Here is a 56,557-nt window from a genome sequence, read left to right on the forward strand (position 1 = left end):
GCCCGCTAGAGATGTGTATAAGAGACAGGCCCCTCGTAGATGAGCTGGACGCCGGCTGCCTGCGTGGCGATCCCGTTGGGTTCAGTCGCGCTGTCGGTGCTGTGCTCGGTTCCACGGTCGTCCGTATGATTCGAGACGGACTGGCCGCGTGGGGAGTCGGCCTCGAGGTCACGGATACCGCGTCCATCGGGCGCTGTTGCTGTGGCACTCTCGAGAGTGAGCACGCCGGGAACCATCGAAGCCTCGTCGAGGGTTGCCTCGATGAACTCGTGTAGCTGCGGTGGTTCCACGTCCGCGATGGCCTCGGAGGCGGCCCGCCGACAGCTGTCGGCTTGTTCCATTGGAAGGGAGTTACGACGGAGGAGGCAAAGACCTTTGGAAACGTCGGGTACACTGGCGTACATGATCGATGTCGAGACCGATGCCGACCGCACGATCCGAACCGTGACGATCGACCGCCCCGAGGCGAGAAACGCGCTGACCGTCGAGGCCCTCGAGGCCCTCGAGGCGGCGATCGACGAGGCCGACGAGCCGGTCATCTACCTCCGCGGCAACGGCCCTGCGTTCTGTGCAGGTGCGGATCTCGAGACCGTCAGCGGGCTCGAGGGCGACCGCGAACAGGCTGTCGAGTTCGCCCGACTGGGCCAACGTGTCGCCCGGACGATCGAGGACTCGCCAGCCGTCGTCGTCGCCGGAATCGACGGTCCGGCCCGCGGTGGGGGTCTCGAGTTCGCGCTGGCCTGTGACGTCCGCGTGGGCACGCCCGAGTCGACCTACGGCGAACCTGGCGTCACCTTCGGGCTGTTCGGTGCTTGGGGTGGCACCGTCCGACTCCCGCGCGTGATCGGGGAGGGTGACGCCCTCGAGTTCGCGCTCTCGGGACGGGCCGTCGACGCCGAGGAAGCGCGTCGGATGGGGCTGATCTCCCGAATCGAAGCCGACCCGCGCGTCGTCGCCGAAGAGATCGCCGCAAACGCCGCCGACACGCTCGCCGTGTTGAAACGCCGGATTCGGGACGACAGCGAACGCGCGACACAGGAACGACTCGAGGCACAGGCCTTCGGCGACCTTGTCGAGGCCCACGCCGACGATATCGACGCGTTGCTCGAGTAAGGACGGAAACTGCCCGTCTCACGGAATGTGTTCGCGTCATAACCATTATTTTGCGACCGATCGTACGACGGGTCGATGCCTAATCCAGTCTTTCTCTCCGGCGACCGTATCGATCTTCGGCCGATCGAGGAGGGTGACCTCGAGTTCCTCCAACGACACGTCAACGACCCGCGGATCTGGCGGGCGATCGGCCGTTCGAAGCCGCTCAACCGCGTGCAGGAACGGGCGTTCTTCGACGATGTCGTCTGTGACGATGAGTCAATCCAGTTGCTGATCGTCGCCGAGTCGACGCCGGTGGGAACGATCGGACTCCACTCGATCGACTGGCCCTCGAGCCGGGCGGAACTGGGCTACTGGATCGCGCCCGACCACCAGCAGTGTGGCTATGGCTCCGAGGCGGCGGCACGGATCGTCGCGTACGCGTTCGATCAACTCGGTCTCCACCGGATCGCCGCCCGCGTCTTTGCGTTCAACGATCCCTCGCGACGCCTCCTCGAGTCAGTTGGATTCGTACAGGAGGGTGTCCACCGGGACGTCGAGTTCATCGACGGCGAGTACCAAGACGCCTACTGGTACGGGCTACTCGAGGATGAGTGGCGCTCGGAGACGGCGTAGGTGGCTGCGCGCGGTCTCTGTCACCGATCAGTGCAGCGGTTTCGGTGCCGGCGGCACCCGACGTTTGTGCTCGCTTCGCTCGTACATTCCGCGAACCTTCTCGACGGTCGTGTCGTCGACCTCGAGCAGCCGGCAGGTCGCCGCGACCGACAGCGGGCCGTCGATGTGGGTCGCGAGGATCGAATCGAGCGTCTCGTAGCTAATTCCTAACTCGTCTTCGTCGGTCTGGTCGGCCCACAGCTCCGCCGTCGGCGGCTTCGAGACGAGGTCTTCGGCGACGCCCATGTGGCGTGCGAGCTGGCGAACCTGTGCTTTGTAGAGGTTCCCGATCGGATGGCAGTCGACTGCGCCGTCGCCGTATTTGGTGAAGTAGCCCACCGCCGCCTCGCTTCGGTTGCCGGTGCCGATGACCAGCCGGTGCTCGTGGTTGGCCACGAGGTAGTTCAGAACGGCTCGAACCCGCGCTCGAGCGTTGCCGACGGCTTCGTGGTCGCCTTCGGCGTCGGGGTAGGCCGCAAGCAACGAGTCGATGATCGGCTCGAGTTCGATGACGTCGTAGCTGATCTCGAGGCTCTGGGCGACCCGTTCGGCGTCGCTCATGTTCTCGTCGCTGCTGACGGTTCCCGGGAGGACGAGGCCGTGGACGTGCTCGACGCCGAGTGCCTCGACGAGGAGGTGGGCAGTGAGCGTGCTGTCGATCCCCCCCGAAAGACCGAGCACGGCACCGTCGACACCGGCAGCGTCGGCCTGCTCCCGGATGAACTCGATGATATGCTCGTGGTGCTTGTCGAGTTCCGCGTCGGAAAAGCGAAGGTCGATCATGTCACCGGATACGGGTGGCTGGGCTTAATACCCATCCCCTACGGCCGATCAGTGGACGTTTGTTGTATTCTTCTCGCCTGGGTTCCGGCCAGCGCGTCGGCGACGAGGTCGATCGAGATCACTCACCGACGACACAGCGTTGGCACTCGAGGTCAAACGTGAGGTGAGAGGAGTAAGCCCCCTTCTGTTCATCCCGGCATTCGGCTGAGCGTCCGTCCCGTCCGCGGCGACGCCGCGGGGCGTTCGGGCTACCACGGCACGGACTTGCACCGGTGAGGGTTCGCCGTTCCATCGATCCTCGGCCGTCTGCGTGTGGTCGATCGCGCCAGTGCGGTCGACGGCTGCTGCCGCCGACTCACTCACAGTTCACTGAGGGAGCGAACCGCGTACGCGACCCACGGGTTCGAACCGTGCAGAGTCGATCACACACCCTCTGCGGGTTAGCTCCCCGCCCTCTCGGACGGGTTCGCACGCATCATCGGTCGGGCCGAGACGTGTCGTTTCTGTTCCAGAGCCAGCGGTCTCCCGCTCCGGACTTGCGCCCGGTCACCTGCCCGAACAGGTGGGGGGACTTTCCTCGCGCCCGTTGTGCGACTCGACGAGTCGGGCAACGGTACTGCATGATCCATCTCATGGACAGACCACGCCATATGATCACACTGTCGCCAGTGTGACCACCGCGGCAGCCAGGCTCTCTCTCCCAGTTGGGGTAGGGGCGTCGGCCGAATAAGTCCCCCGGTCGCCGTGGGAACACCGACCAGACGGAATGGAAGCGTTTTAGGACGCCACCTACCATGTACAGTTGTATGTCCCAGCGACAGGGCGTCAACCTTTCCTACGAGGACGGTGCACGCGCCGTCGAACTCGCGCGTGAATCCGTCGAATCTTACGTACAACACGGCCAACGAGAACAACCGGGCAGCATGCGTGAGGCCTTTTACGAGCGAACCGGCGCGTTCGTCCGTCTCGAGTCGACCCGTGGCCGCGGCAGCCTCCGTGGCTGTGCCGGTGGCTATCAGTCGGCCGACCAGCTCGGTCACGTCATCGTCGACGCGGCGATCGAAGCCGCAAGCGGGGACTCGTGTGGCTCGGAAGTGACTCCCTCGGAACTCCCGAACCTCACCGTCTCGGTCTGTACCGTCAAAAACGTCGTCCTGACCGATGATCCGCTGGCAGATCTCGAACTCGGAACACACGGCGTCGCGATCGACGGCGGCGAGGGTGGCTGGCTCTACCCGACGGTGCCCGTCGAGAACGGCTGGAGTGCCCGCGAGTATCTCGATCGGACGTGTCGAAAAGCCAAACTCGCACCGGGCGCGTGGCAGGACGACGATGTCATCGTCACGCTGTTCGAAGGACAGGTGTTCCGCGAGCGCGAAGCCGACGGCAGCATCGAGCAGCTATAACGGACCGCGCCGAGATGGAGCGCAGACGATAGCGCAGTCGTTCCACAGCGTATTCTACAGGCAATCGAATCGAGAGCCACTGCTCAAGTTAGTAATCAGTCGGATGCCGGAAGCCGACCGTTTCGGCGTCATCGAGACACCGCTCGGTCGCTTCCTCGAGGTCGAACTCCCGGACGACCTCGCCGTCTCGAATCAGTGGCTCGAGCAGGGCGTCGCCGTTTTTCGGCCCATCGTCGTCGGCGAGCGCGATGTGGTGGTCACCGTCTGCGGTTCGGTACACGTCTTTCACGCCGGAGAGCTTGCCCCGCTTTGAGATTGGGTCGCCTTCAATGGCGACGATATCGAGACTGAAATCGACCGAATCGGCGCTCGTGATGTGGCTGCCGACGCCGAAGCCGTCGGCGACATCGCGCAGGTTTGCAATCGCCTCGGGGCCGAGGCCGCCGCTACAGAAGATGTCGACGTCCTCGTGGCCGCGTGCATCGAGTTCCCACCGAACTTCGCGGATGATGTGTCGGAAGTCGCCGCGTCGGGACCCCGTCGTGTCGATCCGAACGCCGTCGAGGTCGTCGCCGAGCGTTTCGGCGGCCAGCAGACTCTCGCTTTTCTCGTCCCAGAAGGTATCCGCGAGAGCGATCCGCGGGACGTCCGCGCCGACGGCCTCGTCGAACGCCTGCCACGCGTCGGCCTGATTGCCCTCGCCGAAACAGAACATGAGCGCGTGGGGCATCGTCCCGCCAGCCTCGCGACCGAGAATATCGCCCGCGGCGACGTGCGAGAACCCATCGAGGCCGGCAAGCAACGCGGCCCGTTCGACCGTCGCAGCGATCGAGGGATGGACGTGACGCGCACCGAACGAGAGGACGGTCGACTCAGGAGCCGCCAGTCGCGCCTCGAGGGCGGCCGTCGCGAACCCACTGGGCTGAGAGAGAAATCCGAGCAGCGAAGTCTCGAGTTCGGCGAACTCGAGGTAGGGGCCCTCGATTCGCATCACTGGACCGCCGTCGAACAGCTGGCCGTCGGGCACGGCATCGATATCGACATCGCGGCCCTCGAACAGCGTAGCGACGTCTTTGACACCGGTGAAGACCTCGAACGAACCGGTAGGGAACTGATCAGCGGTCACCTCGGCGACGACGTGGGGGTTTTTCCCCGCGTGTTCGAGGGTGCTCCGAGTGCGCTCGAAGTACGCATCCGTCGCGCGGCCCTCGAGGATCGCCGCCGCTGGGACGGTTCCGAACGGGTTTGACATGTCGACGACTTCCCGGGGGAGGCAAATAAGCTACCCGTCTGCCGGCGCTGTCGCCGCCGACGGCATCGACGCGGGACCGGGCGCAACGGGCGCTGTCGTCTCGAGGGGTGTCTGTGCCGACGAGTCCGTCTCGCTCGCGTGGACATCCTCGAGGTCGATCGCCAGCGGCGCGCCGACGATCTCGACTGTGTTCCCGGAGACGGTGACCCGGTAAGCCCCGCCGAAGGGCTCGCTGTCGGGGATTCGGTAGGCGTCGTCGACAGCATCGACCGGCGTGCCGCCGTTGCGCTCGAGGAGGGTTCGATAGGCGCCGGCGAACGCCTCGGCGTCGTCGGAGCCCGCCCACTCGAGGTGCCAGACGTAGCCCGTCCGGTCGTCTTCGGCCGTATCCAGATAGACCTGAAACGTGTCGCCGGCCCAGCCGTCGGTCGTCGGATGGGAGTAGTTGTACGGCGAGAGGTCGGTGCTGCCCTCGCTCAGCGGGCGATCGATGACGCCGTTTGCCCACAGCGTCGCGAACAGGGTTGCCTCACCGATCGTCTCCGTGTGGGGGTCGCCCTCGGGGCTGTAGGCAACCCACTCCTCGCTCGAGCGATCGGGGATCTCGACGGCGACCGGCTCGTCGTCCGGATAGCGTTCGGGATGGATCAGCTGGCTGGTACTCGCCGGATAGCGCTCGTAGGCGCGGTCGACGGCGTCCCAGCCGCCGCGGTCGTGCAGGTGGGCGACGAACGGTGCCCCCTCGGAGTACGGCGCGTAAATCGAGAGAAAGAGGCCGACGTTGAACGGCCGATCGGTCGGCGAGCCGTCGGCTGCCGGTCGTTCGTGATCGGCCAGACACTGCCACGTCGTGGCACAGCGTTGTTCGTACAGGTGTGGCACGTAGTTCGCCTCGCCCTCGAGCAAGCCGAGTTCGGCCCGCTGTTCGTCGATCGTCTCACCGTGGCGCTCGATGCCGAAGTGTTGGTCCTGTAGCGCGTGCACCAGTTCGTGGACTAGTGTCTCGCGGTCGATGCGGATGCCGTCGGTGTCGTCTCCAACGATGACGATCCGGTCGCTCGTGTAGTAGCCTTGCACCGCGGTGCCGTAGAGGTCGTCTCTCGCTTGATTGGCGTCCGTTTCGCCGTCGACGACGAACGCGCCACGCCAGAGTTCGTTCGTAAACACCGAGGCTGACCCCGACTCGTGGCGCTGGCTCAGATACTCCTCTCTGGAAATAACCTCGAGTTCCACGTCGTGTTTGAACTTCAGCTCACGGACGACCTCGATTCTGGCCATCGAACGGTATTTGACGGCCTCGAGTTGAGCCGCAGTTAAGGCCTCGTTGTCGTCGAACTCGAACGTGTCGTCGTGGGCGTAGTCACCGACGACACCGAGTTCGCGGTCGGTATCGAACTGGTCCGGTGACTGGGGAAGCGTACAGCCAGCGAGGACGACCAGTGCCACGACCGCAAACAGTGCGAGTCGGCTCCGAGACATTGGCTACCGTTTCGACGGCGGCGTCATATACTGATCGCTGCGCTCGGGTGCGCTCGCTAGCTGTGTCCGGCGACCGATCCAGCCACGAACGGAGCCGTCGTTCCGTCTCGCCACGAGAACCCCGATCGAGATGCCGAACACCGCTCCGGGGCCGGCAAAGCCGGGGAGTGAGTCGCTGTTCTCGTCGTCGGCGTCATCGCCGTCGTCCACGGCGACACGCTCGAGCGTGTCCTCACCGTCGGGGGCGACACCAGCCGCGATCCCCTCGAGGTCGTCGACCGACGGCGCACGGACGATCGTCACCGTCTCGCCGTCGTGTTCGATGGCGTACGCCCCGGGGAACTCGTCGTCGACCACGTAGGTGTCCTGTCGGTCGTCGACGGGGTCGGCGTCGTGGATTTCGAGCAACTCGAGATAGCCCGTGAGGAACTGCTGGGCGTCCTCGCTCGAGCGCCACTCTGTTTCCCAGACGTAGCCGGTATCGGCAGGTTCGGGGTTGTCAGCATCCGCATCGACGTACAGGTGCAGTTCGTCGCCGGCCCAGCCGTCCGTGTACGGCTGGTCGTAATCGTACCCGGAGAGGCCGTCCGCGAGGAGTGCATCGGCGTCGATCACGGACGGCTGCCCCCGATCGTGGACGTCTGCGCCGAACATCGACACCATCGCGGCCTCGCCGGCCGTCTGTGTCGTGGGTTCGCCGTCGACCTCGAGACGGTCCCAGTCGTCGCTCGAACGGTCGTCGATCGTGATCTCGACTGGCTCGCGCTGGTCGTCCGTATGGATTACCGTCGACGAACTCGTCGGCGGCTCGTCGTAGGCCACGTTCACTGCCGTCCAGCCGTCATCGGCCTCGAGCAGGGTGTCGATGTACGCCGGGCCGTCGTTGTACGGCTGGTACAGCGTCATGTAGAGCCCCCAGTTCACCTCACCGAACTGGTCGGCGTGGGAGTCGCCGGGGGTGAGACAGTCCCAGTCGGCCCCACATCGTTGGTCGTACTCGTCTTCGACCCAAACGGCATCGCCTTCGATGAGACCGTTCGTCGCGGCATCCTGATCGATCGTCTCTCGGTCGTAGCTCGTCAGATCGTACTGCTGGTCTTGGAGCGCGTGGAGCAGTTCGTGGCCGAGGATGACCTCGTCCAGTTCGGGCGTCTCCGTGTTGTCCGAGACGAGCACGACCTGATCGGTCTCCGGATCGTAGTAGCCGCCGACAGCGCCGCCGTACATCGCCTCGAGGGCGTCTTCCGCGTCGGTGTCTCGGTCGACCATGAACAGCGCCTCGTAGGTGACGTCCTGTTCGAGGCGTTCGTCGTCGCTCAACTCGAGGAAGACGTCGTCGTGGTCGTCGGCGAACTCCTCGCGGGAGATGACCTCGACCGGCACGTCGTCCTCGAAGGTGAGTTCACGAATCACTTCGACGCGTGCCATCGATCGGGAGACGACTGCCTCGAGTTCGGCGTCGTCGACGACGGCACCGTCACGGTCGTCGACGGGAAGTGTATCGTCGTACCAGTAGCCGTTGACGTAGCCAACGGTGTCTTCGGTGGTGGGATCGGCCGGGCGGTCGGCCGAATCGTCTCCGGACAGCCCCGGGACCATCCCACCGGCTACGGCCAGTGTCAGGACGAGTGCCGATATCGCAACGAGAGCAACGAACAGTCGCGTCCGCGTCAGTGTGGCCGTCATTTCGGGGAGATAGGAATCGTACGAAGGCGACCATCAAAAGACCGCTGGTCGGCGACAACGGACACTGACAGCAGAGTTGGGGCCGACCCGTCGCGAACGTTTTTACGGCCCGTCTCGTAGTGGTTCGTACAGATGCATCTCGAGCCAGCGACCACGGCCGTCGTCGTCGTCGACATGCAAAACGGCTTCTGTCATCCTGACGGCTCGCTGTACGCGCCGGGCAGCGAGGCGGTCATCGAGCCGATCGCTGCCCTCATCGAGCGGGCCCGCGACGCCGGCGCGTGGCTGGTCTACACGCGGGATGTCCACCCACCGGGACAGTTCGACGACGCCCACTACTACGACGAGTTCGAACAGTGGGGCGAACACGTCCTCGAGGGCTCCTGGGAGGCAGAAATCGTCGACGGACTCCCGGCCGACGAGGCCGATCTCGTCGTCGAAAAACACACCTACGACGCCTTTTACAATACGGAACTCGAGGGCTGGCTCAACGCCCGCGGGATACACGATCTGGTGATCTGTGGCACCCTCGCCAACGTCTGTGTCCTCCATACTGGTGGCAGCGCAGGGATTCGTGACTTCCGGCCACTCATGGTCGACGACTGCATCGGTGCGATCGAAGACGACCACCACGAGTACGCTTTAGACCACGCCGAGTGGTTGTTCGGCGAGATCGTCACGAGCGACGCCCTCGAGTTCGACAGCACGAAGTGAGAGCGTTTTCAACGCGGCCCTTCCAATGAGGTGGTATGGACACCCATCGGTCCGCACGGAGACTGGATCTCGATCGAACGGCGCTATTGCCGGGCGAGCCGTCGACCAACTACCCAGTAACGGAGCCGACAGTCGACAGCACTGCACGCGAGTGGTCGACATGAGTTCGCGCCGACTGCGCTCGATGTATCTTCTCGGCATCGGGCTGAACGCGATCGCATTGGTGTATGCCGCCATGGACGGTTCGCCGCTGTTCGCGGGGACGTTCGGCCTCGTTATGGTCTATCTCGGCGTGCGCTACTGGATGGTGACGAACGAGTGATACTGTCGGACAGCAGTCAGTAAGAAGTCGGTCTCGAATTCGCGGCCGTTGAGCAACCCCGTGGGTTGCGATGCCCAGCAGAACGCAGCCGTTCTGCGGACGTCTCCGAGGGTGACGGCCGCAGGAGCGTGATCGATCTTCGAATAGTGCTGTCCGACAGTCTGGGCCATCCTGAGACTCGCTGACACTAAAAGCGTGTCCGACTGCAGGTGAGGTCGTATCCCGCTGGATATCGAAGCCGAATCCAATGCTCGAGTCGGTTCCAGTCTCCGTCGAAGCAGCGATCTACCTCTACTTCGTCGCCGTGGCTGCGATTGGCTGTTATCTCCACGGACGGCTCTGGCTCGGCCATCGGGGCCGGAACCGCACGAGTGATTCGAAGCGAGCGACCACCCAAACTGACGAGGGGACCTGACCAGACGGCTGCATCGCCTCGAGACGGATCGCCGCTTATTCGGGCCGGAAGATACGAAACGCACCCTGTCCAGTCGCGACTTCTCGTGTCTCGCCGTCAGGTGTGGTGCTCTCGACCATGATCTCGCTGACGCCGACGCTGCCGCCGACACGGATCACGTTCGCCGTCGCGACGAGGTCGCCGACCGCAGGACGGAGATAGTTGACGTTCAGGTTGATCGTCGCGATCCGTGCATCGAAGGGGTTGTCCATGGCCGTCCGCAGGGCGAGGCCACCTGCCGTGTCAATCAGCGTCGCAGCGATCCCGCCGTGGAGATCCGCTCGCCCGTCACCCGACGGAGTCGGTCGCTTGTTGCTCAGTTTCTCGTCGTACGGCACCGACAGCGTCATCGTCCCCTCACCGATGTGTTCGACGGTCGTTCCGATCCACGAGAGGAACTCCTGATTCTCCTCGATGAAGTACTGGAGGAGATTCTCGAGATCGGCGAACTCCTCGGGAGTGGGCTGCGTGTCGTCGGTCATGCCCTGTGGTCTGCTATCGACGCTCTTTACGGCTACGTTTCTCGATTGTCACGTTGTCGAGGGTTGATTCATGACATCGTCGCTTATCCTCACCCCCTCCCCGTTCAGCGTCCAGCTCTCGAGCGAACCCGAACCCGAACCCGCTCGCCACGTTCGAACACACGATCCGGACAGATCAGCTTCGCGCCGAAGTCGGCGTCTCGAGCACAAAACAGCGACAGGCCGGTGATCGCCTCGCCGTTGGCCGTGACCACGACGTCGTCCCACGTGATCGTGCGGCCGTCGGCGACGCCGAGTCGGTCGCTGTTCAACGAGACGATTCCGTCCTGACCGGCACCGTGAACCCCGCCACCATCGTAGTGTGGAAGCCCGCCGTCGAGAACGCCACCATCATCCGCCCGAACACCGGCGAACGCCTCGCCCGGTGCGGGATGTGTCGGTGCATCGAGGACGGCGTATGTCTCGCCAGTCGCGACGACCGTTCCGGTGCCGTCCCACGCGAGCGGGCGAACGTCGACACCTACCTCGAGTGGGAGCGACCCCGACGCGCGGTGAAGGTTCTGGTCGGGCCGGCGAAAGCCGACGTGGAGGTGGTTGTCGACCCACGGGGCAAAGAAGCCGGCCCGGACGAGGTCGCCCAGTGACTCGCCCCGCTCGACGTGCTGGCCCGCCTCGACGGACGGGTTGACGTGGAGAATCCGGACGACGAGTCCCTCGAGGGTGGCCGGGCTGTCACACTCGAGGAGGATCAAGTAATCGTGTTCGGCCGCGTAGGGTTTCGACGGCGCGCGAACGGCTCTGGTCTCGCGGACGGTTCCGGAAACGGGACTGGGCGCGGCGGTCGTCCGGCCGTCCCGGAGCGTCCCGGGATAGAGGTCGATCGCACATCCCTCATCGTGGGCGGGATACGGCGAGTTGTACAGCGAGAAGCGTTCGTACTGTTCGAGCGTCGTCTCGGGGAGCGTCACGGCCATCGTCTGTCTGGTTCGACTGGGCAGCGGGAGCGTTTAGGTCCATCGGGTGCAAACGGTGGCTATGCGAGTACTCCGGGGCCGTGCGGCGACGATCGAAGCCGACCGTGAGGTGAGCGACGACCTCCTCTCGGCGGCTGCCGACGGCGAGCCAGCCGTCCGCGTCTGGACGCCCCACCAACAGGTCGCGTTCGGCCGCCGGGACCGACGGCTCGAGGGTTACGGCGACGCTGCCGAATTCGCCCGCGAACGTGGCTTCCCACCCGTCGAGCGAGCCGTCGGTGGGCGCGCGGTCGCCTACGACGGCGAGACGACGCTCGCGTTCGTCCGCGCCGAACCGGCCGCGGACTTCCGTCGCGGGACGACCGCCCGGTACAAGCGGACCACAGCCGCCGTCGAACGGGCGCTTCGCTCGCTCGAGGCCGACCTCGAGGTCGTCGCCGGCGAGCCCGAGGACTCATTCTGTCCGGGGACTCACTCGCTGTCGGTCGTCGGACCGAACGGCCGACGGCGGAAGATCGCTGGCCTCGCCCAGCGGGTCACACAGGACGCCGCCGTCGTCGCCGGCATCGTCCTCGTCGAGAGCCACGACAGCCTCAAAACCGTCCTCGAGGGTGTGTATGACCGACTCGACGTCGCGTTCGAACCCGCGTCGGTCGGTGCCGTTACAGCCGGCGACGCGTCAGACCCGGCTGTCGTTCGCACAGCACTGGAGGACGCCCTCATCGGCGAGGGGGCGACGGACATCGCCATCGACGCCATCGGCGAAGACGGCGAGTGATGAGAGTGCAGGTAACGTTTTTCCGCTTGGCGTCTTCGAACTCGAGTATGCACGCTCGAGTGCCACCGGCCGTGGAGGGGAGTCGATGACCGACGATCGGCCCGACGAAGCAGGAGTACGCTGGACGGAGCTCCTCGAGGATGCGACGACCATCGCCGAGGAGTACCGGGAGAACGGCTGGGATGCGATCGTCTTGGAGCCGACCGCGATCTCACCGATCGAACGCGCAGATCGGCTCGGGCTCGATGTCGTGGTCTCGAGCGAAGCCTACGACCTCGTTGAGGCGCTCGTCGAGGACGGCGATGTCACCATCACCGCTGCCGACGTCTACTACCGGCCACCGGAACGCGACGCACACGAACGGATCGCCCTCGTCGTCGAGCGCGACGACGAGCGGGAAACGGCGATTTTCGTCCCGTTGACCTACAATCTCGACGACTCTCGATCCGTCTTCGAGACGGCGCTTGCCGAGGAGGAACTGCTGGTTTACGTCACGGCGGCGACCGACGCCGAGGCCGACCGCTGGGTCAGCTTCTCACACGAAGACCCCTCGCTGTTCCTCGAGGAAGCGGACGTTCGAAGCTGGGGCGAGCAGTAGCGCGCCGTCGACCGTACACGACTCACCGACGGGAGAGTTACTCGCGGAGCCACTCCAGCAGATCGCTGAGAGTGATCGGTTGTTGTGATGGCTCACCGCACGACCCGGACTCGAACGTTCCGTTGAGTGCCATCGAGTGGTCGTCGTAGTAGGCATAGAGGTTCTTTGGGGCCTCGTATCGACCACCGTAGTGTCCGACGGGGCCGGTCGTGTCGATGATATTGTCCTCGAGGTCGGTCGTAAACCGGATGTCATCACGCTCATAGATGGGCTCGCCATCGAGCCAGTATCGGACGATGCCGTCGTCGTTGGCCTCGCCGCCGGCCATCGTGTTTACACGGACGTAGTACTCGAACTCGTACCACACTCCCGATTCGATTTCGGGTGTAGCGAGCGCGTACGGTTCGCCGTCGATGAGATAATCGTGGTCGCCAACGCCATCATCGTCGCTCATGTGGTAGGTGTTCGAGAGGAGATGAAACGGTCCTTCGGGGTCAGTCTCTCGACTGGTCACGTACAGCCGATTGCTCCAGCCGTTGGTCCCATCAGGGACGCCACCGCCAGCGCTCCCCTCGCCCAACGCGATTGCACAGTTCCAGAGTCGGCAGTTCGACGGCTGTCGCCCCTCCATCGACCAGTTGGAGTTGAGCGCAAAACTGACGCGTCCATTGAGTTCGACCAGCCCGTCGTCAAACTGGTAGTGCGTGCTCGCACCCCAGTGATCGTCTTCACGAATCCGCAGCTGAAGGGCCGTTTCCCCAGTGTTGGTCGGACTCGAAACGAACGAAAGGTTGTCGGGATCGCCGTTCGACAGCCAGTAGACGTCGTCCCAGCTGTCGTAGTCGTCGTACTCGAGGGTAATTACTTCATCCGCATCCGGCCCGTCACACGCCGCGCTCGCCCTGTCAACTGCCGTGCCTGTACCGCCGAGCAGACTGCCGGCACCCAAGAGCCCACCCAGACGAAGCGTTCGTCGTCTGGTCACGCCGTCGGACGCCGTCGATACCCTCGCGTCAGTTCGGTCGCAATCGCCTGATCCGTGCCCATCACGGGAGTTAGTGATCGTCTCCATCCGAACTGGAGTAGCCGCGCATCGGTAATAGTATCAAAACCACTACCTGAAAATAACCACACCATCACTGACCGCGACGAACAGTTGTCGATACTGGGACAGTACGCGTCGCGTGACTGTCATCGCAGCTACTACCTGCGGGCGTGGGTCGCCGTACTAAATCCGAGTCGGCCACCTGAAATCGCACGCTACTGCTACAGGCAGACCGTTGGGCCGTGTACAACAGTCCTGTGGGCCGGCTACTCCTCGTCTTGGGCTCGCAGTTCCTCGCTTGCCTCACGGACTTCTCGCATCACACTCGAGATCCGTTCTTCAGCCTCGAGTTCCTCCTCGACAGAGAGGTCGACGCCTTCGACCTCGAGGAGGAATTTGGCGACTTCGGTCGATTCGTACATCACGTCATCGAGTTCTTCGGCGGTGAAGAAATCACACATCGCGCCGTAGAGGAAGGTCGCCCCTGCCTTGCGGACTTTCTCCTCGAAGGAGGCTCGAGCCTGATTGACCGCCTGTGGCGTGTAGGTATCGGTCATGAAGGGGACGAGTTCGGGCAGATTCTCGCCGATTTTGGTCATCTCGACGCCGGTTTCGGTCCGGAAATCGGAACAGAGGCGGGCGATTGCCCACTCTCGAGCGGTGACGTAGGTCCGGTCGCGAAGGAACTCGTTGACCCGGTCGTACTGTGCCCCGTCCATCTTTGTGAACCGCGCGTATTTCTGGACGTCCGCGGGCGGCTCGTCTGCGTCCGGCTCGGGGTCCGGGACGCCCGGCATCGTGTCGTCTGTGTCGTCAGTCCCTGCGGTCTCAGTACTCGTCTCCGTCTCGGCGTCGGCTGTGGCGTCCGAGTCGGCATCGAATCGGGAAGCGTCCAGTCCGTCCTCGTCCATGGCCACGTGTTGGACCGTCGAACGTAAGGCTGTGAAGGTTTTCGACCGACTGGTCGGGTGTCGATCCGAGGCCTCGAGAGAAAAGCAACTGTAAACCGTTTGTGTGTGTCTGTGAGTTCTGCCGGATTTAAGTTCGTCAGGGACATTCGGTAGTATATGTCACAGACGCCAGTCGTAGTCGAGGCAGTCCGGACTCCACAGGGGAAAGAAGACGGTGTGTACGCCGATGTCCGCAGTGAAGACCTCTCGGTGCCGTTGATCGACGAAATCCTCGCGGAGAGCGGCCTCTCGGGCGAGGAGATCGACGATCTGATGTGGGGCTGTGCCCAGCAACGCAGCGAGCAGGGGAACAACATGGCCCGCGTCATCGCCTTGCTCTCCGAGTTGGGCGAGAGCGTCCCGGCAACGACGATCAACCGCTGGTGTGCCTCCTCGATGCAGTCAGTTATCTCCGCCGCCGACGCCATCGCGGCCGGCAACCGCGACGCCATCATCGCTGGCGGCGTCGAGAACATGAGTCGTGTTCCGATGGGTGAGAACATGGGCAGCGTCCACCCACGAATGGCCGAACTCTACAACATTGGCGAACTCCAGATGGGGATGACCGCCGAGAAGGTCGCCGAAGAGTACGGCGTCAGCCGCGAACAACAGGACGAGTACGCCGCCCGGAGCCAGCAACGCGCCACCGAAGCCACCGAAGAAGGCCGCTTCGACGACGAGATCGTCCCGATCGAAACCGAGGACGGCACCGTCTCCGAAGACGAAGGCATCCGTCCCGGAACGACCGCCGAAAAACTCGGCGAACTCCCGACCGTCTTCAAATCCGACGGCACCGTCACACCCGGCAACGCCTCTCAGATCTCCGACGGCGCATCGGCACTGTTGATTACGAGCGAAGCCTTCGCCGAGGAACACGACCTCGAGATCCTCGCCGAGGTCGGGATGAACAACGTCGCCGGCGTCGACCCGACCGTGATGGGTGTCGGCCCGGTGCCCGCGACCGAAGGCTTACTCGAGCGAAACGGACGCGAGATCGACGACTACGATCTGGTCGAACTCAACGAGGCCTTCGCCAGTCAGGCGGTCTACTCACGCGACCAACTCGGGATCGATCCCGAGATCTTCAACGTCAACGGCGGTGCAATCGCGCTTGGCCACCCACTCGGCGCGTCGGGTGCTCGCCTTCCCGTCACCTTGATTCACGAACTCCAGAAACGCGGCGGCGGTCGCGGACTGGCGACGCTGTGTGTCGGCTTCGGGCAGGGGGCGGCGATCGAGTTCGACGTCAACTGATACGGACCGTCGTTTCCAGCGACCTCGCGTGACCGGGTATTTAGATAGCTCCGGACCGATACTCTCGGTATGAGCACGCTACTGCTGGCGCTCCTCGTCGGCATCCCGCTCGCGTGGCATCTCGGGCTCACCGCCTTTACGTACTACGACGCCGGGAAAGTCGGTCTCGAGCCGCCGATGAAGTGGACAGCAATCACCTTCTGTATCCCGATTTTCGGCTTTTTCATCTACATCTTCGAGCGCAGCGAACTGTCCTACGATCCGGAGACCGATCCCTACCGGGGGAACAACTTCAATATCCATCCCTCACGGGCCGACGACGCGCCGCTTCGCTCACGCGGTGACGACCGACTCTCGGTCGATGACGACGAGTGGGACAACCACGACGAAGACGAGTCACGCTAGCATCTGTGATCAGCGAGGGACGCGGTGACGACAGCCCTCGCCGTTGAACACCGATGGTAGCCGCTGAACGTCGCTGTACACCTGATCGAACCACAGCTGTGCGATCAGTGTGGAAATCGTTTCAGTTGTTACTACAGAGTCCGTGGCGCTGGCGACACGCCTCGGAGATCACCGCCCGAAACCATTTCCGTTCACCACAGCCGTGACAGAGTTGGTCCCACTCGAACTCGAGATCGAGTTCGTCGCTCGTCGACTCGCGGTGCTGGTTCGTGACCGACCCGCGCGGTGGTCGTTGCGTCCGGATCGATCCACGTGCTCGACCACTCTCTACTCCCCGTTGATTCCCCCGGGTCCGTTGCCATCTCGAGTACAGTTTCGAGACGGTCATGGTATAAGTACGATTTCCGTACCACTCGTATTCGGCGGGGAAATGACGTGTTAAGACGGGTTCGTGTACGGAAAAGCAGTATTTTGAGTCTTAGTCGTCGGCCGGCGTTCCGGTCACACCGGACTCCTCGAGTCGATCCGCGGGAACGGTGCCGTCGTCGTCCCAGCCACGTTCCTCGTAGTACGCCGCGAGTCCCTCCTCGAAGCCGGGGATCTCGTACGGGAGTCGGTCGTCGTCGCGGTCGAAGCCACGCTGGTTGTTGAAGTGACGCTCGAGCGAGACGACGGTGCCGCCGAGCTCGAGCAGGTCCTCGTAGTCGGCGTCGAGCAGCGTCTCGAGGCGGTCGGGGGTGACGAAGTCACGCGAGAACTTACAGAGGACGCCGCTGTCTTTGATGACGTTGACGTTCTCGAGTTCGATGATCTTCGGTGGCTTGTTCTCGAGGCCCTGTTTGTCGAAGGCTCGATCCGCGTCGACGAGTGGGTACTCGTAGGGGTAGAACTCGGCGTACATGTGGTCGGCTCCGCGATTCGAGGTAGCAAAGGAGAGGCCCTGCCCGTTGAGCGTTCGGCCGTCGTGGGCGGGGAACTCCATGCCCTTGACGGTCCAGTTGTCGACGCCAAGGTCCTCGTGGATGCGGTCGATCCCCTCGGCGAGCGTGTCGCCAACGCCCTCGCGGTGGGCAATCTTTTCGACGAGGTCGTGGATCAACTCGACGTTGCCAAACTCGTCTTCGCTGGCGAGATAGGCAGCGATGGTGTCACCGGCGGAGATCGTGTCAACCCCGTATACGTCACAGAGCTTGTTCGATTGCATCACGTCGACGATGTCGTCGACGCCCGAGTTCGAACCGAAGGCCATGACGGTCTCGTACTCGGGGCCTTCGGTCTCGAGGCCGCTTTCCTCGTCTCTGGTTGGCAGTTTGCAGGCGAACGCACACGCCGAACAGGTCCCTTTCTTGTACTTTTTCTCCTCGACGCGGTCGCCGCTGATGCCTTCGGCGCCCTCGAAGGACAGTTCGGAGAAGTACCGCGTCGGGAGGGCCTCGACCTCGTTTGCGTACTCGGTCATCGAGGAGGTGCCCTGTCGTTTCATGATGTGATCCGACTGGGCGGCCTCGCCGTGAATCTCCATTTGCAGCGGCGGAATCTCGACCTCGTGGGTCGAGTCGCCGTCGAAGGTGATCGCCTTGACGTTTTTCGAGCCGAGGACGGCACCGAGGCCGCCGCGGCCAAAGGCGCGCTCTTCGGAGGTCATAATCGAGGCGAAGCGAACCTGATTCTCGCCGGCCGGACCGATGACGACGGTGTGTTCGGCCTCGAGGCCGTGTTCGTCCTCGATGTACTCGCAGGTCTCGGGGACGGTCGCGTCCTCGAGGTCGGGGACGGGTTCGAACTCGACGCCCTCGTCGGTGACGTGGACGATGACGAGGTCGTCGCTCGCGCCGGTGATCTCGACGGCGCTGTAGCCCGTTCCGGTGAAGTTCCGCGAGAGGAACCCGCCGGCGTTCGAGGAGAGCAAGCCGTCGGTCAGCGGCGAGACGGCCGTCGCCGACATCCGGCCGGTAAAGCTCATCGTCGAGTGTTGGAGTGGACCCGTTGCCAAAAAGAGGCTGTTTTCGGCCCCCAGCGGGTCGACATCGAACGGCACTCGGTCGTAGGCGAGTTTCGTACCGAGCGCACGCCCGCCGAGGAACGACTCGAGGAGGTCGTCGATCGGTTCCGTTTCGGCGGTTCGGTCGCCGACATCGACCGTACACAGCGGTCCCTGGACGTGTTTCATATGTGGGCTACTCGCATTCGTGGCCGCAAAATGGTACCGGTTCCTGTCGGTAAACTGTCTTCTCATCCCGGTAGGCGCGTTGCTCGTCCCGTTTTCGCTGGCGGGCAGGCGCGATCAGCAGACCACCGGTCGGCAGCTCGGAGACGGCAGCGGGCAGCGTCGGCGATCGGTCGTCAGGATATATACGGCCGCAGTGTGAGAAGCGGGTATGTCACGGTCGGCGGAGGGGTCCGACGAGACGACGATCGACGACTTGTACGAGCAACTCGAGACGCTGGCGGAGACGGTCGACGATCCCCACGAGCGAACGGAAGTCCGCCGAACGATGCGGCTGGCCGATCGCCTCTCACATAACGGGATGGTCAATCGGGTGATCACCGAGTTTACGGGCAAGGACAAAGCGGAGGCGTTCGTCGGCAGCGTCGTCATCGGCATGCCCTTGCTCGTCGAAGATGGCGTCCTCGAGATCGGCGAGTTCCTCGCGACGACGCCGGCGTTTTTCGTCGTAAACCTCGCCCTCGCCGCCGCGCTCGTCGTCGGTATCCTCTACGTCGCCGACTTCCGGGAGGTGCAGATCCACAACCCCTATTTCGGTGTCGTTCCTCGACGCCCCGTCTGGGTGCTCGGTATCGCGTTCACGACCGCGACGGCGATGATGACGCTGTGGGGACGGGTGACGTGGGACGAGCCCTGGGTAAACCTCTGTCAGGTGTCGGTGATCTTCACGGCGATGGCGATCGGTGGCTCGTTGGGCGACATCCTCCCGGGCGAGGACTGAGACGGACCGTTGTCCCGATCTCCCGGCGATCACGGGCGATGGGCGACGATCAGTGCCGACCGCAGACCGTCTGAGGTGCCGCCAGCATAGGACTATCTCGGGCGTCAGTAACCCGAATCGCGACGCCGTCGTCCTCCCAAAGTGCGACTCGAACGGTCGCTGTCCGCAACGTGACGCTCGTTTCCGCCGTCGATTTGGATTGAAACAGCGTGTTTAGCGACTCGGGGTCGAGTTCGTCATACCGGTCGGAATCGGCCCAGCGCAGGTCGGCTCCCCTGTGGTCGGCGACCGCAGCCAGTATTGCCTCGGTCAGCGATCGCTCCTGCTCCGCCCGGTAGGCCGCTCGAGTCGTGATTTCGGGGGCGATCCCCGCAGTCGACACCGCCATCGGCTTGAGTCGCTGCCCGCGATCGGCCGTCAGAATCCCCTCGAGGAGCGTCTGCGCGGTGTCGTCTCGGAGAACGACCACCCCGTCACGGTAGTCGACCACTCCGGCGTCGTCCAGTTTCGGCAGCTGGGTGTGTTCGAGTTCGGTCGCAACTGCGACCGGCGAGCGGTCGAACACCGGGCCGCAGTTCGACACCGCTTGCCTGCTCGAGTGTGCCGCCGAGTAAGAACACCTCCGCGTCGACCGTGAATTCGAGGATGACGACCATGGCTACTGTTGGTACCCGATGGAGATACAGTATCATTCACGAACGCTTACGACCCCGGAGGCGTATCTTGGGACAGATGGTTGGCCACGACTCCGCCGCCGATGTCTACACGCAGGCGTTGCCGGTTATCCTCATCAGCCTCGTGGCAGGGCTGTTCGCAGGAACGTTACTCGGTACCGAGACCATGCGCGAGGGGATCGAGAGCGTTCCCGGAATTCTATTGTTGCTCCCCGCGTTTCTCGCGACGCGTGGTGGTGTCTACGGCTCACTGGGGGCTCGGCTCTCGAGTGGGCTTCATCAGGGGGTGATCGATCCCCACTTCGAGTGGAACGATCGCCTGCGAAACGCGGTCATCGCCTCGTTTCTCAACGGGATGATCGTCTCTATTTTTATCGCCGTGCTCGCCTGGGGTGTCTTGCTCGCTCTCGGGCGGAATGGCAGCCTGCTCGAGTTGGTGATTATCCTCACTGTCGCCGCGCTGTTGAGCGCGTTCGCGATGCTCGGGGTGTTGCTTACCGTGATCTTCAAAGGGTATCGACGAGGACTCGACCCTGACAACGTCATCGGCCCGGTCGTGACGACCGTCGGTGACGTCTTCGGCGTCGCGTTCTTGCTTATCGGTATCGCCGTCGCGGGGGTGTTACTGTGAGCGCCGGTGGCGACGTCTTACACGGCGAAGATCTGGACGACAACCCGACCACGGAGTGGTCCGTCTCGAGTATCGTGACGACGCTCGTCCCGTTGCTCGTTGCCCTCTCGATCCTGCAGATGGTCTCCGGGACCGTCCTCGAGACGTTCGAAGAGCAACTCCTCGAGAACCCGTCGCTGCTGATTCTCGTCCCGGTGATGATCGGGACTGCCGGTAACCTCGGCTCGATCATGTGCTCGCGGCTGGCGACTCAGCTTCATCTGGGGACGCTCGAGTTCTCGCCGACGAACCCTGACATCCGGTCGAACGTGGGTGCGGTCATGGGGCTTGCAGCGACCGTGTTCAGCCTGCTCGGGATCGCCTCGTGGCTCATCGGCCGTGCGCTCGGCGGCACGTTGGGGCTCGGAACGCTGCTGCTTATTACGATCGTCAGCGGCATGTTGCTCGCCGTCTGGGTCGTCATCGTCAGCACCGTCTCGGTGTACGGCTCGTACCGACTCGGCTACGACCCCGATGATACGACGATCCCCGTCGTCACGAACATCTGTGATATCACGGGCGTTCTCATCCTCTTTGGCGTGGTCTGGGTCGTGTTGTAAACCGCCGCTGATCGACGTGATTGGGGGCGAGTGTGGCTGGCTGCGGTCTATGACTCCGCGTAGATGCGCTCGACACGGTCTTCGAACTCGTCTAAGATGACGCGACGTTTCTTTTTCATCGTCGGCGTCAGCATCTCGTTTTCCTCGGTGAACTCCTGTGGCACGAGTTCAAACCGTTTGATCGTCTCGTGTTTCTCGAAGTTCTCGTTGATGCGGTCGACTTCCTGTTGGATGTATTCGCGGACACGGTCGTCGTCACACACCGCCTGCGGATCGTCGGGGAGGTTGATCCCCTCCGAATCTGCCCACTCCTCGAGGTGATCCGAGTTCGGGACCAACAGTGCGCCGATGAACTTCTCGCCGTCGCCGACGACCATACACTGCTCGATGATCTCGCTGGCCGCGAAGGCGTCCTCGATCGGGGCCGGCGCGACGTTTTTGCCCGTCGAAAGCACCATGATCTGCTTTGCGCGCTCGCGGAACTCGAGGAAGCCGTCGGGTCGCTGGTGGATGATGTCGCCGGTTCGGAACCAGCCGTCTTCGGTGAACGCGCCAGTGGTCGCACCGGGTTTGTTCCAGTAGCCCTGCGTGACGTTGGGCCCCTTGACGAGGAGTTCGCCGACGTCGCCGGGGTCGTCCGCAAACGCCGCTTGATCGGCAACGCGCTCGTCGATTTGTACGTCGACGCCGGGCAGGGGGTAGCCGATGGTCCCGATCTTGACTGCCTCCGGTGGGTTCGTCGAGACGACCGGCGAGGTTTCGGTCAGCCCGTACCCCTCGTAGATCGGCAGCCCCATCGCGTGATAGAGCTGACAGAGGTCGGTCGAGAGGCTGCCACCGCCGCTGATCAACAGTTCGATCTCCCCGCCGAGGGCCTCCCGAACCGTCGAGAAGACCAGTTTGTCGGCCAGCTTTCGCTTGGCGTTTAATACCACTCCGGGCGAGTCGGCTTGCTGGTACTCGACACCGACGTCAGTCGCCCACTCGAAGATTCGTTTCTTGGCCCCTGATTCGCTCGCCTGCTCGCGGATCGCGTCGTAGATCTTCTCGTACACCCGCGGCACGCTCGTCGCCGTCGTCGGCTGGACGGCGCTGAAGTCCGCCTGCAGCGTATCCGGACTCTCCGCGTACGCGACACAGGCACCGCTTGCGAACAAGACGAAATGACCCGCGGTCCGCTCGAAGACGTGGGCAAGAGGCAGATACGACACTGCAAGCGACTCCTCGTCGAGCGACGGGGTCCCCTCGGGTTTGTCCGGCCGGGGCGCGAACCGCTTTCGGACCGCATTGACGTTCGACCGGAAGTTCCAGTGGGTGAGTTGGACGCCTTTCGGCCGGCCTGTCGTCCCCGAGGTGTAGATCAAACTCGCCAGATCGTCCAGTTCGGGCCCGTCAACGCGTTCCTGATACGCCTCGAGGTCGAACACCTCCTCGCCGCGATCGTAGACCTCGTTCAGCGTCAGGATGTCCTCGCGGTCGTCGTATCCCGAGAGTTCGTCCATCGAGACGATGAACTCGAGATCGAGATCGTCTTCGACCTCGAGAACCGTCTCGAGGAGGGCCTCGTTCTCGACGACGACGGCGGATGCATCGGGGTCGTCGAGCAGATATTCGACCTGACTGGACGAAGAACTCCGATAGACCGTCGTAATGACGGCCCCGGCACCGAGGAGGGCGAAGTCACACTGTGCCCACTCCATCCGTGTATCGGCGAAGATTCCGACGCGATCACCCTGTTCGACGCCGAGGTCGTAAAATCCAGCCGAGAGGTTGCGGACGATGTCGCGCATCTCGAGGTAAGAAAGCGTCCGGAACTCTCCGGCCGTCGCAGCCGGCAGGACCGACGGCGTCAGCGATCGATCGTAGACTCCACCCTTGTACTTTTGGGCTGGTCGATTCGCGTTTCGCTCGACCGTCTCCTCGAACAGTCGCCCGAGTGTCGTCTCCCCGATGACCTCGTCGTCGTACTCTCGCTCGGCATCCTGCCAGTCCATATATGTGTGACAGTACCTCCCGTGCGATAAATCATGATGAAACGGCAGACATCAGTAGCCGTGTTTATTTTGGGCGAGCCGGCACCGCCGACGACACGCCGGCACTGATGCGGCTTCCTGTCATACGGACCACCGGCACATCGGAACCGTCGTCCGTCTCAGTCGCGGTGATCGAGATAGCCGAGTACGCCTCGTGTGTTCATGATCGCCTCGGCGCGTGCCTTGCGCTCGCCCCAGATCTCGGCCTTGTCGGTCGTCTCGGCGAAGTACTCCATGACGGCCTCGTCGTCCTCGAGTTCCGCGCGTTTCGTTTCGACGGCCTCGACCCACTCGCTGAGGACGGTCGCGTACTCATCGAGCGCCTCAGCAGCGTCGTCGCCGACCGCTCGGGGTCCGAAGTGCGTGTACAGCAACACGTCCGGATCGATCGATTTCAGCGTCTCGACGTCCTCGAGACACTCCTCGAGATTGAAGTCCGACGGTGGCGAGGTTTCGGTCATGGTCTCGGTTTCGGGAATCCAGATGCCCGCCGCGTCACCGACGAAGACGGCGCTGTTTGCAGGGTCTTCGAAGACGACTTGATGGAACGCGTGTCCGGGTGCGCCGTGAACGCGAAGGTCGTGTTCGCCGAGGCTGATCCGGTCGCCATCTTCGATTTCGACGATTCGATCCTCGGGAATCGGTTTCGGGTCGACGTAGAACTCCCACTGGTCGCCGACGGCGTTTTTCGTGCCTTCGACCAGCCGTGTTGGATCGACGAGCAGTCCCGCACCGGGTGCCGGAACGTAGACGTCTGCGTTCGGGCACGCCTCGGCGAGGAAGCCGGCTCCGCCGGCGTGGTCGAGGTGGATGTGTGTCACGACGATCGCCGCGAGGTCGTCGCAGTCGATGCCGAGTTCGTCGAGTGCCTCGAGGATCAGTTCGTGGTTCGTTCCGAGCCCGGTTTCGATGACGGCAGGTCGGTCATCGTCGAGAATATACGCAGCACCGTACTCCTCGGTGTCGTACATGTTTGTATCGAGATAGTAACAGTCCGTACAGTCGCCGGCGGTGACTTCCTTCACCGAACCGATATCCGTTGCCATACCGGTAGGCCCGTTGGCGGATGGGATAAAAGCTACGTCACCGCACCGCACACCGAGCCAGCCTACGTCGGTCGGCGGTCAACAGTCGTCCGGACAGTCCTTCCACTCGCCGATCCCCGAGGGGTCGAGATGGACGTGGGCATCCCCGACGTCCTCTATGTCACGCAGCCAGTCGACGAGCGTCGATTCGACGTCGTGGGCCTGCCGAAACGGCATGTCGCCATCGACTTCGACGTGAACTTCGACCTCGAGGACGGGACCGTCGTAGAAGACGGTCAGATCGTGGACGCCCCGGACTTCGGGGTGGGCTCGCAACGTCTCGGTGACTTCCATTCGCGTCTCTGGATCGGGAGCCGCACCGATGAGATAATCGACGTTCTCACGGCTGATCTCGACGCCTTGATAGACGACCAGCAGGCTGACGAGCGCACCGGCGACCGGGTCAAGCAGCGGGTAGCCAAGCAGGACACCGAGGACGCCGACGACGGCAGCCAGCGAGGTGTAGATATCGTTGAGACAGTCCGTCGCCAGCGCCTTGAGCGCCGTCGAGTTCAGGTCCTCGTTGATCCAGCTCGTATAGCGGTAGACGAGGTACATGTCGACGATTGCGAAGGCGAGCGCCCCGAACAGCAGCGGACTGAAGCTGACCTCGACGCCGTAGAGCAGCCCCTGTGCGGATTCGTACAGCAGATTCAAGCCGAGTAATGCGATGACGCTCCCAACGAACAGGGCCGTGAGTGGCTCGATCCGATCGTGGCCGTGAGGGTGGGTGTCGTCGGGCTCGTCGTACGAACTCCGTCCCCAGATCAACACGACGATGCTCGCGACGAGGTCGGCGACCGAGTGAGCCGCGTCGGCAAGGAGCGCGACACTCCCGAACGCAAGCCCGGCAGCCCCTTCGACGATGATCTTTACTGCGTTGCCGAGAACGTTCGCCCACGAGGCGCGTGCGAACCCGCGTCGTTCGTTCTCGGCATCAGCCATACATTTGTTTAGAGAGAGTCTAAACTTGGGTCTTTTCCTTCCGATCTCGAGACGTGTGGAACGCTGTCGTATCGCAATTTTCATCACGCCGCTGTGAGTACCACGCCGTATCCGGGCGATGGGGCCCGCCTGATCCAACCGCCGGACCGCTCGCCGTCGGCACGAGTCGTCTACGCGACGATCGGCCGACCGAGAGGGTGGCTGACGGTCCCTGTCTGTAGCCACAGTCATGACAGCAGCCCACCCCCTCGCTCGACTCGAGACGCTTGCACTGATCGGTATCGGTGGTTTCGCCGGTTCGAACCTCCGATACTTCTCACTCGGCCTGCTATCTGATCTGCAGGCCGTCTTGTTGGTCAACGTGCTGGGCTGTTTCGTCCTCGGCTTTCTCGTGTACGAAGCCGAGTACACCGATTATATCGGGCGAGAGTCACGGATCGTCTTCACGACTGGCTTTCTCTCCTCGCTGACGACCTACAGCACGTTTGCGGTCCAGACCGCGACGGCAGCCGAGCCGCTGGTGCTCGTCGCCGTCGTCGCCGGCAACTACGGGCTGGGTTTTGTGAGTGTCCTCGGGAGCCGGACCCTCGCACGCCGACTTCGTGACCGCACATCCACTGTCGGCGGTGAGACGGCATGAGTCTCGAGCCCACGGCGTTGGGCGGCGTGCTCGAGGCCGTGCTCGTCGGGCTGGCGTTTCTCGATCCCGATCTCCTCACGGCCGTGACGTTCGACCCCGAACCTGCCCACATCGTCGGCACTGGTGGCGCGATCGGCGCGATACTGCGTCACCTGATCTATCTCCAGTTCTCGAGCGACCGGTTCCCGTGGCCGACGCTTGCCGTCAACGTCGCCGGGAGTTTCGGCTTCGGCGCGGCGATCTTTGCGGGTGCCGGCGAGACGACGATCCAGCTGGTCGGGATCGGAATCTGTGGCGCGTTCACGACGTTCTCGTCGTTTTCGGTCGAGACCGTCCAGCTCTACGAACGCGGTGATCGGCTGCTGGCCGTCGCGAACGCGACAGGAAATCTCGTCCTCTCGCTTGCGGCGATCGGGATCGCATGGATCGTCGTCACAGCAGGCCCGTTTTGAGGTCGCCACGGCTGTGGGAAATCAGGTGGTTCAGTCAGCAGCGCCGCGAACGACCGTCACCGGCACCGTTGCCAGCGAACGATCTGTTCTGCGACGCTGCCAAGCAGGTATCGAGCCGTCCCCTCGCGCCCGTGACTGCCGATGACGATACCGTCGATCGCGTGCTCGTCGGCGTCCTCGAGCATCGGACCGACGACGTACAACACCGTCAGCCGGGCGTCCGGAAACTGCTCGAGTGCATCCTCGACGCGGAGCGGGCCGGTGTGGTGCCATCGAACGGGGCCAGAACAGAACTGACGCGTCATACACGGGATACGATCGCTCGAGCAAAAGAACCGTGGAGGTCGGCGTCTCGCCCGACAGCAGTGTCTGGATCAGGACGGCTGCGATCAGTGTGCCACTCGTGTTCTCTCTCATGACGGACGACCATTGCCACCACCGGTCGGGATCACACAGATTGCAACGAGAACGATCTGACTGCGATCTGAGAGCAAGGCCGAGTCTGATAGCAGCCACGGTCTAGATGCTCTTGACCGTCAAGACCGGCGTTCAGTCTCGGTACGTTTAACATCGTACTGGAAGATGCACTGATATGAGCGTTCGCGACGATGTCTGGCGGATCTATCGTGAAACGATCCCGATCCTGTTCGTCGCACTCGGCGGTGGGCTCTTCGCTGGTGTGGTTCTCGAGGGTGTCCTCGAGAGCGTCGACCGGTTTCCGGGGCTGCTCGTGATGGTCCCGGTGTTTCTGGCGACGCGAGGGAACGTCTACGGGGCGCTCGGTGGGCGGATCTCGAGTGGGCTCCATCAGGGGCTGATCGATCCCCACTTCGAGTGGGACGAACGACTCGTGAACGCAGTTACGGCCTCGTTTATCAACGGCATCGGGATCTCCATCGTGATCGGGATCATCACGTGGCTCGCCCTCCAACTGCTTGGCTGGGAGGCTGCTGCCCTGTATGAGTTCGTCGGCATCATGCTGATCTCGGGTGTGTTGACCTCGATCGTCCTCATCTTCGGGTTGCTCACGGTGATCTTCGCCGGCTACAAACGCGGCTACGATCCCGACAACCTCGTCGGACCGATCGTCACCACGCTCGGTGATATCTTCGGCATGCTCTTTTTGCTGTTCGCGATCGGAATCGTGGAGGTGCTCGCCTGATGGTCTCGACAGGCGGTTCGGGGCCGCTTGGCTCGTGGACGGTCCGCAGCATCGTCGGTAACATGTTCCCGCTTCTGATCGTGCTCTCGATTATCGTCCTCGCCGCCGGGATCACGCTCGAGGACGCCGAGGAGATGCTTTCGGAGTACGCGCTGCTCGCGGTGATGGTCCCGACGATGGTCGATATGGGTGGCAATCTCGGTGCGATCTTGAGTTCGCGACTGTCGACGCGACTGCATCTCGGAACGGCACGGATCGACCTGCGTGACCGGGAACTGTGGGCCAACGTGCTCGCAGTCTTGGCGCTCGCGATAACGATCTTCACTGCGCTTGCAGTGGGGGCCTGGCTCCTCGGACAGTTGCTGGGCATCGCGATGGCGCTGTCGACGCTGTTGTTGATCTCGCTGACCAGCGGGCTGTCGGTCGCCGTCATCGCGATCGTCTTCAGCTTCGCGGCGACGTATGCCTCCTATCGCATGGGGATCGACCCCGACGATACGACGATCCCGATCGTCACCAATGTCGTCGACGTCTTCGGGATGGTCATCTTCATCGGCGTCTCGGCGCTGGTCCTCGGATTCTAAGCCCCAGTCCGCCGTCCGAACCCCTCGTCATCGCCACGTCTGTCGAGCGTCTGACTGAGCTTCAAGTATCGCGACGATGGCAAACTGTGTATGTCGTCTGCACTGTTCCACCAGCACCACCACCATACGCGAGGCGAGTCCACAGATGATTGAACTCCTTCGAACGAGACGGATCGAAGACCCCAAACACACGCTCTTCCCGTTTGCCCTCGCGATCGTCGTCGCCGTCCTCGGGGCGTTTGTCTACCTCGAACTCGTCGGTCTCCTGCTCGAGGTCGCCAGCTAACCGAAAATCAGCACGCCCCACAGTACGGATCAGGCCTGTGCTAACTCCTCGAACGCTGCCGCAGCCGTCCGCGTCCCTTTGGAGATGAGCACGTCGCCGCCCCGAAGGCTGGCGTCGGCGTCGGCAACGAGCAGCCAGCCCTCGTCGGGACGGCGGATGGCGATCACCGACATCGTCGACTCGACGTCAGGGACACCGTTCGTTATCGCCGTGCCGTCGAGTTCACTCCCCGGTTCGATCTCGACGCGTGTGATGAGTTCGTCACTCTCCTGGACGGCGAGTTGCACGACCGGGTGTACGTCGATCTCTCGGAGCACACCCTCGCTGATGTCGATCGCTGCGTCGCTGATCACTTCCGTGCTGGTCCCCAGCCGAATGAGTCCTCGCAACACCACCGGGTCCTCCGCGTCGGCGGCCGCTCGAAGCGTCCACGCTTCGAAGCGTGACTGTAACGCGTCGACCTCGATCTCTAAGTTTCGGACCTCCTCGGCCAGTTGCGCGCTGTCGAACAGCACGCTGCTGTAGGCCAGATCGACCGCCAGCTCCGAGAGGTTCTTCATGTGGATGATCGTGTCCACCGCCCGCTCGAGATCTTCGATTCCGGGGTCCTCGATGGTCGGGGTCTCGTATCGCTCGCCGGTCAGCTCCTCGAACACCTTGCCGATCGCCGGATCGGGACCACGGAGCAACGCGACGTCGTCGGACGCGACAGTCGTCTCCGGACCGGGATTGAGTAGCCAGTTGTCCCCCCGTCGGAGCGCGATTACGCGAACCCCCGTCTCGGACTCGAGGTCGATATCAACGAGGGTTCGATCCGCATACGCCGACCCCGAATCGACGACACCCCGAACGAGCGTTTCGGCGGCTTCGGGAAGTGCTGCACGCATGGCGTCTGGCAGCCCCATTTCCTCGAGGACGATTTTCGCGATGTCACCAGCGGCGTCGCTGATCTCACCGGTCGCGGCGACGATCCCCAACACGGGAGCGAGTTCCTCGGCGTCGTCGGGGTTTCGAACGGCCATCATGAGGCTCATCCGCGCGCGCAACTCGAGGACGTCCATGCGCTGCTCGAGCCGAAGCACCTCCTGTGCGAGATCCGCGTTCCGGTGGAGCACCGCAGAATACGAGAGATCGATCAGCAGCTCCGCCGTGTCTTTCATCTCGACGAGCACGTCCTTGACGCTGACGGGCTCGTACTCGACCGATACCGACGACGCTTCGCCCTCGAGCGGGTCCATACACCGAACACGGTCCCCCGTCGAAAAAAACGTTTCCTGCGAGCGCTCGCTCGAACTCGGCTATGGTGCCATCACAGCCACACCACGCAGCCTTCCGACACGGTTTTGGACGGGCACAAAGAAAGGACGACCAATGCTCGACCGGACCTATCTACGCGACAACGCCGACGAGGTACGCGACGCCCTCGACAACCGAGGTGCCGACGTCGACCTCGACGAACTCCTCGAGGTCGACGACCGCTGGCGAGAGCTGAAAGCCCGTGGCGACGACCTGCGCCACGAGCGCAACCAGATCACCAAACAGATCGGCAAACTCGTTGCCGCTGGGAAAGACGACGAACGCGAGGAGGCGATCGCCCGCTCGAAAGACCTCAAATCCGAGATCGACGACGTCGAGAGCGAGGCCGCCGACCTCAAAGCCGACCTCAAGCAACGACTCCTCGAAGTCCCGCAGATCCCCCACGAGAGCGTCCCACTGGGGATCGACGAGCGACACAACGTCGAGGATCGACGCTGGGGCTTCGACGACCTGCGCGAGCTGCCCGCAGACGTCACGCCCCACTACGAACTCGGCGAGGAACTGGATATCATCGACGAGGAACGCGGTGCCAAGACGACCGGCGCTGGCTTCTACTTCCTCAAAGGCGACGGTGCGCGACTCGAGCACGCGCTGATCCAGTTTATGATGGACATCCATCGCGAGCAGGGATACGTCGACCTCTTCCCGCCGATCCCCGTCAAAAGCGGGGCCATGCGCGGGACCGGCCAACTGCCGAAGTTCGCCGACGACGCCTACCGTCTGGGCGGCACCAACGAGGAGTACGACGACGACGATCTCTGGCTCTGTCCCACCGCGGAGGTGCCAGTGACCAACATGTACGCCAACGAGATCTTACTGGACGACGATCTCCCGCTCAAACACCAGGCGTACACGCCGAACTTCCGCCGTGAGGCCGGCGAACACGGCACCGAGACGCGCGGCATCGTCCGCGTCCACCAGTTCAACAAGGTCGAACTCGTCAACTTCGTCAAACCCGAAGAGAGCTACGACCGCCTCGAGGGCCTGCTCTCGGAAGCCGAAGCCGTCCTGCAGGAACTCGACCTTCCGTACCGCATCCTCGAACTCTGTACTGGCGATCTGACCTTCGCGAGCGCGAAGACCTACGACATCGAGGTCTGGGCTCCCGGCGACGACCTCGAGGACGGCCCCGAGGAAGGCGGCCGCTGGCTCGAGGTCTCGAGCGCGTCGAACTTCGAGGAGTTCCAGGCCCGCCGGGCTGGCCTGCGATACCGGCCAGAACGGCACGAATCGGCCGAGTACCTCCACACCCTGAACGCCTCTGGGCTCGCCCTGCCTCGCGTGATGGTGGCGATCCTCGAGTACTATCAGAACGACGACGGCACGGTGACGGTCCCCGAAGCTCTGCGACCGTACATGGGCGGCAAAGAAGTCATCGAGGGCCACGAGAAGGTCGGCGAATCGGCGCTGGGTGCCGGCGACCGCGAGTAACGAACTCGCCATCGGTTGCTGGCGCTGTCGCCACCTCGAGTCGGCGGTGGACTGCGATCTCACCTGATCAGTCAGCAGCCAGTTCGACACCGTATATTTCTATCTCCTGATAGCAACGCATTCATCCGCGACCGTCCGTGACAGCGACCCAACAGCAACTGCGTGATCGGAAAACGGCTGTGCGATGGGTGTAAACAGTATGTCTGGTCTGATCCGTTTATCTCACTTCTCAACTGAATGTCTAGATATATTGAATGTACAACGGTGAAGTAGAAGCATTTACGGCGAATAGCTTGTGTATCTACAATTAGTGATACCGTGTCAGAGACGACGTTAGAGACGATCGAACAACTACTAGAAGGAGCTGCCGAGGAGACGACGAACGCAGAAGTCAGGTACAAACTCAACAGTGCCCGACAACTGCTGAAAATCCTCGAGCATCGCGATGACGCGTTTGATGAAACTGTCCACGCCGTCGTCGATGACGAGAAGACCTTAGCACAGTTGCGCGAGTTAGGCTATCTCGATTGACATCCACCACGACTGAAGTCGTGGACTTTCTCCGTAATTCTGTGTCCGCCAGTTCCGGCGAGATCGCAGAGCGGTCGCAGTCCAACCGATAAATCGTTCCAACAGACACCGTCTGAGAGCGACGCGATTCGCTCGCGCGCGCCGACAGTAACGCTGTCGCTCACAGTGGTGTCGAAAGAAAACCCGAAGATAGTTCGCAGGTGACGGACTCGAGTCCGTCGTGTCGACTGGTTAGATGTAGTCGATGCTTGGTGGCAGTTCGAGCTTCATGCCCTTGCGCTCTCGGATCTCCATGATCTTATCACGCTGGAGGGAGTCGGACATGAATTCGAAGCCGGCGTTCTCGGTGTTCCAGGAGGCACGACCCTCGGTCGCGCTTCGGATGTCGCTTGCGAAACCAATCATCTCGTCGACGGGTGCGATACCCTCGACGACCATGAGGTCACCTTCCTGGTACATGTCGTCGACGCGGCCACGGCGACCCTGAATCTCGCCGGAAGCAGCGCCCATGTGGTCGTTCGGCACGTCGATACGGACGTCCTGCATCGGCTCCATCATCTTGATCTGACCGACGATCAGCGACTTGTGGACGGCCTCACGCGTGGCGGGGATGACCTGTGCCGGGCCACGGTGGATGGTGTCCTCGTGGAGTCGTGCGTCGTGCAGACGGACGAGTACACCCTGGACCGGCTCGTTCGCGAGCGGACCGTTGTCGAGGGCTTCCTCGAGTCCCTCGATGAACAGCTCCATCGTCTCGTTTAGGTGCTGGATACCTTTGGTCTGGTCGAGCAGGATGTTCGTCCCGTGGATATGCTCGACGACCTGGGAGTCGTCTTTGTCCATACCGGCTTCCTGGAGCGCTTCACGGCGCTCGAGTTCGGGCATGTCCATCGACGCTTCGCCCATCCGGATCGTCTCGACGATCTCTTCGCCGAGTGGCTCGACGGAGATGTAGAAGCGGTTGTGACGGTTTGGCGAGATACCCTCGACCTCGTCGCTTACACGGTCGATCGCTTCGCGGTAGACGACGATCGGCTCACCGGTGTTGACCGGAATGCCCTGGTTCTTCTCGATACGCTGGGTGATGACCTCGAGGTGAAGCTCACCCTGTCCGGAGATCAGGTGCTCGCCGGTGTCCTCGTTGATCGTAATCTGGATCGTAGGGTCCTCTTTCGAGACCTGACGAAGCGTTTCGATGAGCTTGGGGAGGTCGTCCATCGTCTGAGCCTCCACGCTTTTCGTAATGACCGGCTCCGAGATGTGCTCGATCGACTCGAACGGCGTCATCTCGACGCTCGAGACGGTCGAGCCGGCGATGGCGTCGCGCAGGCCAGTGACGGCTGCGATGTTTCCTGCGGGAACGTGGTCGACTTCCTCGCGTTCGCCACCCATGTAGATCCCGACGGACTGGACGCGGTTTTTGCCGGCGGTGCCCGAAACGTACAGTTCCTGGCCCTTCTCGAGCGAACCCGAGAAGACACGACCGGAGGCGACTTCGCCCGCGTGGGGGTCCATCGCGATGTCGGTGACCATGAAGACGACGTCGCCGTCCTCGTCGACGAGACGCATCCCTTCGGCGAGGTCGGATTCGGCGTCACCACGCCAGATGCGTGGGACACGGCGGGGCTGTGCGTCGACAGGGTTCGGGAAGTGCTCACAGACCATGTCGAGGACGACGTCCGACAGGGGCGTCCGCTCGTGGAGTTCCTGACGGTTGTCGTTGCGCTCGAGTTCCATGATCTCGCCGAAGTCCATGCCGGTGCGCTGCATCGACGGCATCGAAACGCCCCACTTGTAGAGGGCGGACCCGAAGCCGACGGTTCCGTCTTCGACGGAGACCGTCCAGTCGTCGATGTCATCCATGTCCTCGGTCATGCCACGAATGAGTTCGTTGACGTCGTGGATGACGGCGAGGAGTCGCTCCTGCATCTCTTCAGGTCCTTCCTGAAGCTCGGAGATCAGGCGGTCGACTTTGTTGATGAACAGCGTTGGCTTGACACCTTCGCGCAGTGCCTGTCGCAGCACCGTCTCCGTCTGGGGCATGGCCCCTTCGACGGCGTCGACGACGACGAGTGCGCCGTCTACAGCACGCATCGCACGCGTGACGTCGCCACCGAAGTCGACGTGGCCCGGCGTGTCGATGAGGTTGATGAGATGGTTGGTGTCCTCGTACTCGTGGGTCATCGAAACGTTTGCCGCGTCGATGGTGATCCCACGTTCCTGCTCGTCTTCTTCCGTGTCCATCGCGAGTTGCTCTCCGGCGGTCTCGTCGGAGATCATGCCGGCACCAGCGAGGAGGTTGTCAGAAAGGGTTGTTTTACCGTGGTCGACGTGAGCGGCGATGGCGATGTTCCGGATGTGTTCCGGTTCGTCCATCAGCCGTTCACACTCTTGGACGATCTTCTTGCGTCGGCCCATATACACCCAGTTACCGCCAGCGGGGTCAAAAGGGTAGTGTTTCGTCGCCGCCGGAATACGTCGGATATCCCGGTTTTTACGCCTGAATCTCCAACTTACGTGAGTGAATGCCACGCAACTGTCCCCGATGATCGATGACGCGAGTCACACCCAGCGAACACGGGCGTAACAGACATACACTCTCGAGACTTGGTACTGATACGCATGGATCTTCGAATACAGGGTCCCGGCCCCACGACGCCGTTTCTCAGCGCTCGAGACCTCTTTGAGACCGAACACGAACTGTCGTTGCCCGTCTACGTCCAGTTTCGAGACGATCCGGACGAGCGGACCTGGGCCGGCCACTACGACGACCGGCACGTGTTGAATATGTCGAGACAGGCAGCCTCGAGTGCGATGGCCCGTGAACTCGTTCTCCACGAGCTTGCCCACATGGCCAGACACGAACAGGAACATCCCTCACACATTCAGTCGACCGAAGAAGTCCTCTATCTCGCACTGGCTGGCAAACGCGTCGAACGGCGCAAGCTCTCTCACTGCTACCAGATCGCAAATCATATGAAAGACATCTACGCCGACGACATCACGCTCGCCGTCGGCCCGGGTCAGAAACTCCTCTCCTTTCTCGAGTCCAGCCTCGCGATGGCACTCGCCGATCGGCCCGACCCCCCCTCTCGACCGGGCCTCGAGCGCCTCTCTGCGAGCGCAGACCCAGATATTACGGCAGTGAACGCGGCGTTCGCGCTGGCGTTGGCCGAGCGTCACGACCTTGTCGACGACGACCACCGGCTGTACGACCTCGCGCACGTAGCCGCGATGGACGCCCCTCACGTGGATTTTGCGGGCTTCAAACAGCGATTCCGAGAACTCGCACGCGATCCTGACGCCAGTCTGTACCGCCAACTGCTGGTCGATGCGACTCGCGCGTACGTCGGTGGTGAGGGGCTGGCTGCGGAGTGACGGGACGGCAGCGTTCGACCACCGACTACGTGCCATCAGACCCGGTCACAGACTCGCTTCGGCCCGAACACTTAATGTTTGATGGATCCATGTCTGAAACATATATTGATGCTTTCGCGCAATGATCTGGAGGGCGAGTCGAACGAGGAGCGGTTCTCCGACGGACTCACCCAACTGAAGCGACAGGGTGCCAGTGTCCTCGTCGTCGGCTCCGTCCAACCAGCTCAGCGTCGAAACCTCTGTCGTCGATTACTTGGGCGGACGACAGTCACACCACGTCGGCGTGTCCTGGTCTCGACGACCGGACAGAGCCATGATGTCTCCGAGCTACTCGGCAGCGACTCCTGTACCGAAACAGCACATACGCTCGTTCGCTACGCGACACAGGCTCGTGGCGCTGTCGCGAGTGATGGCGACTCGAGCACTATGGAACCGATCGCGCCCTCGATCGATGACTCGCCGGTTACGACCACCACACTCTCCGAGCTTGGAATCGCCATCTCGAGTGCGATCGAAACGTTCGAACTCGAGTCGAACGGGCTTGCACCCGCAGAACTCCGTGTCGGCGTCGAATCGCTGGTTCCCTTGCTCGATGAGTACGGCACCGAACGGGTCTTCAAATTCCTCCACCTGACCAACGGCCGGGTTCGGACTGCCGACGGGATGGTCCACTACCATCTCCCTATGGACCGTGATTCGGATACCGCATCGGTACTGGCACCGCTGTTCGACATCATCATCGAGCTTCGAGAGCAACACGGCGTCCCACAGGAACGCTGGTCGATCGACGATGGCGAGTTACACTCTGGTTGGGTTTCGGTCAGCCAGTCGTAGTCATCGATTGCAGACACGAGCGACGACCTGCGCTCTGTCCCCCGATCACACCGCTGCTCTCTCCACGCTATGAACCCAACTTTCGAGCCAACGAACGACGGACTGGTGATCATCGATCCGATCGAACGCCATCGGTATCAACTCACGACACACGAACCGGTCTCGCTCGAGTCGGTGGAGATGGATCAGGTACAGTATCCCGTGGATGCTGCCGTTAGAACGACGACGACGATGCTCACACTGCCGACGAGCAACACCGTCTACGTCCGTGACCGCGACGGATCGATGGTTGCAGAAGTCCGACCGACAGAGCAAGTGTCACTGTCGCGCGATCAGTATCTCCTCGACCTGTCCGGCCCGTTGAAGGTGTATGCGCATCTCGAAAGTTCGATCCAGATTTACTCAGACACCGACCGAACGTACATCGCTCTCGATGACGCAACAGACGTCCGTCTCGGTGCCCGCTCCTATCACCGGCGTCCAGCAGGAACGGTGACGACGACCGCGGACCCGACGGATATGATGCGGGCGATTTCGGCGTTCGGTTCGGCGCTGAAGACGACAACGCCTGAACGGTCGTACCCGACGCTCCGTGGACACCCGCCGAAAATAGAACTCGGAGACAAGTTACACGTTCCGCCGAGATTTGCAACTCCGGAGACCGGCGTCCGGATCGAGATTCCGAAAACAACCCGTCATGTGTTCGTCGTTGCCCCGCTTGCGTACTACCTCGGGGCGGAGGTCGTTCCCGGACCCACACCGAAACTCGTCACTGAGCGTGGCTTTACCTATGCTCTCGGTGACGAACCCGATTTCGCAGCGACTGTCGAACGAGTACTCAAACACGTCTTCTTTCTCGACTGTATCGTCCGCACCGAGGGAACGACTCCACTGCCCCTCCACGAACGAGATGCGATCGAACCGGATCTCACGTTCGATATCGAGCGTGTGTACGATCAGTCCCTGTCCGCGCAGCTCGAAACGTATCTCACCGACGTCCCGTTCGAGACCGTCACCCGACACCTCCCCGAGTGGTCGCTCGAGACGCGGCTCCAGCCGGTGCCGGAACGCGTCGAGTTTCTCCCGTTCGTTGCCAACAGCCTCTCGAGCGTTCGTGTTCAAGACGGGACACAGCCACAAACGGAAACACAGCAAACGGTCTCGACACAGGCGATCGAGGCCTTCGTCCGAGGGGATCTCACTCGGAGTAAGCGTTCAGTCCGCAGTTCCGAACTGGCGTCGAGTTCGGACGAAACCACGTCAGTACCAACGGTCGAACAACGCTGGAACAGCAGCGGGACAACACAGATTACGAGCAACGCTCCGCTGTCAGCGTTTCACAACAGTATCGGCCGGCAACCAAAGGCGGACCCGATCGAAATCGAGGTCGTCTGTAACGACGCCACAATGCGTGCCGAACTCGAGACGGTAGACGGCGTCTACGGAACTCGCGAGGAACTCCCGTTCGACGTGACGGTCCATTACGAACTCTCAGCAGCCGAACTCGAGGCCGTCCTCGAGACCGACACTGATTTCCTCCACTTCATTGGCCATATCGATGACGGCGGAATGCGATGTTCGGATGGCACGGTAGATGCATCGTTGCTCGAGACGTCCGGTGCGAAAGCGTTCCTATTGAACGGCTGCCAATCACACGATCAAGGACTCCAACTCATCGAAGCGGGCAGTATTGGTGGTATCGTAACGCACGACGATGTCGTCAACAGTGGGGCAATACGTGTCGGGAACACGATCGCACGATTGTTGAACCGAGGCTATCCGCTGTACGCGGCGGTGGAGATTGCCCGAAAGAAGAGCGTGGTTGGTCAACAATACCATATTGTCGGCGATGGAATGATCGCGATTGCACAACCAAAAAAAGGATTCCCCAATATCTGTTTTGTTTCTAGTGACAAGCACTGTCTGAATCTCCAAATGGAGTCATACATAACCACTGAAATTGGGATTGGTGCAGTGTTCACCCCCCAGCTCGAGGTAGCAGAATCATATTACATAACGCCAACAAAGACTAACAAGCTCACCACAACAAAGCATCAACTACAGAGCTTTATTGGCTTAGATACGTTTCCGATAATCCTTGACGATCGTGTGGTTTGGAGCAACGAGGTCGCTATCGATAAACTCTAGCTGTTACGGTCCCAAGAAGCCAGTGTTGTTTGCTGCAACAGTTCCTGCCTGAGATAGCACCAGCAGGATCGTAAACAGCGCGCCGATCATTCGTGGGTGATTCTTGAGGTACTGGGTTAGGTCATCCATGGTACATTGAATACATACTGTCGCGATAATATAAATTTATTTTAATATACCATATAAATAGATAGTAGCGTTATGTGTGTAAGAAGTTGTTTGAAACGTAGAGAAGCCACTACCTCCCCGTGAACAGGTGATAGAGGCCCTCGAACGTATATTTTGTCCCGACCCACTACTCGTCGAGCAACTGTCGGAGTGACTGATCGAACTCATCAACCGAGAGTTCGTCACGGATCTCGGCTGCTCGTTTCCGGGACTCATAGAGGTTGCAGACGATCGATTGATACCGATCGGCGGCATCGATATCGGACTGAAGTTCACTCTCAAGGAGTGCGCGCTCGGTCGAGAGCCTGAAAAATTCGTTCATTGCCTCCTCGTAGGCACCCTGCAAGAGCAGCCGTTCGATCGTCACGCACAATCTCTCGTCCGAGTGCGGTCCGACGAGGAGTTCGTTAGCACCACGATCAACAGGGTCGTCGGTGGGTACGTCCTCTGAAAGGACGAGAATCTGCGTCTCCGGAGCGCTCTGTTGAAACGCATCGAGTACACCGCGCGCGTCGGGCGTCTCGAGTCCCCAGTCGAGAACGAGCAGATCGTACCCAGCACCGATCTGCTCGAGAATAGATTGGTCAAAATCGGCCCTGTGAACATCGATAGCGACTCGAGACCGGCTAGTCTCCATCTCAGTCAAAGACACCGTGGGATGGACGACGAAGAGTTGGAATGGAGAGTCCTGCAACACAGCTCGTACTACTATCCTCTGGTAGATACTATTAAATGTGGCCGGGAGCGGTCAGAACATTACAACGCATACACATATATCGTGGGGCAGACGAACGACGTTCCCGATCGGCCACAACGTATATTTTTCTCTATACAGAAATATTTTATAAGACCGAGCGGCGACAACCACGGATATTTTATTATCACACTTTATTTAATGAAACCAAAATTCAAGTCGACTTCAAGCGGATTACTGATTGTTGATCCGATCGAGCGCAAGCAGTACCGATTCAAAACCGATACACCAGTCACACCGACGCCAGTTGTTCCCGATCAACTACCGTACCCGATGGACACAACTGTGGAGATTCAGACTGACGGTTTCAGGGTATTAAGTGACAATAGTATATGTATTCGGAACTCGAACGGAACCCTCATCACCGAACTCCAGGCAGACGAGAAGGTGAACCTTCCAAAATCAGAGTATATTCTTGACTTCTCTGGACCACTAAAAGTGTATGTCGTCGTCGAAAGTACAGTCCATGTCCACGAAGGCATTGGGGAGGCACGGATTTCGTTTGGTGAACCGACCTCAGCAGTGATAAGTGCGCGATCGTATCACACATCACCGGCGGCAACGATCACAACGACGACAGAACCAAACGATGTGATGCGCGCAGTCTCGATGTTCGGGTCCGCACTGAAAACGACAACGCCCGAGCGATCGTACCCGACGCTTCGTGGCCATCCTCCAGCTATCGAACTGGGTACTGATGTTGAAATCCCCGATGAGCTTTCACGACCACAGACGGGTGTTCAAATCGAAATCCCACCAACGCTCCAGCATACGTTCGTTGTCGCACCGCTTGCGTACTATCTCGCAGCCGAGGTCGTTCCGGGATCGACGCCGCAACTCGTTACGGAGACGGGGTACGTCCATCCACTCGAGGGAGAACACGGGTTTGAACGGACGGTCAAGCAGGTGTTCAAGCAAATCTTCTTGCTCGATTGTATCGTTCGAACGGAAGGAGAGACACCACTGCCACTGTATGAGCGGGAAGCGATCGAGCCTGTTCTCGAGTTGGACATCGAAGAGATATATGAACGACCGATAGCCGAACAGCTCGAGGCCTATCTGGCGGTTCCGTTTGAGATGATACAGGCATATCTCCCCAAATGGCAGTTTGAAGTTCATCTCGATCCATTTGCAACAGACTCTCTCGAGTTACTGCCGTTTCTTATGGACCATCTCCCAACAATCAAAATAGATACTGCTGCAAGCAAGCCGGCTCGAACAGCTTCGACGACGTCTGTTTCAGTATCCCCGCTACTCCGGCAGTCCTGGGAAGATGGACGAACTGAGATAACAGGGACAGGAATGCTATCAGCGTTCCAAAATAATATCTCCCAGTCGCCGCGAGACGGACCACTTGAGATCGAAGTGATCTGTAACGACTCGGAAATGAGTAAAGAACTAGTATCGGTCCATTGTGCATACCGGAATCGGAATGATTTGCCGCTTGATGTTACTGTTCATTACGACCTTACGACGGATGAACTCGAGAAGGTCTTTTCTCGAGAAAGCGACTTCGTTCATTATATCGGCCATATCGATACCGACGGGTTTCGGTGTTCGGATGGTACGATCAGCGCAGCACAGATCGAAACGGTTGGCACAAAAGCGTTCATTCTGAACGCGTGTCGATCTTATGAACAGGGGTTACATCTCATTGAAGCAGGAGCGATTGGCGGGATTGTCACATTCCGTGAGATAGAAAACAGTGTCGCAGTCAATGCAGGACGTACAATTGCCCGTCTCTTGAATTTTGGACTGCCACTCTACGGGGCATTACACATCCTCCAAAAGATCGGAGATGGTGAGCAACAGTACCATATCGTTGGTGATGGGTCGCTAACAGTCGTTCAGACAAGCCAAGGATCGCCGATAGCAGGTACAATCACTCAGGCAGAGGACGGAAACGACATGATTGTTGATTCATATCTATCACCATCCAAAGATCGGGGTAGTGTGTATAACTTGACTACAAATATGGCTGAATCATATCGCCTAGTGTTTGGTAAAGTGAGTTTACAGTCAGAGTCAACAGCCGACCTCGTGGAACTCCTCAATACGGAGCCGTTCCCCGTGTTATTCGACGGAGAACTCCGCTGGAGCACCGACATCAAAACGCACGAGCTGTAGGCCCACTGCTCGAGAGGCCGGCACTGCCGCTCTCGAGTCGCGAAAAACGAAAGAAAACCGGGAGCTTAGCGTGCGGCTGCCGCGACGCGCTCTTTCTCTTCTTTCTGACTGACCGCGTAGGTCTGGACGTCGTAGTTGGCCGCGCCAGTAAGCTGGCTGGCGATGGCCTCTGCGACGGGCGTCGGGGTCTTGAACGAGTCGTTGTAGACGCCTTCAGCGAGGAACTTCAGGGCCTGGTCGACACGACGCTGTGGTGCGACGTCGACGGCCTTGGGGACCGAGATGCCACCGTATTTGAGGCGGACGGTCTCCTCGCGTGGGGCTGCGTTCTCGACGGCGGTGACGAGCACCTGAATCGGGTTCTCGTCGGTGCGCTCGTGGATGAGTTCGAACGCATCACGCACGTGGTTGAGCGTCTGCTGTTTCTTGCCCGTGTTCTCTTCGGTCTGCATCAAGCGGTTGATAAAGCGCTCGACGATCGAGATCTGGGACTTCTTGAACTGCTTGCTGGCGTGGCGACCGGCGGTGTGGGCGACCGGCGTCACCGTGATGTAGCGTTCGGTGGATGGGTCGTTGTACGCGATTTCGTCGATTTCCCACGTGCCGAACAGCTTCGCGCCGACGTCTGCGCCACCTGCGGGGGCGTCTGGGTCGGGTTGGTCTTCTGCAGCCATGATTATCGCACCGGTTTCTCTGCGTTGCCGCGAACCAGTTCTTTCAGCGCAACACCGTTGACCTTGTCAACCTTGTAGTTGACACCGGAGAGGTCACCCATCGCACGACCCTTTGCCCCACCGATACCAGCGATGGTGACTTCGTCGTGTTCGTCGATGAAGCTGATTGCGCCGTCACCGGGACAGAACGCGGTGACCTGTTTGCCGTTTTTGATCAGCTGGACTCGGACACACTTTCGGATTGCCGAGTTGGGCTGTTTTGCTTCGATGCCGACCTTCTCCAGTACAATCCCTCGAGCCTGCGGAGCACCCTCGAGTGGGTCGGACTTCTCGCGAAGTCCACGGGCGCGGCGCGCGTAGTCAGAGTCGGACCACCGCTGGTTCTGGCGGTCCTTCTTGAGCTTGCGCGCGGCATACTTGCCGTTTGCCATAGTATCCATCGCTATCCGACGAAGGCACTTAAGCATCCCTGTTTCGAGTCGCCATTACGCCACGAGAGTCCTCGAGGGACCCCGCTCGCCGAATCTGAGCGCGTTTCGTGACCCGAGTTACGGATGGAGAACGGCCTAGCGCGTCTCGGCGGGCGCGAGGAAGCCGAACTGCTCGGCTGCCATTGCGATCGCTAAAACGTGAACGCGATCCGGAAAAGCCCCGTCGCGAGTAAATCGACCGCAGGTGATCAGATCAACTGCACGTCGTCGATGCCGAAGTGGCGATCGGCGAGGGTTCGTGCAGCCTCGATCGTGCGGCCGTTCGTTCCGATCGCGACACCACGATCGGAGTCGGCAACTTCGACGTAGGCGACGGTATCGTCGTTTTCGCTGATCGTGACGTTGTATACCGCCGCCGGGGCGAGTGTGTTCGCGACGAACGTCTCGGAATCGTCAGCGTCTTCGACGAGCCTGACGGGAAGCCCGACGCGCTCTTCGTACTGGCGAACGGTTCGTCCGTTTGGACCGATCGCCCTGCTCATTTGTCCACTCGAGACGACCACGAGGAGTCGTTTGCCCTCGGTGTCGCCGTCGGTCGGCTCGGTAACGAGACAGTCAGTGCCGTCGACGCCAGTTACGTCCTCGAACGCGGCGAGATACTGGCGGGCGTCGTCGTCGAGGGTAACACCCATCGATCAGTCGGCCTGACTGCTGCCGGAGCCGGAACTCGTCGACCCCATCCGGAGGTCGACGTCACCGGTACCGAGCTTGATCGGTTTCCCGACGATGACGTTCTCCGTCACGCCGTCTAAGTCGTCGACTTCGCCGTGGATTGCAGCGTTGAGCAGGTGGTTGACAGTCACTTCGAACGCCGCCCGGGCCAGCACCGACTCCTTCGATCCGGAGATGCCGTGACGACCGATCGACTCGATCTCGCCACGGTTGGTCATCATGTCGGCGACCAACATCAGGTGGCGAACGTTGACGTCGTCAAGTCCCTGCTCGGCCAGCGTGTTGTTCGTTTCCTCGATGATCGCCTCGCGAGCGGCCTCGATACCGAGGTTGCGGTGGATCTCGTGGATGTTATTACACGTCGTGCGCGAGGCGTCGACACCCTCGATCTCGAGGGCGTCACCGAAGGCCGACCCTTCGGTGTAGAGGACGAACTCCTCGCCGTCCTCGAGTTCTTCGCGGCGGATGACAACGCGGGAGATATCCTCGATCCCTTTGAATGTGATGTCTCGCAGCTCTTCGACGAGCTGGAGCAGATCGCGGTAGGACGGCTCCTCGGGGCCGAACTGGATCTCGGTTCCCTGCTGGATCGTGCTCACGCCGAGGTTGTCCTCGATGATCGAGGCGACCTCTTCGGGCGTGATCATGCGCTCTTTGAGGGTGTCCTCGTTGAGCGAGATCTGGACGCGCATGTCCGCGACGTTGGTCGAAACGTCACCCAACGCGAGGATCTTCGTCGCCTCGAGGTTCCAGACGACCTCGTGGGCACGTTCGCGCTCGGTGGCGTACTCGTCTTCGAGATAGACGGTCATCATCGGCGTATCCGGGGTCTTCCGGGCGTCGACGAGTTCGATCAGTCGTGGCAGCCCCTGAGTCACGTCGATCTCTGCGACACCGGCGTAGTGGAACGTGTTCATCGTCAGCTGCGTTCCGGGTTCGCCGATCGACTGGGCGGAGACGGTGCCGACGGGGTCGAGCGGATCGACCCGCGTGTCGAGATAGCGCGCTTCGACGGCCTTTGCGATGGCGTCTGCGTCCTCGATTGAGATGTCGTCCCTGGCCTCGAGTGTCTCGTAGACGTTGTTCTTGAGGCGACGGGGGAGATCGGTGTCCTCGACGACAGCGATCATGTCGTCGGTGACGTCGTAGCTAACCTCAGTCATCGGAGGTCACCTCCGTTGAGTCGACAACTCGACTATCCGCATGCTCGGAGAGGTTCGTCGGTGCCGGCTTTCTGGTGACGAACGCTTCTCGTGCCTCCTCGGAGTCGAACTCGGACTCGAGCACTCGGTCGGCGATCGAATCGACGTCGATGTCGTTGTCGTCGCCGGACGAGACCAGGACTGGCGACGTGCCGTCCTCGCCGAACTCGAACTGGACGATCGTATCCGAGGTGTCCCGGACGGTGCCGTCGTACTGGGTCTCGAGTTCCGAGAGGGCGTTGATCAGCCGGCGCTGGAGATACCCGGACTTGGAGGTTCGGACTGCAGTGTCGACCAGTCCTTCGCGGCCACCCATCGCGTGGAAGAAGAACTCCCGTGGGGTCAGCCCGCTCGTATAGGAGTTCTCGACGAAGCCGTGGGCCTCCGCCGAGAGATCGTTCGGCTCGTAGTGGCTGAGGGTTCGGTCCTCGTAGCCACGGTTGATTCGCTCGCCTCGAACTGCCTGCTGGCCGACCGCACCGGCCATCTGGGTCAGGTTGAGCATCGACCCACGCGCACCGGAGTTTGCCATGACGACGGCGGGGTTGTCGTCTTCGAAGTGCTCGTCGGCGATGTTCCCGGCGTTGTCACGCGCACGCGAGAGTGTCTGCATGATCTTCATCTCGAGGGTCTCGTCGAGTGTTCGACCCGGCAGGGACTCGAGTTCGCCCCGTTCGTAGGCTTCGATGAGTTCCTCGACGCGGTCGTTGGCGTCGTCGATCGTCTCGTCGATGCGAGCCTGTGCCTCGCCGGGGATGGTCTCGTCGTCGATCCCGATCGAGAACCCGAAGTGCATGATCGCACGCATCGCCAGCGTCGAAATCTCGTTGACGAAGATCCGGGCGCGCGTGTTGCCGTAGACTTTCGTGATCGTGTCGACGATTTCGCCACCGAACTCGCCAACCTCGTCTTCGGCAATGGTGCCCTCGAGGAGCTGTCCGTCCTCGATGATGACGTCTTCGCCGATCGTCCCGGTGAACTCGAGGTTGAGGTCGTTGGGCAGCAGTTCGGAGAAGACGTCGTAACCGGTCCAGAACGGCTTGCCTTCGTCGTCGATTCCGCTTGGCTCGGGCAGCTCGTCGATCCGCGTCGCACGGAGCAAGTCGAGTGCCTGCGTTTCGTTGAATCGTGGATTGTCGTGGGTGAGCAGGTACGTCCCACTGATGTGGTCCTGAATGGCCCCGATGATGTTCTCACCGAATCGGGGTGAGAGCATCTGTTCTTGGACACGCATGAGCACGCGCGCCTCGGCGCGGGCCTCCTCGTTCTGGAGGGCGTGCATGTTCATCTCGTCGCCGTCGAAGTCGGCGTTGTACGGCGGACAGACGACGGTGTTGAGTCGGAACGTCTTGTACGGCATGACCACGACCTCGTGGGCCATGATCGACATCCGGTGGAGCGATGGCTGCCGGTTGAAGATGATGATGTCGCCGTCGATGAGATGACGGTTGACCTCCCAGCCGGCCTCGACTTTCTCGGCGAGCTGTTCGCAGTTCTTCTCGGTGACTTTGAGTCGTCGCCCGTCCGGTCGGCGAACGTAGTTCGCACCGGGGTGGCCTTCCGGCCCGTTCGAGACGAACCGTCGAGCCTCCTCGAGGTTGCGCTCGGTGACGTTCATCGTCTGAGTCATCTCCTTGGCGACCCGATCCGGGACACCGACCTCGTTCAGGCTCAGCGTCGGGTCCGGCGAGATGACGGTTCGGTCGGAGAAGTTGACACGTTTCCCGGACAGCGAGCCACGGAAGCGACCTTCTTTCCCTTTGAGTCGCTGGGAGAGGGTTTTGAGCGGCCGCCCCGAGCGGTGACGAGCGGGTGGCGTTCCCGAAATCTCGTTGTCCATGAAGGTGGTGACGTGGTACTGGAGCAGCTCCCAGAGGTCCTCGATGATCAGCTGTGGGGCACCGGCCTCACGGTTCTCCATGAACCGCTGGTTGATCCGGATGATGTCCACGAGTTTGTGGGTCAGGTCGTCTTCGGAGCGCTGGCCGTTGTCGAGCGTGATCGACGGCCGTGCCGTTACGGGCGGCACCGGCAGCACCGTCAGGATCATCCACTCCGGTCGGGAGCGTTCGGGGTTGATCCCGAGGACTTCGATGTCCTCGTCGGGGATGGCTTCGAACCAGTCCCGGATGTCGGAGGGCATCAGCTTGTTCGTGTCCTCTTCCGTGAGGTCGATGTCAAGCGCCTTCTCGATGGACTTGCGCTGACTCTCGCGTGGACGGAACGATCCCGAGAGAATCTCGTTGATCCGAGTGAGGTCGATCTCGGTCTCCTCGGCGAGTTCGTCCGGCGCCATCCGTTCACCATCCTCACCACCCTGCATCGCCGCCGCGATGCGCTGGGAGTACTCGCTGGTGAGTACCTGCTGGACCTCGTAATACGTCGTCGGCTTCTCGTGGTCGATGTCGTACTGGATCTCGCCACAGTGTGGACAGCGATCCTTCTTGCGAGCCTGTCGAATCGCAGCTTTGGTTACGTCGTTCAGATCGCGGCTCAGTTTTCGCGATTCTTCGATGTCTGCACGGAACTCGTCGCGTTCGTCCTCCGTCAACAGGAGTTTCGAACACTCACGGCACGTGCCACGAAGCAGGCGTCGAATGAGCTTCGTAAAGCCGACGTGAATCACGGGCGCAGCGAGTTCGATGTGGCCGAAGTGGCCGTTACACGAACCCGAATGTTGGCCACAGGTCTTACACTCGAGGCCGGGGTCGATCACGCCGAGTCGGGGGTCCATCAGTCCCATGTCGATGGGGAACCCGTCGTCGTCGTAGGTGTCGGCGGTGATGATCTTCGTCGCGCTCATCTCCCGGTACTCTTCGGGCTCCATGAGCCCGAAGTTGATCGCTCCGATGTCTTTTGGTGTGCTGTGTTGCATGGTTTAGACGGCGTCTGCCAGTTCGAGTCGTGGTGCGATACCCAGCGCCTTCATCTCGTCTAAGAGGAGTTTGAAGGCGTAGCTCATCTCGATCTCGTGGATATCGGTCTCCTCGTCACAGTTCGGGCAGTAGACACGCCGCTGTTCGACGTTTTCGACCGCGCTCATCCCACACTGCCCACAGACGTGGATGAACTCACGGTCGGACTCGTCTAGCAGTCGTTCTTTCAGCGTCATCGCGGCCCCGTGGCCGATGAACACGTCCCGTTCCATCTCCCCGATACGAAGCCCACCTTCGCGAGCACGACCCTCCGTCGGCTGGCGGGTCAGCACCTGCACTGGCCCGCGCGAACGGGCGTGTAGTTTGTTCGAGACCATGTGGTAGAGCTTCTGGTAGAAAATGATCCCAACGAAGATCTCGGCCTCGATCTTCTCGCCGGTGACGCCGGAGTACATGACCTCCTTGCCCGCGGAGTTGAAGCCAGCGTCCTCGAGTCCCTCTCGAAGCTCGGATTCGTCTTCGCCGAGGAACGGCGTGCCGTCGACACGACGGCCTTCCATCGCACCGAGTTTGCCGCCGATCATCTCGAGGATGTGCCCGACGGTCATCCGCGACGGCAGCGCGTGCGGGTTGAGGACGAGGTCGGGAACGACGCCGTCCTGTGTGAACGGCATGTCTTCTTGTGGGGCAAGGTGGCCGACAACTCCCTTCTGGCCGTGGCGACTCGCGAACTTGTCCCCGAGTTCGGGGATTCGTTCGTCACGCACCGAGACCTTCGAGAGCTTCGAGCCGTCTTCGCCTTCCATCAGCGTGACGGTGTCGACGACACCGGATTCGCCAGAGCGCATCGTCACCGACGTCTCGCGGCGTTTCTGTGGCGAGAGACCACCCATATCGTCGGGTTCCTCCAAGAAGCGTGGCGGGGAGGTCTTCCCGAGCAACACCGAGTTCTCGTCGACTCTGGTCTCGGGGTTGACGAGGCCGTCGTCGTCCAAGTGTGTGTACGCTTCCTCACCGCGTGCGCCACGAACGTCCTGACTTGGGATTTCGAAGCGGTCTTCCTGTCCACCGGGGTAGCGTCGCTCCTCGCCCTCGTAGGTCCGGAAGAAATGCGAGCGAGCGAGTGCACGCTCGACGCTGGCTTTGTTCATGACCAGCGCGTCCTCGATGTTGAACCCTTCATAGCTCATCACGGCGACGACGAAGTTCTGTGCGGCAGGCCGCTCGTCGAAGCCGATCTGTTCGGTCGTCTGCGTCTTGACCATCGAGAGCTGCGGGTAGTGCAGCAGGTGCTGGCGCGTGTCCGGCCGGATTCGGTAGTTCGCACTCGGGAGTCCGAGCGACTGTTTGACCATCCCTGCACCCATCGTAATACGCGGGCTGGCGTTGTGTTCTGGGTACGGAATCATCCCCGCACCGATCCCGAAGATCAGCTGTGGGTCGATCTCGAGGTGAGTGTGTTTCTCATTGAGATCGTCCTCGTCGACGGCGACGTAGATGTCCTCTTCTTCCTCGGCGTCGATGAACTCGATGTAGCCGTGGTCGACGAGGTCCTCGAACTCGAGGTCGCCCTGTTCGAGCGCGTCGATCTCCTGATCGGTGATCCGGGGCTCGCCGTCTTCGACGACCAGCAGTGGGCGTCGTGCACGCCCGGCGTCGGCGTTGACGATCACTTCGCGGGTGCGCTCTTTGACCGAGACGTTGACCATCTCGCTGACGTCGCCGATTCGTCGCGCTTCGCGGATCTGTTCTGCGAGTTCGTGCGGGTCAGGGTGTGTCCCGACCAGTGACCCGTTGACGTAGACCTTGGCTTCTCGTTGTTGGCTGCTCATTGTATTAGTCGTCTGCCGTCGATGTCGATCGTTCGATGCCCTCGAGGCCCGGAATGCCCTCGACGCCCATCGATGCCAGTTCGCGTTTGAGTTCCTGTTCGTCCTCGACGTTCTGGGAAAGCTCCATCGCCTGTGCGAAGTTCTTCACCAGCCCACAGTTTGGCCCTTCAGGCGTCTCGGAGGGACAGATACGACCCCACTGGGTCGCGTGTAAGTCCCGTGCCTCGAAGTGGGGCTGACTGCGCGAGAGCGGACTGCGCAGTCGGCGAAGGTGAGAGAGAACCCCCATGAAGTCCGTCCGATCGACCAACTGGCTCACGCCGGAACGGCCACCGACCCAGTTCCCCGTCGCGATCGGATGCTCGAGGCGTTCGGTAAGCACGTCCGAGCGCACGACCGTCGACACCGAGAGGTTACGGTTTCGCATGTTCGCGCGCTCGAGTTGGTATTTCACGTCCCGTGCCAGCTTGTTCAGCGCGGTCCGGAACAGGTCTTTCATCAGGTCGCCGCTGACCTTGAGGCGTTTGTTGGCGTAGTGGTCCTTGTCGTCGGATTCCCGTCGGTTGAGCGCGAGTTCGAAACAGGCCTCGGCCATCCGACAGAGGTAGTGGGCCTTGTTGATCCGGACGTCTTCTTCCTCGACGCCGTCCTCGTGGAGATGCGGCAGGAGATACCGGTCGATGACGTAGTTCGCGCGTTTGAGCTGGTAGTTTTTCCCCTGCCCCGACGCGACGCGTTTTCCGAGCGTCTCGATCGCTTCCTCTTCGGTTTGGACCTCCGCTTCCTCCAAGTTCTCGAGCATGTACTTGACGACCTCGGGGTCGTTCGAGACCTTGTGGACGATCTCCTCGTCGCTCTCGAGGCCAAGCGCACGCACGAGCGTCACGAAGTCGATCGAGCCCGACACCGAGGGGAACGAGACCTCGAGGAGGCCGTCACGGGTTCGCTCACACAGCACCAGTGCACGGTAGCCACGGCGCTGCGAGAAGGTCTTGGCGACCTGAATCTCGTCGCCGTATTTCGTGTCGTACTCGGCGAGGATCTTGTTCGGAGCGAGGTCCTCGCTGGTCATCAGGACGCGCTCGGAGCCGTTGACGATGAAGTAACCGCCGGGGTCGGCGGGGTCTTCGCCGATCTCGATCAGCTCCTCGTCGGAGAAGCCGGCGATGTTACATTTGTCCGAGCCGACCATGATCGGCATCCGACCGATCTTCGTCTCAGTCGAGTCGACGACCCGCTGGTCGCCCTCCTCGCCTTTGACGATCGACATCTCCATGAAGACGGGCGCGGAGTAGGTGATGTTTCGGAGTCGAGCCTCTTGTGGGTAGAGAAGTTCCTCCGAGCCGTCGGCCTCTCGAACACGCGGCGTCACAACTCGAACGTCGCCGAGTTCGACGTGGACCGGCTCCTCACCTTCTTTGTCTCCGATATCGGTTTCGATCGTCGCTTTCTCGTCGACGACTTCCTGCATTCCCCGGTTGAGGAAGGCGTTGAACGAGCGGTAGTGGTGTTCGGCGAGTCGTTCCTTCGAAAAGTATTCGCGCGAAATGTCGCGTCGTTTGGTTCGGTCGAGTTCTGTTGCCATTTATTCCACCACAAGTCGATAAATAATCGCCTGATCGGTCGTCCGTGAGTTTCGAACGATCTTGACGACGTCACCGGCTTCCGCGTCGTCCGGCAGTGCGGCATCTGTCCGTTTGATTTTCGGAAGGTCTGTGCGATCGATGTCGTACTCCGAGAGGACCCCCTCGAGGACGTCATCCTCGAGAACGGTGTGCTCCGGAACGAGTTCGTGTTGGCTTACGTCTACCATGTGTTGAGGTTGATGTGCGTGTGGGCTATCGGGAAAGAAGCGGCTGTCACGAGATACTACAGGCAGATACCGGCGGGACGCATTTAACGGTTACTAACTCGATCGGGAGCAAAGGCTATCCGCCCTGGCAAACCAGACCGGAGGTGCCGAGCACATTCGACAATAGCCCAGTATCAGTTAAATTCCTTATGGAGTGTGTAACTGTCTGACATAGGCGTGCTCGAGGGCCGTTCCGTGTCCCGATTCACCGTACCATACGACTCTCGATTGGAAAGCCTTAAGAAGTTCACCGGGAAAGGAAGAGTTGCAGGAAGCCCGGGTGGTGTAGTGGCCCATCATACAACCCTGTCACGGTTGTGACGCGGGTTCAAATCCCGCCTCGGGCGCTTTCTCAGAACTCAACCTTTCAAAGAGCCAGCTGGCCGTATTGTGTTTTCCGAGCATTGGAGACCACATCGCCGCCACTGAACTAACACGCTGAGAAACTCCACAGCGTCCGTACCGCCTCCGTGGCGGTAACCGATCTCACTTCGAACAGAGAACTAGAGGTGCCACTGAACGTCACTGCACACCGCATCGCACGACAGGAGCGCGGGTCGACGCGACCGTCGGAGCGGCCGCGGGTCGGAGCGAGCGACGTGAGCGAGACCCGCGGAAACGCGAACGGGGAGGAACGACCCATGAGCGAGAACCGCGAACTGGCGAGCGGGGAACGACGTGACCTGTGCGCTGTGCGATGCGTGTGTACATCGGTTCAGTTGTTACTCTACCTCGACAATCGAGTTAAATGGTAACAAACAGTATGAGTGACATTATCTCATGACTGAAATCTCGTCACAACAGCTGGCTAAACGTGTCTGTGATGGATGGTAAACAATCTTATAAATATCTATAACACAACCCTTAAGAAGTTCACCGGGAAAGGAAGAGTTGCAGGAAGCCCGGGTGGTGTAGTGGCCCATCATACAACCCTGTCACGGTTGTGACGCGGGTTCAAATCCCGCCTCGGGCGCTTTCTCAGNAAGCCCGGGTGGTGTAGTGGCCCATCATACAACCCTGTCACGGTTGTGACGCGGGTTCAAATCCCGCCTCGGGCGCTTTCTCAGAACTCAACTTCGTTAGCTTGGGTTAGTTACTTATAAACATTGAATTGAGAGGAGAATTCAACGATAAACCGCTCAACGAGTTCATAAGAACTCGTTGAGCGGCTATTTTTATCAGATGCCGCAGCAGCGTTGGTATGCGCAATTCGAAGACAGTCGGAGACGAAACCGAGTCGAGGGCACTTTCGAAACTGATCACAGACGGATACAGCGTTTCGATTCCGTTCGGCGATAACGACAGCTACGACCCCATCGTCGACGACAGTGACGAACTCTATCGAATCCAGTGTAAAACTCTGGCCCAACAAAGACGACACACTTCGATTCAATACACACTCACAGACGACAACAGACGGGTCGTACCACGAACGGACGTATCACGGGGAAATCGATGCGTTTCTCGTCTACTACCCAGCAAACGGGAACTTCTACTGGATTGCTGCTGATGCAACCGAGCAGAAGATAGAGCTCCGTTTCGAGTCCACAATAGATCATCCGTCGATAAATTGGGCCTGCGACTACGAGTTCGACGGCACTATCCCGTAATCGGTCAGATCAAAATACTAATTATTTAGTGTCGCTCTGGTTCTAACTGAAACGCGACTCTCACGAGTGTGTCTCTCCACCCGTCCACTTCGAATATGACCCCACCGATCTCAGTTCTCGTCGTCGATAACGAACCGGGATTCGCCGATCTCGTCGGCGAAATGCTCGAGCGCGAGCACGAGGCGATCGTCGCCGAATCGGCGATGGATGCCGGGGCGGCACTGTCGATCCTCGAGGAGCGCTCGATCGACTGTATCGTCAGCGATTACGAGATGCCACAGCTGACCGGTCTCGAGTTGCTCGAGCAAGTTCGGACGGACGACCCCGAACTCCCGTTTATCCTCTTTACCGGTCGAGGGTCCGAAGAACTCGCCAGTGACGCGATCGCGGCGGGTGTGACCCAGTATCTCCAAAAGGAGTCCGGCAAGAAACAGTACGCCCTGCTCGCAAACCAGATCACCAACGCTGTCTCCCAGTATCGGACCGAAACGGCGCTCCGAGAGAGCGAGCGTCGGTACGAGCGGACGTTGACCACGTTACACGAGACGACACGGGAACTGATGCGCGCAAGCACGAAAGGCGAAATCTACCGCTCGGCGGTCGAGACTGCGGGCGAAATCCTCGACGTCCCCGTCGCAACGGCGTACGCGTTCGAGCCGGTAGACGGACTGCTCGAGCACGTTGCATCGGCCACCGAGTCCGGAACGTTCGCCGATCCAGAACAACAGTTCGAACGCGAGTCGGGGCGCGTCTGGGATGTGTTCTCGGAAGGTGAAAGCGCCTACTACGAGGATGTGAGACGGGAGTCAAGTTGCCCAAAGGCAGTGACTCGAAGCGAGTTGCTCGTCCCGTTGGGGACACACGGGGTGTTGATTGCAGGGACAGTGACCGTCGACGGAATCGACGAGACGATGACGGAGCTGTTGCATATCTTGGCGGCGAACACCGAAGCAGCACTTGATCGGGCCGAGCGTGAGCAGTTGCTGCGGGAAAACGACCGCACGTTGACCCAACAGAACGAGGAGTTGACGCGGCTCAACCACACGAACGAGGTCGTCCGAGAGATCACCCACGGTGTCACACAGGCCTCGACACGGACGGAGATCGAGACGCGAGTGTGCGAACGATTGGCCGACACCGAACGCTACCGCTTCGCCTGGATCGCCTCGAGCGATACCGATCCACCCGAGCCGACCTCGTGGGCCGGCGTCGACGGGACGTTCATCGATCAGGTTTGTGAACCCGGTGTGGACGCACCAGAGCAACAGCTGATCGGAGACGCGCTCGAGGACGAACGCGTTCAGGTCGTCCGTAACGTTCTCGAGGCTGACGGCTGGAGCCATCGTCGAAAGGCGGCGTTGACCTACGGCTATCAGACGATACTCGCCGTGCCGCTGCGAGACGACGAGCGCCGGTATGGCGTGTTGCTCGTCCACGTGGCCGGGACCGATTCCATCGGCGAGCGCGAGCGAGCAGTGCTTGGCGAACTCGGCGAGACGATCGGGCACGCGATTCGGGCGGTCGAGCGCACGCGCGCGATGCTCACTGACAGTCGTCTCGAGCTCGAACTCGCGTGTCACGACTCACGGCTGTTGTTGAACCGGCTCGCCGAGCACGCCGGCGGGCCGGTGGCCATCGAGGGTGTCCTCGACCGAGATGACGAAGCCGTCGTCTTTGGGAGCGTGCCGAGAGAGACGGAACTGGCGACGGTCGAGCAGTGGGCGTCGATCGAGACGCTTTCGGTCGTCTCGGAGGGCGACAGCGAGCTGTTGGTCGAGATGAGGGTTTCCTCGGCACCGGTTTTGGAGATCCTCCGAACGTCGAATATCCAGTTGCGGACCGCAACGGCCCAGAACGGGACGTCACTGCTCGTCCTCGAGGTGCCACAGCGAGTCGAAACCCGGTCGGTACTCGAGACGTTTCGACAGCGATATCCCGAGACGGAACTGGAAGCACGACGCGAAACGACGAGCGCGCGATCGACTCGACAGCTCGATACCCACCTCGAGGAGGAACTGACCGATCGACAGCTCGAAGCGCTGCAGGCGGCGTACTACAGCGGGTTCTTCGAGTGGCCCCGAGAGAGTACTGCCGAAGAGCTCGCGGCGGTACTCGACATTTCCGCACCGACGTATCATTATCACTTGCGCGCAGCGGAGCGGAAACTCGTCACAGTGGCGCTCGATCGGAACACGGAGTGATACTGTCGGACAGCACTCGTTGAAGACATGCACACGCTGACAGCGAGTGCCAACTCAGGTGTGTAACAGCCAGACCGAGACTCGAGCCCCTGTCCGTTCCGTCGGCCGGCATTCCAGCACAGGCAGTTACTACATAATTAGAACAGTAACTCACGACACACTAATCAGTTAGAGAGTATAGTTAACCCTGCTCGACTCATACGTGCATATGGCGATCTGCGATAGCCTGTCGCCACCCCCCAATCCCCCCACCCCACTTTTGAACGGTGACCCAACAGTCCGTCTCCGCGAGCGATAGATTCGAGAGCGGATGTCCCGCCGCGGGAACGAGACGAGCCGCGTGACGGTGTCGTGGCAGTTACGACGAGCCGATCGTGGGTTCGATCACCGCGAACTGACCGAGTGCTCCCACTCGATCCAGTCCTGTTCCCAGCCACGCCGGGATTCGGCACGGCGGACCGCGTGTTCGCGGTCCTCGCGGGCCATCCGGTTTCGCTCGAGGGTGCCGGACTGTTCTCCGTCGACTAACAACGGGGCGAACGAGACGGCCTCGAACCGGGTTCGATCGCCAGTGGCCGAGATCGCCTCGAGTCGCTGGCGTTGACTGCCACGGGGGAAGACGAGTCGGCCGTCGGCAGACAGTTGCTCGAGTACCGCCCGTGGTGGCTCGACGGCTGCGGCCTCGAGCAGGATGCGGTCGAACGGCGCGTACTCGGGGAACCCCTGTGCCCCGTCGCGGCAATCGACGAGCACGCCGTCGTAGCCCGCGCGCTCGAGGTTCTGTCGCGCTTCGATGACGATCGGTCGGGAGATGTCGACGGCGTGGACGTTCGTCGCACCGACGAGTTCGGCGACGACGGCGGCGGTGTAGCCGACGCCAGCCCCAACGATCAGGACCGAATCGTCGTCCTCGAGTGCAAGCGCCTGCAGAACGCGTGCGACTGTCCGTGGCGAGAGGACACGAGTCCCGAGCACCTCGTGCTCGCGATCCGCATACGCCAGTCTCTCGTCGTCGAAAAACTCGTGGCGAGGAACATCGCGCATCGCGACGGCGACGGCCTCGTCCTGCAGGACGTCTTTGGTGGCAGACTCGAGGCCATCGACCATATCCTCTCGCAGTACCGCGGGGTCCATACGCGGAGCTATCGCCCGGGTCGTTATCAATGGCGCGCTTGCGTCACCCACGGACAAAAGCGAAAAGACGGGCTGTCGTCCGGTGTCGTTACCAGGCCGACCAGGCGCTGGTCTGCTCGTCGTAGGCGTACACCCGTTTCGTGTCTTTGGCGAAGATTGTATCCCCGGGTTCTTCGTAGCGGTCCCGGTGGTAGCCGGAGGCGTCCTTGCGCACAACGAAGGCGTCGATTTCGAACTCGTCATCGCCGAACGTCTCTGTCGCGCCGACTTCGAACTCGTAGTCGCCGGGGACGTGGACCGTGATGCTGTGACTGTCGTTTCTCGAGCCGTCCTGTGGGTGGACGGTGATGTTGACCGCGACGTTGTCGACCTCGCGGGTCCAGACGGCCTCAATTTCGTCTGCACTGGCCTTCTCGGTCCGTTTCTGCCCATCGAGTTCGAGACTCGTCACACGAACCGTCGAGAGCACTTCCTCGGTCTCGAGAATGAACTCGTCGCCGACTTCGATGGTCTCGTCTTCGGGCGTCGTCACGTTCGCTGTGAACGATTCGCCGTCTTGGGAGACGATGACATCAAGGGTAACCTCGCGCTCGCGTTCGGGCTGGATCTTGTGAACGTGACTGCACTCGCTACAGCGGACGGTTACGGTGCCGCCGCCTTCGGTCGTCGTCAGCACCTCGTGGACCGTCTCGAGGTCCGGCGAACAGGACGGACACGGCACGGGAATGCGGTCCGGAATATCAGTCATACCGTCCCCTATACGCTACGTCCGTAAAAGGCGATTGAACCTGCTATCGACGCTCACGCACTGCGTGGCAGTTCGACGGTGACGCCGTCAGCAGAGACGGTTGGCTCCCGCAGAATGCCGTCGAGGTGGATCGGCGCTTCGGTTTCGCCACCAATACCCGCGTTGTCACCGATTGCGATATGGACGGTG

General features: G+C 61.3%; 54 protein-coding genes, 3 tRNA genes, 1 other RNA gene and 2 pseudogenes (1 of these 60 cut by a window edge). 29 read left to right on the forward strand and 31 right to left on the reverse strand.

Translation table 11 applies throughout. The features are described from left to right. Positions 1-29: 29 nt before the first annotated feature. Positions 30-341: pseudogene (locus C495_RS05630) on the reverse strand (DUF7114 family protein); the annotation flags it as partial. A gap of 61 nt (positions 342-402) precedes the next feature. Between C495_RS05630 and C495_RS05635 the strand changes: the two are divergent. Both C495_RS05635 and C495_RS05640 read left to right on the forward strand, forming a co-directional pair. After that, positions 403-1,113: an enoyl-CoA hydratase/isomerase family protein gene (locus tag C495_RS05635; RefSeq protein ID WP_008160841.1), complete on the forward strand. Its 711-nt coding sequence runs from the start codon at positions 403-405 to the stop codon at positions 1,111-1,113. 75 nt (positions 1,114-1,188) lie between these two features. Next, positions 1,189-1,728 carry a GNAT family N-acetyltransferase gene (locus C495_RS05640; RefSeq protein WP_008160843.1) on the forward strand — a complete coding sequence of 180 codons (540 nt, stop codon included), beginning with the start codon at positions 1,189-1,191 and terminating at the stop codon, positions 1,726-1,728. A gap of 27 nt (positions 1,729-1,755) precedes the next feature. Here C495_RS05640 and C495_RS05645 read toward each other — a convergent pair whose 3' ends face one another. Continuing rightward, the gene (locus tag C495_RS05645) at positions 1,756-2,550 is read right to left on the reverse strand and encodes an NAD+ synthase (protein ID WP_008160845.1); all 795 of its coding nucleotides are present in this window, start codon (positions 2,548-2,550) and stop codon (positions 1,756-1,758) included. Between the two features lie 161 nt (positions 2,551-2,711). Then, positions 2,712-3,168, reverse strand: an RNA gene (rnpB, locus tag C495_RS06730) — RNase P RNA component. A gap of 188 nt (positions 3,169-3,356) precedes the next feature. Here rnpB and C495_RS05650 point away from each other — a divergent pair. Further along, complete coding sequence (locus tag C495_RS05650) at positions 3,357-3,956, forward strand: TIGR00296 family protein (RefSeq protein ID WP_008160848.1); 600 nt, start codon at positions 3,357-3,359, stop codon at positions 3,954-3,956. 88 nt (positions 3,957-4,044) lie between these two features. Here the strand turns inward: C495_RS05650 and C495_RS05655 are convergent, their stop codons facing one another. Genes C495_RS05655 through C495_RS05665 form a run of 3 tightly spaced genes read right to left on the reverse strand, consistent with a single transcriptional unit; the run spans position 4,045 to position 8,373 of the window. Beyond that, positions 4,045-5,208 carry a nicotinate phosphoribosyltransferase gene (locus tag C495_RS05655; RefSeq protein WP_008160850.1) on the reverse strand — a complete coding sequence of 388 codons (1,164 nt, stop codon included), beginning with the start codon at positions 5,206-5,208 and terminating at the stop codon, positions 4,045-4,047. A 30-nt stretch (positions 5,209-5,238) separates the two neighbouring features. Then, on the reverse strand, positions 5,239-6,687 hold the full coding sequence (locus C495_RS05660; protein WP_008160851.1) for an Hvo_1808 family surface protein: 1,449 nt from the start codon (positions 6,685-6,687) through the stop codon (positions 5,239-5,241). A 3-nt stretch (positions 6,688-6,690) separates the two neighbouring features. Beyond that, complete coding sequence (locus C495_RS05665) at positions 6,691-8,373, reverse strand: Hvo_1808 family surface protein (RefSeq protein WP_008160853.1); 1,683 nt, start codon at positions 8,371-8,373, stop codon at positions 6,691-6,693. 132 nt (positions 8,374-8,505) lie between these two features. On the opposite strand from C495_RS05665, the gene C495_RS05670 reads away from it, so the two are divergent. The 3 genes from C495_RS05670 (at position 8,506) to C495_RS18060 (ending at position 9,824) form a co-directional block, all read left to right on the forward strand. Beyond that, positions 8,506-9,087: a cysteine hydrolase family protein gene (locus C495_RS05670; protein WP_008160855.1), complete on the forward strand. Its 582-nt coding sequence runs from the start codon at positions 8,506-8,508 to the stop codon at positions 9,085-9,087. 160 nt (positions 9,088-9,247) lie between these two features. Continuing rightward, entirely contained in the window at positions 9,248-9,409 is a 162-nt protein-coding gene (locus tag C495_RS18055) for a hypothetical protein (protein WP_169330514.1), read from the forward strand. Positions 9,410-9,656: 247 nt separating this feature from the next. After that, positions 9,657-9,824, forward strand: a complete 168-nt coding sequence (locus C495_RS18060; RefSeq protein ID WP_008160862.1) for a hypothetical protein — start codon at positions 9,657-9,659, stop codon at positions 9,822-9,824. A gap of 35 nt (positions 9,825-9,859) precedes the next feature. On the opposite strand, the gene C495_RS05680 is transcribed toward C495_RS18060, so the two are convergent. Both C495_RS05680 and C495_RS05685 read right to left on the reverse strand, forming a co-directional pair. Continuing rightward, a complete protein-coding gene (locus C495_RS05680) occupies positions 9,860-10,345 on the reverse strand; it encodes a PaaI family thioesterase (protein ID WP_008160863.1) in 486 nt (161 codons plus the stop codon). A gap of 104 nt (positions 10,346-10,449) precedes the next feature. Then, positions 10,450-11,319, reverse strand: a complete 870-nt coding sequence (locus C495_RS05685; RefSeq protein WP_008160865.1) for a hypothetical protein — start codon at positions 11,317-11,319, stop codon at positions 10,450-10,452. 61 nt (positions 11,320-11,380) lie between these two features. Here C495_RS05685 and C495_RS05690 point away from each other — a divergent pair, with 61 nt between their 5' ends. After that, positions 11,381-12,097, forward strand: a complete 717-nt coding sequence (locus C495_RS05690; RefSeq protein ID WP_008160868.1) for a lipoyl protein ligase domain-containing protein — start codon at positions 11,381-11,383, stop codon at positions 12,095-12,097. 85 nt (positions 12,098-12,182) lie between these two features. After that, positions 12,183-12,695, forward strand: coding sequence for a DUF7529 family protein (locus C495_RS05695; RefSeq protein WP_008160870.1), 513 nt, complete (start codon positions 12,183-12,185; stop codon positions 12,693-12,695). A 37-nt stretch (positions 12,696-12,732) separates the two neighbouring features. On the opposite strand, the gene C495_RS05700 is transcribed toward C495_RS05695, so the two are convergent. Further along, positions 12,733-13,680 carry a hypothetical protein gene (locus C495_RS05700; protein WP_008160872.1) on the reverse strand — a complete coding sequence of 316 codons (948 nt, stop codon included), beginning with the start codon at positions 13,678-13,680 and terminating at the stop codon, positions 12,733-12,735. A gap of 326 nt (positions 13,681-14,006) precedes the next feature. Further along, a complete protein-coding gene (locus C495_RS05705; RefSeq protein WP_008160874.1) occupies positions 14,007-14,651 on the reverse strand; it encodes a DUF5806 family protein in 645 nt (214 codons plus the stop codon). 156 nt (positions 14,652-14,807) lie between these two features. Here C495_RS05705 and C495_RS05710 point away from each other — a divergent pair, with 156 nt between their 5' ends. Next, positions 14,808-15,944 (forward strand): thiolase family protein, encoded by a 1,137-nt coding sequence (locus C495_RS05710; RefSeq protein ID WP_008160875.1) that lies wholly within the window; start codon positions 14,808-14,810, stop codon positions 15,942-15,944. Positions 15,945-16,013: 69 nt separating this feature from the next. Then, entirely contained in the window at positions 16,014-16,349 is a 336-nt protein-coding gene (locus C495_RS05715; protein ID WP_008160878.1) for a hypothetical protein, read from the forward strand. Between the two features lie 478 nt (positions 16,350-16,827). Here the strand turns inward: C495_RS05715 and C495_RS05725 are convergent, their stop codons facing one another. Next, positions 16,828-18,519 (reverse strand): aldehyde ferredoxin oxidoreductase family protein, encoded by a 1,692-nt coding sequence (locus C495_RS05725; RefSeq protein WP_008160880.1) that lies wholly within the window; start codon positions 18,517-18,519, stop codon positions 16,828-16,830. 208 nt (positions 18,520-18,727) lie between these two features. Between C495_RS05725 and C495_RS05730 the strand changes: the two genes are divergently transcribed. Then, the gene (locus tag C495_RS05730; protein ID WP_008160882.1) at positions 18,728-19,297 is read left to right on the forward strand and encodes a DUF2391 family protein; all 570 of its coding nucleotides are present in this window, start codon (positions 18,728-18,730) and stop codon (positions 19,295-19,297) included. Positions 19,298-19,346: 49 nt separating this feature from the next. Here the strand turns inward: C495_RS05730 and C495_RS05735 are convergent, their stop codons facing one another. Beyond that, on the reverse strand, positions 19,347-19,880 hold the full coding sequence (locus C495_RS05735; protein ID WP_161605555.1) for a HalOD1 output domain-containing protein: 534 nt from the start codon (positions 19,878-19,880) through the stop codon (positions 19,347-19,349). Positions 19,881-20,029: 149 nt separating this feature from the next. Between C495_RS05735 and C495_RS05740 the strand changes: the two genes are divergently transcribed. Continuing rightward, positions 20,030-20,602, forward strand: a complete 573-nt coding sequence (locus C495_RS05740; RefSeq protein WP_008160886.1) for a magnesium transporter — start codon at positions 20,030-20,032, stop codon at positions 20,600-20,602. Then, on the forward strand, positions 20,599-21,201 hold the full coding sequence (locus C495_RS05745) for a magnesium transporter (RefSeq protein ID WP_008160888.1): 603 nt from the start codon (positions 20,599-20,601) through the stop codon (positions 21,199-21,201). Before C495_RS05740 ends, C495_RS05745 begins: the two co-directional genes overlap by 4 nt. 47 nt (positions 21,202-21,248) lie before the next feature. Here C495_RS05745 and C495_RS05750 read toward each other — a convergent pair whose 3' ends face one another. From C495_RS05750 to C495_RS05760, 3 genes are all read right to left on the reverse strand, one after another. Then, the gene (locus C495_RS05750) at positions 21,249-23,195 is read right to left on the reverse strand and encodes an AMP-dependent synthetase/ligase (RefSeq protein WP_008160890.1); all 1,947 of its coding nucleotides are present in this window, start codon (positions 23,193-23,195) and stop codon (positions 21,249-21,251) included. 158 nt (positions 23,196-23,353) lie between these two features. Beyond that, complete coding sequence (locus C495_RS05755) at positions 23,354-24,280, reverse strand: MBL fold metallo-hydrolase (protein WP_008160892.1); 927 nt, start codon at positions 24,278-24,280, stop codon at positions 23,354-23,356. Positions 24,281-24,358: 78 nt separating this feature from the next. Continuing rightward, on the reverse strand, positions 24,359-25,264 hold the full coding sequence (locus C495_RS05760; RefSeq protein WP_008160894.1) for a cation diffusion facilitator family transporter: 906 nt from the start codon (positions 25,262-25,264) through the stop codon (positions 24,359-24,361). A gap of 229 nt (positions 25,265-25,493) precedes the next feature. Between C495_RS05760 and C495_RS05765 the strand changes: the two genes are divergently transcribed. After that, positions 25,494-25,904 carry a fluoride efflux transporter FluC gene (locus C495_RS05765; protein ID WP_008160895.1) on the forward strand — a complete coding sequence of 137 codons (411 nt, stop codon included), beginning with the start codon at positions 25,494-25,496 and terminating at the stop codon, positions 25,902-25,904. After that, positions 25,901-26,356, forward strand: coding sequence for a fluoride efflux transporter FluC (locus C495_RS05770; RefSeq protein ID WP_008160897.1), 456 nt, complete (start codon positions 25,901-25,903; stop codon positions 26,354-26,356). The genes C495_RS05765 and C495_RS05770 overlap by 4 nt, the downstream gene beginning before the upstream one ends. A 56-nt stretch (positions 26,357-26,412) precedes the next feature. Here the strand turns inward: C495_RS05770 and C495_RS17590 are convergent, their stop codons facing one another. Beyond that, positions 26,413-26,661 (reverse strand): universal stress protein, encoded by a 249-nt coding sequence (locus C495_RS17590; protein WP_008160899.1) that lies wholly within the window; start codon positions 26,659-26,661, stop codon positions 26,413-26,415. 287 nt (positions 26,662-26,948) lie between these two features. Between C495_RS17590 and C495_RS05780 the strand changes: the two genes are divergently transcribed. The 3 genes from C495_RS05780 (at position 26,949) to C495_RS18065 (ending at position 28,388) form a co-directional block, all read left to right on the forward strand. Further along, entirely contained in the window at positions 26,949-27,518 is a 570-nt protein-coding gene (locus C495_RS05780) for a magnesium transporter (protein ID WP_008160900.1), read from the forward strand. Continuing rightward, a complete protein-coding gene (locus C495_RS05785; protein ID WP_008160902.1) occupies positions 27,518-28,102 on the forward strand; it encodes a magnesium transporter in 585 nt (194 codons plus the stop codon). Before C495_RS05780 ends, C495_RS05785 begins: the two co-directional genes overlap by 1 nt. A 145-nt stretch (positions 28,103-28,247) precedes the next feature. Next, positions 28,248-28,388 carry a hypothetical protein gene (locus tag C495_RS18065; protein ID WP_008160903.1) on the forward strand — a complete coding sequence of 47 codons (141 nt, stop codon included), beginning with the start codon at positions 28,248-28,250 and terminating at the stop codon, positions 28,386-28,388. Between the two features lie 29 nt (positions 28,389-28,417). On the opposite strand, the gene C495_RS05790 is transcribed toward C495_RS18065, so the two are convergent. After that, on the reverse strand, positions 28,418-29,626 hold the full coding sequence (locus C495_RS05790) for a potassium channel family protein (RefSeq protein ID WP_008160906.1): 1,209 nt from the start codon (positions 29,624-29,626) through the stop codon (positions 28,418-28,420). Positions 29,627-29,759: 133 nt separating this feature from the next. On the opposite strand from C495_RS05790, the gene serS reads away from it, so the two are divergent. Both serS and C495_RS05800 read left to right on the forward strand, forming a co-directional pair. Then, positions 29,760-31,136 carry a serine--tRNA ligase gene (gene serS, locus C495_RS05795; protein ID WP_008160908.1) on the forward strand — a complete coding sequence of 459 codons (1,377 nt, stop codon included), beginning with the start codon at positions 29,760-29,762 and terminating at the stop codon, positions 31,134-31,136. Between the two features lie 318 nt (positions 31,137-31,454). Then, a complete protein-coding gene (locus tag C495_RS05800; protein WP_008160910.1) occupies positions 31,455-31,667 on the forward strand; it encodes a hypothetical protein in 213 nt (70 codons plus the stop codon). Positions 31,668-31,898: 231 nt separating this feature from the next. Here C495_RS05800 and C495_RS05805 read toward each other — a convergent pair whose 3' ends face one another. Further along, positions 31,899-34,085 (reverse strand): elongation factor EF-2, encoded by a 2,187-nt coding sequence (locus tag C495_RS05805; protein WP_008160912.1) that lies wholly within the window; start codon positions 34,083-34,085, stop codon positions 31,899-31,901. 204 nt (positions 34,086-34,289) lie between these two features. Here C495_RS05805 and C495_RS05810 point away from each other — a divergent pair, with 204 nt between their 5' ends. The 3 genes from C495_RS05810 to C495_RS05820 all read left to right on the forward strand — a co-directional run bounded on the left by C495_RS05810 (position 34,290) and on the right by C495_RS05820 (position 38,027). Further along, complete coding sequence (locus tag C495_RS05810; protein ID WP_008160914.1) at positions 34,290-35,045, forward strand: DUF5781 family protein; 756 nt, start codon at positions 34,290-34,292, stop codon at positions 35,043-35,045. A gap of 108 nt (positions 35,046-35,153) precedes the next feature. Continuing rightward, on the forward strand, positions 35,154-35,879 hold the full coding sequence (locus C495_RS05815) for a DUF7504 family protein (protein ID WP_008160915.1): 726 nt from the start codon (positions 35,154-35,156) through the stop codon (positions 35,877-35,879). Between the two features lie 69 nt (positions 35,880-35,948). Then, complete coding sequence (locus tag C495_RS05820) at positions 35,949-38,027, forward strand: hypothetical protein (RefSeq protein ID WP_008160917.1); 2,079 nt, start codon at positions 35,949-35,951, stop codon at positions 38,025-38,027. A gap of 3 nt (positions 38,028-38,030) precedes the next feature. Here the strand turns inward: C495_RS05820 and C495_RS18470 are convergent, their stop codons facing one another. Both C495_RS18470 and C495_RS05825 read right to left on the reverse strand, forming a co-directional pair. Beyond that, a complete protein-coding gene (locus C495_RS18470) occupies positions 38,031-38,156 on the reverse strand; it encodes a DUF7503 family protein (RefSeq protein ID WP_275039963.1) in 126 nt (41 codons plus the stop codon). A gap of 166 nt (positions 38,157-38,322) precedes the next feature. After that, positions 38,323-38,832: a HalX domain-containing protein gene (locus C495_RS05825; RefSeq protein WP_008160919.1), complete on the reverse strand. Its 510-nt coding sequence runs from the start codon at positions 38,830-38,832 to the stop codon at positions 38,323-38,325. Between the two features lie 21 nt (positions 38,833-38,853). On the opposite strand from C495_RS05825, the gene C495_RS05830 reads away from it, so the two are divergent. Continuing rightward, positions 38,854-41,076 (forward strand): hypothetical protein, encoded by a 2,223-nt coding sequence (locus C495_RS05830; protein WP_241430586.1) that lies wholly within the window; start codon positions 38,854-38,856, stop codon positions 41,074-41,076. A 65-nt stretch (positions 41,077-41,141) separates the two neighbouring features. Here the strand turns inward: C495_RS05830 and C495_RS05835 are convergent, their stop codons facing one another. From C495_RS05835 to C495_RS05870, 8 genes are all read right to left on the reverse strand, one after another. Next, entirely contained in the window at positions 41,142-41,750 is a 609-nt protein-coding gene (locus C495_RS05835) for a 30S ribosomal protein S7 (protein WP_008160923.1), read from the reverse strand. Positions 41,751-41,752: 2 nt separating this feature from the next. Continuing rightward, positions 41,753-42,181, reverse strand: coding sequence for a 30S ribosomal protein S12 (locus tag C495_RS05840; RefSeq protein WP_004267302.1), 429 nt, complete (start codon positions 42,179-42,181; stop codon positions 41,753-41,755). A gap of 248 nt (positions 42,182-42,429) precedes the next feature. Then, positions 42,430-42,873: a NusA-like transcription termination signal-binding factor gene (locus C495_RS05845; RefSeq protein WP_008160925.1), complete on the reverse strand. Its 444-nt coding sequence runs from the start codon at positions 42,871-42,873 to the stop codon at positions 42,430-42,432. 3 nt (positions 42,874-42,876) lie between these two features. Further along, positions 42,877-44,076: a DNA-directed RNA polymerase subunit A'' gene (rpoA2, locus tag C495_RS05850; protein WP_008160927.1), complete on the reverse strand. Its 1,200-nt coding sequence runs from the start codon at positions 44,074-44,076 to the stop codon at positions 42,877-42,879. Further along, the gene (locus C495_RS05855; protein WP_008160929.1) at positions 44,069-46,990 is read right to left on the reverse strand and encodes a DNA-directed RNA polymerase subunit A'; all 2,922 of its coding nucleotides are present in this window, start codon (positions 46,988-46,990) and stop codon (positions 44,069-44,071) included. The genes rpoA2 and C495_RS05855 overlap by 8 nt, the downstream gene beginning before the upstream one ends. A gap of 3 nt (positions 46,991-46,993) precedes the next feature. Further along, positions 46,994-48,823, reverse strand: coding sequence for a DNA-directed RNA polymerase subunit B (gene rpoB, locus C495_RS05860; protein ID WP_008160931.1), 1,830 nt, complete (start codon positions 48,821-48,823; stop codon positions 46,994-46,996). A 4-nt stretch (positions 48,824-48,827) separates the two neighbouring features. After that, positions 48,828-50,408, reverse strand: coding sequence for a DNA-directed RNA polymerase subunit B'' (locus C495_RS05865; RefSeq protein ID WP_008160933.1), 1,581 nt, complete (start codon positions 50,406-50,408; stop codon positions 48,828-48,830). Continuing rightward, positions 50,409-50,636 (reverse strand): DNA-directed RNA polymerase subunit H, encoded by a 228-nt coding sequence (locus C495_RS05870; RefSeq protein WP_008160935.1) that lies wholly within the window; start codon positions 50,634-50,636, stop codon positions 50,409-50,411. It abuts the gene before it with no gap. Positions 50,637-50,949: 313 nt separating this feature from the next. Here C495_RS05870 and C495_RS05875 point away from each other — a divergent pair. From C495_RS05875 to C495_RS05900, 5 genes and pseudogenes are all read left to right on the forward strand, one after another. Continuing rightward, a tRNA-Asp gene (locus tag C495_RS05875) sits at positions 50,950-51,022 on the forward strand. 553 nt (positions 51,023-51,575) lie between these two features. Continuing rightward, positions 51,576-51,648: transfer RNA gene (locus C495_RS05885), tRNA-Asp, on the forward strand. Positions 51,649-51,660: 12 nt separating this feature from the next. After that, positions 51,661-51,733 (forward strand) — tRNA-Asp (locus tag C495_RS05890). Positions 51,734-51,876: 143 nt separating this feature from the next. Then, positions 51,877-52,285: pseudogene (locus C495_RS05895) on the forward strand (group I intron-associated PD-(D/E)XK endonuclease). Between the two features lie 95 nt (positions 52,286-52,380). After that, on the forward strand, positions 52,381-54,486 hold the full coding sequence (locus C495_RS05900) for a bacterio-opsin activator domain-containing protein (RefSeq protein WP_008160940.1): 2,106 nt from the start codon (positions 52,381-52,383) through the stop codon (positions 54,484-54,486). A gap of 384 nt (positions 54,487-54,870) precedes the next feature. On the opposite strand, the gene C495_RS05905 is transcribed toward C495_RS05900, so the two are convergent. The 3 genes from C495_RS05905 to C495_RS05915 form a co-directional block, all read right to left on the reverse strand. Further along, on the reverse strand, positions 54,871-55,620 hold the full coding sequence (locus C495_RS05905) for a protein-L-isoaspartate O-methyltransferase family protein (protein ID WP_008160942.1): 750 nt from the start codon (positions 55,618-55,620) through the stop codon (positions 54,871-54,873). Between the two features lie 88 nt (positions 55,621-55,708). Continuing rightward, positions 55,709-56,368 carry an HVO_0476 family zinc finger protein gene (locus C495_RS05910; RefSeq protein WP_008160944.1) on the reverse strand — a complete coding sequence of 220 codons (660 nt, stop codon included), beginning with the start codon at positions 56,366-56,368 and terminating at the stop codon, positions 55,709-55,711. A 53-nt stretch (positions 56,369-56,421) separates the two neighbouring features. Next, positions 56,422-56,557: the end of an aminopeptidase gene (locus C495_RS05915; protein ID WP_008160946.1), read on the reverse strand. 815 nt of this gene lie beyond the right edge of the window; the window shows 136 of its 951 coding nt (coding positions 816-951); its start codon lies off the right edge, out of view — the gene reads right to left on this strand; the stop codon is at positions 56,422-56,424.

Source organism: Natronorubrum sulfidifaciens JCM 14089 (assembly GCF_000337735.1).
GTDB classification, from domain to species: domain Archaea; phylum Halobacteriota; class Halobacteria; order Halobacteriales; family Natrialbaceae; genus Natronorubrum; species Natronorubrum sulfidifaciens.

Coding starts and splice junctions, on each gene's coding strand:
- C495_RS05635 (WP_008160841.1), top strand. CDS start 403: ATGATCGATGTCGAGACCGATGCCGACCGCACGATCCGAACCGTGACG.
- C495_RS05640 (WP_008160843.1), top strand. CDS start 1,189: ATGCCTAATCCAGTCTTTCTCTCCGGCGACCGTATCGATCTTCGGCCG.
- C495_RS05645 (WP_008160845.1), bottom strand. CDS start 2,550: ATGATCGACCTTCGCTTTTCCGACGCGGAACTCGACAAGCACCACGAG.
- C495_RS05650 (WP_008160848.1), top strand. CDS start 3,357: ATGTCCCAGCGACAGGGCGTCAACCTTTCCTACGAGGACGGTGCACGC.
- C495_RS05655 (WP_008160850.1), bottom strand. CDS start 5,208: ATGTCAAACCCGTTCGGAACCGTCCCAGCGGCGGCGATCCTCGAGGGC.
- C495_RS05660 (WP_008160851.1), bottom strand. CDS start 6,687: ATGTCTCGGAGCCGACTCGCACTGTTTGCGGTCGTGGCACTGGTCGTC.
- C495_RS05665 (WP_008160853.1), bottom strand. CDS start 8,373: ATGACGGCCACACTGACGCGGACGCGACTGTTCGTTGCTCTCGTTGCG.
- C495_RS05670 (WP_008160855.1), top strand. CDS start 8,506: ATGCATCTCGAGCCAGCGACCACGGCCGTCGTCGTCGTCGACATGCAA.
- C495_RS18055 (WP_169330514.1), top strand. CDS start 9,248: ATGAGTTCGCGCCGACTGCGCTCGATGTATCTTCTCGGCATCGGGCTG.
- C495_RS18060 (WP_008160862.1), top strand. CDS start 9,657: ATGCTCGAGTCGGTTCCAGTCTCCGTCGAAGCAGCGATCTACCTCTAC.
- C495_RS05680 (WP_008160863.1), bottom strand. CDS start 10,345: ATGACCGACGACACGCAGCCCACTCCCGAGGAGTTCGCCGATCTCGAG.
- C495_RS05685 (WP_008160865.1), bottom strand. CDS start 11,319: ATGGCCGTGACGCTCCCCGAGACGACGCTCGAACAGTACGAACGCTTC.
- C495_RS05690 (WP_008160868.1), top strand. CDS start 11,381: ATGCGAGTACTCCGGGGCCGTGCGGCGACGATCGAAGCCGACCGTGAG.
- C495_RS05695 (WP_008160870.1), top strand. CDS start 12,183: ATGACCGACGATCGGCCCGACGAAGCAGGAGTACGCTGGACGGAGCTC.
- C495_RS05705 (WP_008160874.1), bottom strand. CDS start 14,651: ATGGACGAGGACGGACTGGACGCTTCCCGATTCGATGCCGACTCGGAC.
- C495_RS05710 (WP_008160875.1), top strand. CDS start 14,808: ATGTCACAGACGCCAGTCGTAGTCGAGGCAGTCCGGACTCCACAGGGG.
- C495_RS05715 (WP_008160878.1), top strand. CDS start 16,014: ATGAGCACGCTACTGCTGGCGCTCCTCGTCGGCATCCCGCTCGCGTGG.
- C495_RS05725 (WP_008160880.1), bottom strand. CDS start 18,519: ATGAAACACGTCCAGGGACCGCTGTGTACGGTCGATGTCGGCGACCGA.
- C495_RS05730 (WP_008160882.1), top strand. CDS start 18,728: ATGTCACGGTCGGCGGAGGGGTCCGACGAGACGACGATCGACGACTTG.
- C495_RS05740 (WP_008160886.1), top strand. CDS start 20,030: ATGGTTGGCCACGACTCCGCCGCCGATGTCTACACGCAGGCGTTGCCG.
- C495_RS05750 (WP_008160890.1), bottom strand. CDS start 23,195: ATGGACTGGCAGGATGCCGAGCGAGAGTACGACGACGAGGTCATCGGG.
- C495_RS05755 (WP_008160892.1), bottom strand. CDS start 24,280: ATGGCAACGGATATCGGTTCGGTGAAGGAAGTCACCGCCGGCGACTGT.
- C495_RS05760 (WP_008160894.1), bottom strand. CDS start 25,264: ATGGCTGATGCCGAGAACGAACGACGCGGGTTCGCACGCGCCTCGTGG.
- C495_RS05765 (WP_008160895.1), top strand. CDS start 25,494: ATGACAGCAGCCCACCCCCTCGCTCGACTCGAGACGCTTGCACTGATC.
- C495_RS05770 (WP_008160897.1), top strand. CDS start 25,901: ATGAGTCTCGAGCCCACGGCGTTGGGCGGCGTGCTCGAGGCCGTGCTC.
- C495_RS17590 (WP_008160899.1), bottom strand. CDS start 26,661: ATGACGCGTCAGTTCTGTTCTGGCCCCGTTCGATGGCACCACACCGGC.
- C495_RS05780 (WP_008160900.1), top strand. CDS start 26,949: ATGAGCGTTCGCGACGATGTCTGGCGGATCTATCGTGAAACGATCCCG.
- C495_RS05785 (WP_008160902.1), top strand. CDS start 27,518: ATGGTCTCGACAGGCGGTTCGGGGCCGCTTGGCTCGTGGACGGTCCGC.
- C495_RS18065 (WP_008160903.1), top strand. CDS start 28,248: ATGATTGAACTCCTTCGAACGAGACGGATCGAAGACCCCAAACACACG.
- C495_RS05790 (WP_008160906.1), bottom strand. CDS start 29,626: ATGGACCCGCTCGAGGGCGAAGCGTCGTCGGTATCGGTCGAGTACGAG.
- serS (WP_008160908.1), top strand. CDS start 29,760: ATGCTCGACCGGACCTATCTACGCGACAACGCCGACGAGGTACGCGAC.
- C495_RS05805 (WP_008160912.1), bottom strand. CDS start 34,085: ATGGGCCGACGCAAGAAGATCGTCCAAGAGTGTGAACGGCTGATGGAC.
- C495_RS05810 (WP_008160914.1), top strand. CDS start 34,290: ATGGATCTTCGAATACAGGGTCCCGGCCCCACGACGCCGTTTCTCAGC.
- C495_RS05815 (WP_008160915.1), top strand. CDS start 35,154: ATGCTTTCGCGCAATGATCTGGAGGGCGAGTCGAACGAGGAGCGGTTC.
- C495_RS05820 (WP_008160917.1), top strand. CDS start 35,949: ATGAACCCAACTTTCGAGCCAACGAACGACGGACTGGTGATCATCGAT.
- C495_RS18470 (WP_275039963.1), bottom strand. CDS start 38,156: ATGGATGACCTAACCCAGTACCTCAAGAATCACCCACGAATGATCGGC.
- C495_RS05825 (WP_008160919.1), bottom strand. CDS start 38,832: ATGGAGACTAGCCGGTCTCGAGTCGCTATCGATGTTCACAGGGCCGAT.
- C495_RS05830 (WP_241430586.1), top strand. CDS start 38,854: ATGGACGACGAAGAGTTGGAATGGAGAGTCCTGCAACACAGCTCGTAC.
- C495_RS05835 (WP_008160923.1), bottom strand. CDS start 41,750: ATGGCTGCAGAAGACCAACCCGACCCAGACGCCCCCGCAGGTGGCGCA.
- C495_RS05840 (WP_004267302.1), bottom strand. CDS start 42,181: ATGGCAAACGGCAAGTATGCCGCGCGCAAGCTCAAGAAGGACCGCCAG.
- C495_RS05845 (WP_008160925.1), bottom strand. CDS start 42,873: ATGGGTGTTACCCTCGACGACGACGCCCGCCAGTATCTCGCCGCGTTC.
- rpoA2 (WP_008160927.1), bottom strand. CDS start 44,076: ATGACTGAGGTTAGCTACGACGTCACCGACGACATGATCGCTGTCGTC.
- C495_RS05855 (WP_008160929.1), bottom strand. CDS start 46,990: ATGCAACACAGCACACCAAAAGACATCGGAGCGATCAACTTCGGGCTC.
- rpoB (WP_008160931.1), bottom strand. CDS start 48,823: ATGAGCAGCCAACAACGAGAAGCCAAGGTCTACGTCAACGGGTCACTG.
- C495_RS05865 (WP_008160933.1), bottom strand. CDS start 50,408: ATGGCAACAGAACTCGACCGAACCAAACGACGCGACATTTCGCGCGAA.
- C495_RS05870 (WP_008160935.1), bottom strand. CDS start 50,636: ATGGTAGACGTAAGCCAACACGAACTCGTTCCGGAGCACACCGTTCTC.
- C495_RS05900 (WP_008160940.1), top strand. CDS start 52,381: ATGACCCCACCGATCTCAGTTCTCGTCGTCGATAACGAACCGGGATTC.
- C495_RS05905 (WP_008160942.1), bottom strand. CDS start 55,620: ATGGACCCCGCGGTACTGCGAGAGGATATGGTCGATGGCCTCGAGTCT.
- C495_RS05910 (WP_008160944.1), bottom strand. CDS start 56,368: ATGACTGATATTCCGGACCGCATTCCCGTGCCGTGTCCGTCCTGTTCG.